This is a genomic window from Pseudomonas fluorescens, from assembly GCF_002837185.1.
GTDB classification, from domain to species: domain Bacteria; phylum Pseudomonadota; class Gammaproteobacteria; order Pseudomonadales; family Pseudomonadaceae; genus Aquipseudomonas; species Aquipseudomonas fluorescens_AM.
The window spans coordinates 1-55664 of record NZ_KZ477987.1 but is presented as its reverse complement, the minus strand read 5'-3'; the positions used below and the strand labels follow the sequence as shown (position 1 = coordinate 55664).

Below are 55664 nucleotides of genomic sequence, written 5' to 3'. Positions count from 1 at the left end.
CGGTCATTGACGGCGTCGGTGCCAGGTAGTGCGGGTAGGCGATTTCCAGCAGGTTGTGGGTGAAGGTCGGGTACTCGGCGTCGAGCTTGAGCTGCACGCGGGCCGTCAGGTAGGCAAAGCCTTCGAGCAAGCGTTCGACGTACGGGTCGGCGCAGTCCATACCGGACAGGGTCAGCCGACTGGCGATCTTCGGGTATTCCTTGGCGAACTCGGCGGCGCTTTCGCGCACGTGGTGCAGTTCCTGGTTGTACAGCTCCAGCAGGCGCGGGTTCATGGGCGTCTCCGCTGGTCGGCATTGACCACGCGCACATGCCCGGATTCCAGGTCCAGATCGGTCTGCAGCAACAGGCGCAACGGCACCGGTTGCGCCCACAGGTCGCCTTCGATTTCGAAACTCAGGGCGTTGTGATTCATCTCGCCCTGGCCGACACGGGCTTTGACCCGCAGGGTGTGGCGCAGGATGCGCGGCTCGAAGGTGGCAATGGCCTGGTAGATCAGGGCTTCCAGGGCCTTGATATCCACGCTGGAAACACTGTTGCCCGCCAGCGCCGGCAGGCCGTAATTGACCACCGACGTACCGGCCGGGGTGTGCAGCGTGGCATCGGCATCGAGCAACGACGTGGTGTTGAGCAGCCACGCCAGGTCGCGCAGTACCGAGGCTTTCAATTGGGTCAGGGACAGCACGCGTTTGTCGGCGCTTTCCTTGGGATTGGTTGGGTCGTCGTCGGTCAACCGGTCCAGCAGGGACGGTTGCAGACGGTCGCGGGAAGCGATTTCAGTTACCACCAAAGCAGCTCCACGGACGGGTTGCGGGAGGGACAAAATGTCTGCAGCCGTGACGCAAGGCCACGGCTGCAGGGGCTATCAGCGCTTGGTGTTGGAACGGATGTTCCAGCCAAACTTGATCGCGCCGCCGTCTTTGGTGCCGTCGGCTTTCTGCGGCTGGTAGTCGACCATCACTTGGGCGAAGTTCAGGGTGACGTTTTCGGTCAGGCGGTCATCGGTGCCCGAACCGCCGGTGCTCAGCGAGGTGACCAGCACTTCTTCCAGGTTGATCACCATGTACTCGACCTGGCTTTCGCCACCGGCCTTGCGCACGGTCAGCTTGACCTTGTCGATGTGCTTGCCGCTGGCGCAGTGCATCATCAGGTTCGGCGACGCCTTGTCGACGTATTTGGTCAGCGACAGGTCCTGGATATTCACCTTGCCCGCGCCGCCGCCACCGCCCACATGCATGTTGCCGGACTGGGCCATGCCCCAGCTCCAGTTCAGCACGTCGATTTCGTCCTTGTGGGCCTTGTCCATGGACTCGCCCTTGATGTCGCCGATCTTGATGAAAATATCAACAGCCATGTTTTCTCCCTGTGTGGACTCAGCCACTGAATTTGGTTATGCCCCAAAAGGGCCATTGCTTTTGTGTGGGAGGGGGGCTTGCCCCCGATGCAGGCAACTCGGTTTGTGAGGCCGACCGAGGTGATGCTATCGGGGGCAAGCCCCCTCCCACAGAAGAGCGAATTACTTAAGCGCTCTTGGCCGAAGGCAGCTTCGATACCAGGCGCAACGACACCGTCAGCCCTTCAAGCTGGTAGTGCGGGCGCAGGTAGAACTTGGAGTTGTAATACCCCGGGTTGCCTTCGACTTCTTCCACGATCACTTCGGCAGCTGCCAACGGGTGCTGGGCCTTGGTGGTCTCGGTGGAGTGCGCAGGATCGCCATCGACGTAGTTGAGGATCCAGTCCTGCAACCAGCGCTGCATCTCGTCCTTCTCTTTGAAGGAGCCGACCTTGTCGCGCACGATGCACTTCAAGTAGTGGGCGAAACGGCAGGTGGCGAACAGGTACGGCAGGCGCGCGGCCAGGTTGGCGTTGGCGGTGGCGTCCGGGTCGTCGTATTCGGCCGGTTTCTGCAGCGACTGGGCGCCGATGAACGCGGCGAAGTCAGTGTTTTTCTTGTGCAGCAGCGGCATGAAACCGTTCTTCGCCAGCTCCGCTTCACGGCGGTCGCTGATGGCGATTTCGGTCGGGCACTTCATGTCCACGCCACCGTCATCGGTCGGGAACGTGTGGGCCGGCAAATTTTCCACTTCGCCGCCGGACTCGATGCCACGGATGCGCGAGCACCAGCCGTAGTGCTTGAACGAACGGTTGATGTTCACCGCCATCGCGTATGCGGCGTTGGCCCAGGTGTACTTGGAGCTGTCGGCGCCGTCGGTGTTTTCTTCGAAGGCGAAGGCTTCCACCGGGTCGGTCTTGGCGCCATACGGCAGGCGCGCGAGGAAGCGCGGCATGGTCAGGCCGATGTAGCGCGAATCTTCCGATTCACGCAGCGAGCGCCAGCCGGCGTATTCCGGGGTAGTGAAGATCTTGGTCAGGTCGCGCGGGTTCGACAGTTCCTGCCAGGAGCCCATGCCCATCACGGTCGGCGACGCGGCAGCGATGAACGGCGAGTGCATGGCGGCGCAGACTTTCGACAGCTCGCCCAGCAATTCCACATCGGGCGGCGACTGGTCGAAGTAATAGTCACCCACCAGGCAGCCATAAGGTTCACCGCCGAACTGGCCGTACTCTTCTTCGTACATTTTCTTGAAGATCGGGCTCTGGTCCCACGCCGTACCTTTGAATTTCTTCAGGGTCTTGTGCAGGTCCGGCTTGGAAATGTTGAGCACGCGAATCTTCAGCTGCTCATCGCTCTCGGTGTTGTTGACCAGGTAATGCAGGCCACGCCAGGCGCTTTCCAGCTGCTGGAAATCCTGATGGTGGATGATCTGGTTGACCTGGGCGGTGAGCTTGGCGTCGATCGCGGCGATGATCGACTCGATCGACTTGATCGCGTCGTTGGACACCAGGTCGGTTTGCGCCAGGGCCTGTTCGGCCAGGGTGCGTACGGCGGTCTCCACGGCTTCGCGAGCGCGCTCGGTCTTGGGCTTGAATTCCTGCATCAGCAGCGAGGCGAACTCGCTGGTTTCTTCGGTGGCGCCCAGGTTGGACGCGCCTTCGCGAACGGTATTGTCAGTCATGCTTACTGCTCCCCTGCAGGCTTGGGCGCACTGGCAAGTGCCTGGAGCAGTGCCGGGTCCTTGATCGCCTTCATGATGATTTCTTCAGCGCCGGTCTTGCCGTCCATGTAGGTCAGCAGGTTGGCCAACTGGGTGCGGGCTTCGAGCAGCTGGTTCAACGAGTCGACCTTGCGCGCCACGGCGGCCGGGCTGAAGTCGTCCATGCTTTCGAAGGTGATGTCCAGGCTCAGGTTGCCTTCGCCTGTCAGCTCATTGGGTACGTGGAACGCCACGCGTGGCTGCATGGCCTTGAGGCGCGAGTCGAAGTTGTCGACGTCCACTTCAAGGAACTTGCGGTCGGCCACGGGTGCCAGCGGCTCGGCTGGTTTGCCGGCGAGGTCGGCCATCACGCCCATGACGAAGGGCAGCTGGACCTTTTTCTCGGCGCCGTAAAGCTCGACGTCGTACTCGATCTGCACTCGAGGCGCGCGGTTGCGCGCGATGAATTTCTGAGAACTTTGCTTCGCCACGTTGCTGCTCCTGGTCGCTTGAGCGACGGTGTTGTTACTGCACGGTCCGGCGGCTTACTCGCTGTCCGGGCCGCGCAGGTTTTCAAATTGGGACATGCCGTCGGGAATCAGATTGCGCACGATCGCCGCGAAATCGGCATGCACCAGATTCTTCGCACGGTTCAACAGCACCGGCAGCGGGCTTGAAGGCTCGTGCCGGGTGTAATACGCAAGGATTTTGTCGAGGCTGCGCAGCACATCGTCGCGGCTGGCGATATCGCCGACCGGACGCGGGGCAGCGGGGGCAGCGGCGTAGTCCACCGAGGGGGCATGGTCTTCATTGACCGCCTCGGGTTCGCTGCTGCTGTCGGCGCCGGGCACCGCTTGATTGAGCAATTGCAGGGCTTGCTTGAGCGGCTGCTTCAAGGCGCTGAGGTCCACGCCCTGGGCGGAACCGACCTGTTCGTTGACCTGTTGTTCGATGGCTTCGCAGGCGGCGCGCGCGGCAACCAGCGCATCGCGGGTGGCCTGCAGGTGCTCCGGGTCGCTGTCGAGGAACGCGGCGTTGAGTTGCTGCGCGCCGAGTTGTTCATCGGGGAAGCTCAACAGGCCGCTGGCGTTGAGCGCCGCGCGCAGAGTCACAGGGCCGAAGGTACGTGAGCGCGTGAGGATGCTTTCGCGCAGCAGGCGAATATTGGTGTCGCAGGTCAGGCCGGTGAGGGCGTTGATGCGCACGGTGGGATCGTTATCGTCGTCGGCATCCAGGCGTGGGTGCAGGTCGGCCCAGTAATCGCGCAGCAACGCATCGATCAGCGTCAGCGCTTCGGCCAGTCCGGCCACGCCCTGGAGGGCGAGGGTGCTTTGCAGCAGAAAGTGGGTGATGCGCAGGTCTTTGCTGCGCTGCAACAGGTCGAGGCTCTGTTGCTGGATGCTGCGCCACTCCGGCGGCTCGGCGGGCAGGATCGAGTCGCCCATGCTGCGCTCGGGCTGGCCCTTGGCATCACGTTCCAATTGCAGAAATTGCGCGTCATATTCCATGTCTTCGCCACAGGGCGAAGTCGCGGAAACGGCGGTGAGCAGCAACGGCACATCCACAGAATTCGATCTCCCTATCAGCCCGTTAGATGCCGGGCAATGCATGCATTAGTTGCGCGGTGAACTTTGCATGTTTTCTTGGTCATAGCCTCAGAATGCCACTATCGTGCCATCACTGATGTTCAAGAAGTTGTGCATTTTTGGTGTAGTACTTATGCCTTGTCAAGGTAAGCTATTCGCCCTCTGTGACAGATGTGCGGTGTTTAACAACCTGCGCGACTGATGGGTCGAACGCTGCGCCCGCAGAGGATTTTTGTCATGCAAGCCGGATAAGATCAGCGATCATGCTGGCAAATGCGGTTTTGGAAGGTCGGTCCCATGACCTGGCGGCGATATTCAGGCAAGCGTAGGCCAGGTCTCGACTGCGCGCGATGTATCAGCAAGGAGGCAAGATGTCGCTGTGTTTGACTATCACTAGTTATCACAAGATTACCCCAGGGCAGTGCGCCGAAAAGTCCATGAACCAGGGCTCGATGGCGATCGGCCGCAGTTCGGAAAATGACTGGGTATTGCCCGACCCCGAACGCCTTGTCTCCTCGCAACATTGCGTTATTCAGTACAAAGATGGCCGTTATTATTTAACCGACAACAGTACCAACGGTGTGGAGTTGGTCAACGCCGGCATCCGGTTGCGCCGTGGTAACAGCGAGCCGCTGCAGGATGGGGAGTTGATTCGCATCGGCGATTACGAAATCCAGGCGCGCATCGACTTCAATGTGCAGGCCGTCGACAGCCAGCCGTTCGCCGGTGATTCGCCGAACAGCTTTGAGGCGTTGATGGGCGCGGTGGCGAGCCCGCCCGCGCCGACACCGATGATCGCGCCGCAGTTTCATGGCGCTTCGTCGATGGAGACCCTGCCGGACCTGTTCGATTTCCTCAGCCCCGCTGCCGTGCCACCGCCCACCGTGGCAGACCACGTGCCCTCCGAGCAACATGACTTCCGTGCGCCGACTCCGGTTGCCGTGCCGGTGGCCGAACCCCCGGCGGTGGCCGGTGCGGTCATTCCCGAAGACTGGGACCTGCTTGGCGACGCGCCCGCGCCGCTCGCCCCTGTTGCACCACCCCCCGCGCCGGTGATTGCGCCGCCGCCTGTGGTCGAGCCGGTTGCGCTCCCCGCTGACGACGCCCAGCCACAAGCCGACCTCTTGCAGGCTTTCCTGCGCGGTGCCGGCCTCGATCAGTTGCGTCTGGACCGGGCCGATGCCTGCGCCCAGATGGAAAGCATCGGCCGCAGTTACCGGCTGATGGTCGAAGGCCTGATCGACGTGTTGCGTGCCCGCGCCAGCCTCAAGGGCGAATTTCGCATGCAGCAGACCATGATCCGCCCCGCCGAAAACAATCCGTTGAAATTCGCTCCGAATGCCGACGAAGCGTTACTGCTGCTGCTTCGTCACGGCAACCCGGCCTTCATGGCGCCGGACGCTGCCGTGCGTGACAGTTTCGACGACCTGCGCGCGCACCAACTGGCCGTGATGGCAGGTGTGGAAGCAGCGCTCAAGCACTTGCTGCTGCGCTTTGAACCGGCGCAGCTGGAGGAACGCATGGGCAGGCCCGGCGGCCTCTCGAGTATTTTCAACGGCTCGCGCCAGGCCCAGTACTGGCAGCAATTCACCGAGCTCTACAACAATATTTCCCGCGAGGCCCAGGAAGATTTCCAGGACCTGTTCGGCCGCGAATTCAGCCGGGCCTACGAAGCGCACAGTGCACGACAGCGACGCTGAGCCGCGTCGCAGTGATGGATAAAACGGATAGCTAAACACGTCATTGAGGACGCAGGATGATTCCCAGGTTTTTACTTGCAGCCGCCACCGCGCTGCTGTTGACGGCGTGTGCCAAGGACGCGGCCAAGCCCGAAGCCGCCGCCGACGCTGAAGCGAACACTGCCGCCGTCGAGCTGCATTTTCATGCGATCGCCGGGCTCAACCCCGGCGCCAACGGCCAGGCCGCCCCGGTGCGGGTGCGTATTTTCGAGCTGAAAAACGCCGCGACGTTCGCGCGCTCCGATTACTTCGCCCTGGCTGACCGTGCGCAATCCACGCTTGGCCTGGACCTGCTGGACCAGGACGAAGTGGTGATCCAGCCCGGCCAACAGCTGAGCGTTCAGCGCGATCTCGACCCGGCCACCCGGCAGATCGGCCTGCTGGTGGGCTATCGCGAGCTGGACCGGGCGCAATGGCGCGCCGTTATCAACGTGCCGCCGCGCCAATACAGCGAATATCAGATCAGCCTCGATGTGCGCGCCGTGCGCGCCGACGTCGTGGCTACCCCCTCCAGCCCAGCCCAATAACAAGCAATCGGAGCCCCCATGTCCTGGAACAATCGCGTGGTCTGGTCGGAAGGCATGTTCATCGGAACGCAGCACTTCCAGCAGCATGACCGTTACCTGGAAAACCTGATCGACGCCCGCAGCCGCCCGTTGTCTGCAGGTGCCTGGGGCTTTTCCGAGTTGCTGATCGACCAGGGCCTGCTCGCCCAGGGCAAGCTGGCAATCGTGTCGGCCCGTGGCCTGCTGCCTGACGGTACGCCGTTCAATATCCCCCAGGACGACCTGGCGCCGAGTCCGCTGAATATCGACGACAACCTGCGCGACGGTCTGGTTTATCTAGCCCTGCCGCTCAAGCGTGCCGGTGCGCGTGACACGGTGGACGAGGGCGAGGCGTTGGAAGCCGCGCGTTATGTGAGCCAGGTGCGTGAAGTGCGCGACGACAACGCGCCCTTCGAAAACCGCGCGCCGGTGGCTGTGGGCTCCAGGGCATTGCGTTTGCTGACCGCCCAGGACGGCATCAGCGACTACGCCGCCATCGGGCTGGTGCGCATCAAGGAAAAGCGCGCCGACCGCGCACTGGTGCTCGACGACACGTACATCCCGCCGGTATTGGACGTGGTCGCGAGCAAGCCGCTGACGGCCTTTCGCAGCGAGCTGCTCGGCCTGCTGCACCAGCGTGGCGAAGCCCTGGCTGGCCGTGTGGTGGCGTCGGGCGCGGGCGGCGCTTCGGAGATTGCCGACTTCATGCTGCTGCAACTGGTCAACCGCGCCCAGCCGTTGATTCAGCATTTGAGCCAGTTGAGCCCGCTGCACCCGGAGCGTTTCTTCAGTGAGCTGGTGAGCCTGGCCGGTGAGTTTTCGACATTCTCGACCTCTGGCCGCCGCCCCCAGGAATACCCGCAGTACCAGCACGACGACCTGGCCCTGAGCTTCGCCCCGGTGATGGCGGCCCTGCGTGAGGCGCTGTCGATGCTGATCGACAGCAAGGCCACGCCGATCCCGATTGTGGAGAAGGCCTACGGTATCCACGTGGCGATGCTGGCCGACAAGACCCTGCTCGACAATGCCAGTTTCATCCTCGTGGTACGTGCCGACGTGCCCGGCGAAACCCTGCGCGCGCGCTTCGGCCAGCAGAGCAAAGTCGGCTCGGTGGAGCACATCCGCGACATGGTCAACCTGCAATTGCCGGGCATCGGCCTGCTGCCATTGCCGGTGGCGCCACGCCAATTGCCCTACCACGCAGGCAGTACCTATTACGAGCTGGACCGGGGCAGCGAACACTGGCAGCAGTTGAGCAATTCCGGCGGTTTCGCCTTCCACATCGCCGGGCAGTTCCCGGGCTTGAACCTGGCCTTCTGGGCGATCCGAGGATAATCCGCGATGCATCCCAATGATGATGACCGCACACAGTTCATGCCGCGCCCGGGCGGCCGAGCACCCGAACCTGCGCGCGCGGAACCTGCACCTTTGTCGATGCCGGCCGCGCCGATGCTCACCGGCAAAAGCCAGGGCCTCAACCCGCTGGAAAGCGCCGCCGGCCCGTTGCTGGCCTTGCTGACGCGGTTGCGTAACACCCTTGCACACCCGGCGCCGGCCAGCCTGCGCGCGCAGTTATTGGCCTATCTGCGCCAGTTTGAAGAGCGCGCCGAAGCCGCCGGTGTGGCGCGCAACGAAGTGCTGCTGGCCCGTTACGCGCTGTGCACCGCCCTGGACGAAGCCGTGCTGAGTACGCCCTGGGGCAGCACCAGCGATTGGGGCAAACAGAGCTTGCTGATCACCGTGCACAACGAAGCCTGGGGCGGTGAAAAGGTCTTTCAGTTGCTCGACCACTGCCTGCAAAGCCCACGGGAGCGCCTGTACCTGCTGGAGCTGCTGTACCTGTGCATGTGCCTGGGTTTTGAGGGCCGCTACCGCGTGATGACCGACGGGCGCAGTCAATTGGAAGCCTTGCGCGAGCGCACTGCCGCGGCAATTCGCAATGCCCGTGGCGAACACGAGCGTGAGCTGTCGCCGCACTGGCGCGGCGTGACCGTGGCGCGCGATCGCCTGGCGCAATTCATGCCGCCGTGGATTGCGCTGGCGATCGGCCTGGCGCTGCTGCTGGCGTTGCTGTTTGGCCTGCGCATGAAGCTGACCTCGGATGCCGAGCCGGTGTTCAAGAATATCCATGCCCTGGGCGAGATTCCGGTGCAGGCCATCGACCGTCCGGTGGCGCAACCGAAAGTGATCGAGCGGCCACGCCTGGCCGGCTTCCTGGCCGAAGACATCAAGGCCGGCCGCGTAGCCGTGGAAGACAAGGTGGACCGCTCTGTGGTGACGATTCGTGGCGATGAACTGTTTGCGTCCGCCAGTTCCAGCATCGTCGACGACTATCAGCCGCTGATGCTGCGCATCGCTGACGCCATCCGCAAGGTCAAGGGCCAGGTGCGGGTCACCGGCCACAGCGACAACCGCCCGATTGCCACCCTGCGCTTTCCGTCGAACTGGGCGCTGTCCGAAGCGCGGGCCAAGTCGGTGCTGGAGATCCTCGCGGCCAAGACCGGCCAGGCCGAGCGCTTCAGCGCCGAAGGCCGCAGCGACACCGAGCCGTTGGCCACCAACAGTACTGCCGAAGGCCGTGCCCGCAATCGTCGGGTTGAAATCACCGTATTGGCGGAGGGCGTCGAGTGAAGGCGTTTTTCAGTTTCATGATTCGCTGGGTGATCCCCGTGCTGGGGTTGATCGCCCTGAGCCTGATCATCTGGTTTGTCGGGCCGTTGCTCGACGTGCTGGTGCCCGAGGGACGCCGCTGGGCGCTGATCATCCTGGTGTTTGCACTGTGGATGGCCTACCGCGTGTTGCGCATCATCCAGGCGCGCCGACAGGCCGCCGAAGTGATGCGCAGCCTGGCCGCCGAAACCCCGGCCGACCCCGATAGCGTCGCGACCGCCGAAGAGCTGTCGACCCTGCGCCAGCGCATGGACGAAGCCCTCACGCTGCTCAAGAAAGCCAAGCTCGGTGGCGACGAACGCCGCAATCTGTATGAGCTGCCGTGGTACGTGATCATCGGCCCGCCGGGTTCGGGCAAGACCACCGCACTGGTCAATTCCGGGCTGCACTTCCCCCTGGCTGCGCAATTGGGCGCGGGGGCGGTGCGCGGCGTCGGCGGCACGCGCAACTGCGACTGGTGGTTTACCGACCAGGCCGTACTGCTCGACACCGCCGGTCGCTACACCACCCAGGACAGCAACTCGACGGTGGATAAAGCCGCGTGGCTGGGCTTTCTCGACCTGCTGAAAAAGCAGCGCTCACGTCGGCCCATCGACGGTGCCTTCATTGCCATCAGCCTGTCGGACCTGCTGCTGGGCACCGACGCCGAGCGCGCCGCCCATGCCGCCGCGATTCGCCTGCGCATCCAGGAGCTGTACACCCAATTGGGCGTGCGTTTCCCGATCTACCTGATGCTGACCAAGCTCGACCTGGTGCCGGGCTTCATGGAGTTCTTCGACAACCTGAGCAAGGAAGAGCGCGCCCAGGTGTGGGGCATGACCTTTGCCCTGGACGACGGCAAGCATAGCGACAGCCCGTTGGCGCATCTGCAAAGCGAATTCGCCGGTCTGGAACAGCGTCTTAACGAACGCCTGGTGGAACGCCTGCAACAGGAACGCGACCCGGCGCGGCGCGACCTGATCTACGGTTTCCCGCAGCAGTTCGGCGCATTGAAGGACTGCCTGCAGAGCTTCCTCGAGGGCGTGTTCAAACCCAATGCCTTTGAAGAGCGTGCGCTGCTGCGCGGCGTGTACTTCACCAGCGGCACCCAGGAAGGCAGCCCGATTGACCGTCTGATCGGCGCCATGGCCCAGAGCATGAACCTGGACCGCCAACACTTGGCGCGCCAGAGCGGCACCGGGCGCAGTTACTTCATCGAAAAACTCTTTACCGCCGTAGCCTTTGCCGAACGTGGCCTGGTCGGGGTGAACCCGAAAGTCGAGCGCCGTCGCAAGTGGCTCGCCCGGGGTGTCCTCGCGGCCACGGTGGCCTTGGTGGTGGTGGTCAGCAGCCTGTGGTGGGTGAGTTATCGCGCCAACCAGGCGTATATCGCCCAGGTCGATCAGAAAGTCGCTCCCCTGGGCCAGACCGTGCAGAACCTGAGCCCGGCGCAGCGTGACGTATTGGCCGTGCTGCCTTTGCTCAACGCGGTGAAGCACCTGGCCGGCGATTCGCCAAGCTGGTCCGAAGGGCTGGGGCTGTACCAGGGCGACATGCTCGAAGCCGAATCCGCAAGCGTCTATCGCAAGTTGCTGATCGCGGTCTTCGCCCCGCGCCTGGTCACGCGCATCGAAGAACAACTGCACGGCGGCGGCAACTCGGACTTCCTCTACGAAGGCCTCAAGGCCTATCTGATGCTGGCCGACAACGAGCATTACGACCCGGACTTCATCAAGGCCTGGATCGCCCTCGACTGGGACCGCAACCTGCCACGCGACCTGCCGGCCGATCAGCGCCAGGCCTTGACCGGGCACTTGCAGGCACTGTTTGACCGTCACCCACCGACTGCGCGTCTTGACCCACGCCTGATCGACGACCTGCGCCGCCAACTGCAACAACTGCCGGTGGCCCAGCGTGTCTACGACCGGGTCAAACGCCAGAAACTGCCTGAAGGTATTGCGGACTTTCGCCTCAACGAAGCGGCCGGCCGTGATGCCGCGCTGGTGTTCAGTCGCAAGAGCGGCAAGCCGTTGGGCGAGCCGTTGAGTGGTTTCTTCACCGCCAGGGGCTATCGCCAGGCGTTTTTGTTGAGCAGCCTGAACCAGACTGGCACCCTGGCTGAAGAGCAATGGGTACTGGGCCAGGAACAGGCCGACCAGCAGAACGTGGTGAGCCTGGCCGCCGATGTGCGCCGCCTGTATTTCCAGGACTATCAGCGCCAGTGGGACGCGTTGCTCGCCGACATCGACTTTGTGCCGATCACCAGCGTGGCCCAGGCCGCCGACGTGCTGCGGGTTATCTCGGGGCCGACCTCACCGCTGAAAAAGCTGCTGGTGGCGGTGGCCAGGGAAACCGACCTGCAGGCCGAAGAGCGTCAACTGGCCGCCAAGGGTGTGCCGGTGGAAGGCGGTGTCGACAAGCTCAAGGAGCGCTTGGGCAGCTTGCTCGGCCAGGAACAACCCACGGCGAATGCGCCGGTGGCTGCGGATGATCCAGTCACCGCGCACTTTGCCGAACTCAACAGCATCGTCAGTAAAAACGAAGGCGAGCCGGCGGCCATCGACAGCCTGCTCTCGGACATGAATGCGCTGTATGTGCAGGTCAGCGCCATGGTCGGTGCCAGCGGCGATGCGCTGCTCGGCGAAGCCAAGAACCAGGCGGCGGCTGCGGCCACGCGGGTCAGCCTGAATGCCGAGCGCCAACCGCCGCTGGTGCAGGGCATGGTCAAGTCGGTGGTCAATTCCACCACCAACAGCATGATGGGCGGGGTGCGTAACCAGTTGAACGCGGCCTGGGTCAGCGAAGTGGTCAACGTGTATCGCCAGTCCCTGGCCGGACGCTATCCGATGTCGCCCGGCAGTGCGCGGGACGCGACCCTGGATGACTTCGGCCAGTTCTTCGGCGTCGGCGGGGTGATGGATAACTACTTCCGTAAGTACCTGCAGCCCTATGTGGATACCTCGGCGCAGACCTGGCGCTGGCAGCCGGGCGCGGCGCAGAAGCTCGGTATCGCGCCGGGCGTGCTGCAGACCTTCCAGCGCGCGGCGGCTATTCGCGATGCGTTCTTCAGGTCCGGGGGCACGCAACCTATCGTGCGCTTCGAACTCAAGCCGGTGTCGATGGACCCGACCATCACCCAGTTCCTGCTGGACCTCGACGGCCAGCAACTGAGCTATGACCACGGCCCGAGCCGCCCGGTGGCGATGCAATGGCCGAACCCCGGCAGCATTGGCGTGGTGCGTATTTCCATCATGCCGCCCTCGGCAAGCGGGCGTTCCGGTGTGACGCTGGACGGCCCGTGGGCCTGGTTCCGCCTGCTGGAGCAATCGGACCTGACCGCCGGCAACTCGCCGGACCGCTTCAACCTGCGCCTGCGGGTCGACGGCGCGAGCATCGCTTACGAATTGCGCGCCAACAGCGCCTTCAACCCGTTCAAGAGCCGCGTGCTCAGCGGCTTCAGCTTGCCGGAGCGGCTATGACGACGCTGGGTTTCTACGGCAAGTTGGCCAGTCGTGGTGATTTTGTCAGCCGCGCCTTGCCCCAGAGCTTTATCGGCCCCTGGGACAGCTGGCTGGCGGCGGGGCTGCTCGCCAGCCAGAACAGCCTGGGCGGCGACTGGCTCAACGCTTACCTGGTCAGCCCGCTGTGGCGCTTTGTCTTGGCGCCCGGGGTGTGCGGACCGGATGCGGCGGCGGGTGTGGTGATGCCGAGTATCGATCGGGTCGGGCGGTATTTTCCGCTGGCCGTGGTGGTGTTGCTCGATCACGACACCAACCCCGCCTCCCTGGTGGGCGGGCCGGATGGGTGGTTCGAGCAGGCCGAGGAGCTGCTGCTCGGCACCCTGGACAGCGGCGCAACGTTTGAAGGTTTCAGCGCTGGCCTCGACCGCCTTGGCGTGCCGACGACTGAGCCGCGTGCGCTCGACAGCCGTTTCGCCGGCCTGCAACGCGTGGCCGCCACCGTGCCCCACGGGCGCATGACGGCGCTGGCCGAACAAGCCTGCGAAGGTGCCAGCCTGTGGTGGGGACGCGGTTCGCAGCGTATTTCTCCCGGTTTATTACGGTGTCAGGGCTTGCCTGCCGCCAGCGATTTTGCGCAGTTTCTGCTCGGACAAGAAGGTGTGGTGTAGATGGGGGCGACTTACAAATCCGCGAGCAAAAGCCATGTGGGCATGGTCCGCCAGGTCAACGAAGATGCTTGCCTGGAGCTGCCGGAGAACCGCCTGTGGGTGGTGGCCGATGGCATGGGCGGGCACGCGGCGGGGGATTACGTCAGCAGCCTGATCGTCGACAGCTTGCGCGCTGTACCGGTGGGGCGCTCCCTCGACGAATACGCTGCCGCCTTGCGCAACGACCTGATTCGCATCAACGCGGCGGTACGCGAAGAAACCGCCAACCGTGGCGTGACCATGATGGGCAGCACCGTGGTGGTGCTGGCCGCACGCGGCTTGCGTGGGGTGTGCCTGTGGGCCGGCGACAGTCGCCTGTACCGCCTGCGCGACGGTGAGCTGGAAAGCCTCTCCCGCGATCACAGCTATGTGCAGGACCTGCAAGACAGCGGCCTGCTCAGCGAAGCCGATGCCCGCGTGCACCCACGCGCCAATATCGTCACCCGCGCGGTGGGCGTGGAAGCGCAACTGAACGTGGCCTCGGTGGAGCTGTTGATCGCCCCCGGCGACAGCTACCTGCTGTGCAGCGACGGCCTGACCAAGACCGTCGAGGATCATGAGATTGGCGAAGTGCTCGGCCATGACGCGCCGGATGAAATCGTGCGCAGCCTGGTCCACCTGGGGCTCAATCGCGGCGCGCCGGACAACATCACCACGATCGTCGTGAAGGTCTCGTCATGATCATCGAGATCCCGGGCTATGCCATCGAAGGCGAGATCGGCGAAGGCGCCATGGCCAACGTCTACCTGGCGACCCAGCGCTCGCTGGAACGCAAGGTGGCGTTGAAGGTGATGGCGGCGGCCCTGGCGGCCGACCCGACGTTCTGCGAACGCTTCCTGCGCGAGGGCAAGACCCTGGCGCGCCTGTCGCACCCGCACACGGTGACCATTCATGACATCGGCAATGTCGGTGAAATGTATTACATGGCCATGGAGTACCTGCCCAACGGTACGCTCAAAGAGCGCATTGCCGCCGGGCTGACCCCGGAGCAGGGCGTGACGCTGATCCGCCAGATTGCCTCGGCGCTCGGTTATGCCCATGCACAGGGGCTGGTACACCGCGATGTGAAACCGGCAAACATCCTGTTCCGCGCCGATGGCACGGCGGTGTTGTCGGACTTCGGTATCGCCAAGTCCCTGGACGACCGCACCCAGTTCACCCAGGCCGGCTTCGCCGTGGGCACGCCGAGCTACATGAGCCCGGAACAGGCACGCGGCCAGGAGATCGACGGTCGCGCCGACCTGTATGCGCTGGGCGTGGTGCTGTACGAAATCCTGGTCGGCGAGCTGCCGTACCGCGGAACCGATGCGCTTTCGACGGCGCTCGCGCACCTGACTGAGCCGTTGCCGGAATTGCCGGTGCACCACGGCCGTTACCAGGAGGTGCTGCGCAAGTTGTTGGCCAAGGATCCGGCGGAGCGTTTCGCGGATGCCGACGCATTACTGCTGGCCCTGGACAACCTGCCGGCGGAGTCGCCGGAGGCTACCCTGGTGCGGCCGCTGCCGATTCCACTGAGTTTTGACCTGGCGGGCATGACCCCTGTCACCGTCGACATACCCACCGACAAACCGCAGCCGCAGCCGATAGTGCGCCAACCGGTCGTGACGCCAACGCAGCACAACGCCCCGTCCGAACAGCGCCGTGGGCCGGTGCTGGCATTGGCCGCCGTGGCGGTTGCGGTGGCACTGGCCATCGGTGGTGCCAGCTATTGGTGGCTGAGCGGTAGCGATGAGCCTGCCCAACCGCCGGCTGCCGTGGTTCCCAAGGTGACGCCGCCCGTAGCCGTCGCTGAAGTGGACGGTGGTCAACGACCGTTGCTGATGGCGGGCAAGAAAACGCTGTTCCAGCGCGTGCTCAGCAAGCCCGGCGCCAAGCTTTCCAACGAGGCGGGCAGCGCGCCGGGCAAGGCGCTACCCGCGTTTTCCGTGCTCTACGTGTACCAGCGCAAAGATATCGACGGCAGCCCTTGGGTGCGTGTCGGCGCCGCTACCGACGGACGCAGCGACGGTTGGCTGCCCGCCTCCCAAGTCAGTGACTGGAAACAAAGCCTGGTGCTCAAGTTCACCGAACGCTCGGGGCGTGCGCCAGTGATGTTTCTGCGTCAGTCCGGCGAGGTGGAAAAACTGTTGGGCGATCCGGCTGCGGCGAAGAGTGCGTTGGCCAAGGCGCAAAGTAACCGTGAGGACAACCAGCAAGTCCTGGCCCTGGAACCCACCGCCAGCGCGGTGCCGCAAGACCAGTTCTACCTGTTGCCGATTTTTGATTCCAAAGAGAGCTTCGACGAAAACGGCCAGCCGGTGCAGTTGCTCAACGTGGCGTCCATCGACCCTGGCAGCAGCGCGGTCGCCAAGCCTTCGGCGCCCGCGCTCAGTGCCCATGCCGACGCCTTCCGTACCGCTGTGGTGCTGGTGGTCGACACCACTGTGTCGATGCAGCCCTATATCGATCAAGTGCGCGACGTGGTGCACGAGTTGCAAACCCGCATCGCCGAGCGCGGCGAGCTGGACAGCGTCAGCTTCGGCCTGGTGGGCTTTCGCAACAGCATCAAGAAAACCCCCGGCCTGGAATACGTGGCCAAAACCCTGATCACCCTTGATCAGGGCCGCGATCCGCAGCGTTTCCTCGACATGGCGCGGCAGGTCAAGGCCTCGACGGTGTCCAGCCACTCGTTCAACGAAGACGCGTTTGCCGGCGTGATGCAGGCGGTGGACGGCATGGACTGGTCCGGCTACGGCGGGCGCATCATCCTGCTGGTCTCCGATGCCGGTGCGCTGCGCAAGAACGACCCGTTCGCCTCCACCCAGATGAACGAAGCCGAAGTGCGCCAGGCGGCGCTGGGCAAGCAGATCAAGATCTACGCGTTGCATCTGCGCACCGATGCCGGCAAGAAAACCCATGCCGGCGCCGAGAGTCAGTATCGCGTCCTGACCGCCGACGCCAACCCGCAGATCGGCGACCTGTACACGCCGGTGCCGGGCGGCGATGTACGCAAGCTGGGTGAGCGTGTCGATGAGATCGGCACGGTGTTCGCCAACCTCGTGCATCAGGTGCGCAGCAACACGCCGCAGCCAGTGCCTTTGCTCAGTGCCGCGCCGAGCCTGGCGGACAAATCCGCAGCCGTCGGCTATGCCATGCACATGGACTTCCTCGGCCGTAAAACCGCAAGCCAGGCACCGCAACTGGTCAGCGCCTGGACCGCCGACCGCGACCTGACCAACCCGGCGCTGCCGGCGTTCCAGGTGTGCGTGATGCTGACCAAATTGCAGCTGAACGACTTGCAGCAGTCGCTGAAATTAATCGTCGATGCGGCGCGCAAGACCCAAAGCTCGCCCAAGGACTTCTTCCAGGAAATTGCCAGCGCGTCGGCCTACATGAGCCGTGACCCGCAAGCCCTGCGCAAGGGCGGCAACCTGGCCGACGGCGGCCTGTTGGGCGAGTACCTGGAGGGGCTGCCGTATCGCAGCAAATCGCTGAACATGACCCAGGACCTGTGGTTGTCGTTGAGCGTGGCCGAGCAGGCAGATTTTATCGACGAGCTGGATTCGAAAATCCGTCTCTACGAGACCTTCCACAATGACCTGGCCAACTGGGTGCGGTTCGGCGATGCCGAGCCGGGCGATGCGTTGTACCGCGTGCCGTTGTCGACGTTGCCGTGATGCTGAGCCTGAACGCGGTGCACAAAAGCCGGGGCGTCGGCAGCCAGCGCTACAGCCTGGTGATTCCGGCGCTGCACGTGCGTGCGGGTGAGCAGTTGGCGATTGTCGGGCCCAGCGGCTGCGGCAAAAGCACCTTGCTGGATATGCTCGCACTGGTGCTGGCGCCGGACCGGATCGGGCAGTTCGAACTCAACGAGGTCGACATCGATGGGCTGTGGCGCGCGGACCGGCAGACCGACCTGGCCCGATTGCGCAGCCGGCATCTGGGCTATGTGCTGCAAACCGGCGGGCTGCTCGAATTTCTCGATGTGCGCGGCAATATTGCCTTGTCCCGGCAGTTGCTGGGTTTGAAGGACGACGGCAGCGTGGCGCGCCTGGCCGAGCAGCTGCAAATCAGCGATCAACTGGACAAGCGTCCGGCGGCGCTGTCGGTGGGCCAGCGCCAACGCGTGAGCTGCGCCCGCGCCCTGGCCCATGCACCGCAACTGGTGTTGGCCGATGAGCCGACGGCGTCCCTCGACCCGCTCAATGCCGAGCGCGTGATGCAGGCACTGCTGGCCCAGGCCCGTGAACACCGCGCCGCCTGTGTGATCGCCACGCATGATGAACCCTTGGCCCGCGCCAGCGGCTTGCAGGTGCGCCGCATCGGTTGCCGACGCGATGCCGACGGCGGTGTCACGGCCACGCTCGGGGAGGCCTGCTGATGCGCATCGGCCTGGTTGCGTCGCTTGCCTGGCAGGACTACCGCAACGATGCGTGGCTGTCAGCCTGCTCGGTGCTGGCACTGGTGGCGGTCATCGCGCCGTTGCTGGTGTTATTTGGCCTGAAATTTGGACTGGTTGGCAGTTTGACCCAACGCCTGGAGACCGACCCCGCTACCCGTGAAATTATTCCGTTGGGCGGCGGTCGATTCAGCAGCGCTTTCGTCGAGCAGCTTGGCCGGCGCAGCGATGTGGCGTTTGCCATACCGCGTACGCGGCAGATTGCGGCGACCGCGCAGGTGGGCGCCTTGGTCCTGGAAATGCTGCCGACCGCGCCGGGCGACCCGCTGCTGGTCGGCTTGCCGATACCTGAGGGTCTGGACCAGATCGTGCTCAGCCATACCGCCGCCGAGAAGCTCGCGGCGCGGCCCGGCGACTGGCTGGAGACGCGCTTTGCGCGGCAACTGGCCGGGCGCGTCGAGGCCCAGCGAGCGCGGTTGCAGGTGCGGGCGGTATTGCCGTTGGAGGCTTTCGCGCGTGACGGGCTGTTTGCGGATCTGGCGTTGCTGGAGGCGGTGGAAGATTATCGCGATGGCCGCGCAGTGCCGGCGTTGGGATGGGAGGGTGACGCCGTGGCGGTGGGCGAGCAGCGGGTGTACCCGGCGTTTCGCTTGTATGCGCGCGGACTCACCGACGTGGAACCGCTGCGCCTCTATTTCGCCGGGCAGAATCTGCCGGTGTCGACCCAGGCACCGACCATCGCCCAGGTGCAGTCGTTGAGTCGCAACCTGTCGATCGTATTCTGGATCATCTGCGGGTTGGCCCTGGCCGGTGCATTTGCCGCGACCTTCGCCGGCGCGTTGGCTGCGGTGGCGCGTAAGCGACGGGAGTTGTCAGTGTTGCGCCTGCTGGGATTTTCCACCGCGGCGCTGTTGCTGTTCGTGGTGCTGCAGGCGCTGTACAGCGCGAGTATTGCCGCGGTGCTCAGTGCCGGGCTGTATGGGCTGGCCGAAGCGGGTTTGAACCGATTATTCGTGCAGGTGCCGGGCGAATACGCCAGCCATCTGTTGGCGCGTCACTACGGCCTGGCCCTGGCTGCCGTGCTCGGCGTCAGCGCCGTGGCGGCGGCGTGTGGGGGTTGGCGAGTGGCGCGTATCCAGTCTTGCGAAGGAATCAGAGATGTTTAAGTTACTGGGCGCCTGTGTGGCGCTGAGCCTGGCCTCACTGGCCTGGGCCGATGAAGCAAGCGACAAGCTCGACAACCCCAAGCCGTTGCCGGACGACGTGAGCCTGCCGCTGCCGTGCGAAGGCCAGATGGTGTTTCGCTACGCCTACGTGTTGGCCCAGGGCACCCTGGACGACCGCGAGGTCAGCCTCGGCTATCCCTTTGCCGAAGGCGAGGCGGGCTACCAGCAGTCGTTTATTTCCGGCTATCGCCGCGACTTCATCAATGGCCAGTTCACCCTCAAGGATCTGCCGAAAGACTGGAACAAGATCATCGCGCCGCTGATGCCGAAAACCGACGCCAAAACCCCGCTCAAGCCGATGCTGTACTTCATCGGCAAGTACGAAGTGACGGCCCGCCAGTACGCCCAAGTGATGTCCCAGGCGCAGTCCCTGGCCAGCGGCGAACCGGCTCCGGCCTGCGATGCGCCTGAGGGTATGGCCGGGCGTTTGCCTAAAGTGAAATTGTCGCGTTTCGAGGCCGAGCGCTTCTCGGCGGTGTACAGCGCCTGGCTGATGAAATACCACCGCGAGTTGCTGCCGGTGAGCGGCCGCGGTGCCTCGGCCGAAGACGGCGGCCTGGGCTTTGTGCGCCTGCCCACCGAAGTCGAATGGGAGTACGCCGCGCGCGGTGGCCAGGCGGTGAGTCGTCAGGATTTGGAAGGGCGTCTGTTTCCACGCCGCATCGAGGGCAGTGAAAACGACGGACCCCTGGGCGATTACGCGGTGTTCAATCAAGTTGCGGGTGGCACCGGACAGGCGGCGCGGTTGATGCCCATCGGCACCAAATTGCCCAACCCGATCGGTATGTTCGATGTAATCGGCAACGCTGCGGAAATGGTTCAGGAATCCTTCCAGCTGGTGCACGCAGGGCGCCGCCAGGGCACTTATGGCGGCTTCGTGGTCAAGGGCGGCAATTACCTGGAGGGCGAAGGCACATTGTTTACCGGCATGCGCCGCGAGTACCCGCTGTTTGGCGCCGATGGCACCGAGCAAAGCAACGAGACCACCGGCTTTCGCGTGGCGATTGGCGCGCTGTCGGCGCCGCGCTCGCGCTACAAGGAACTGTTCGCCCAGTGGCAGAAAGAAGGACGCCTCGCCTCGCTGACCGACGCCATCGACGACGCTCAGGACCCGACCAAGCGCCTGGACAGCATCATCGCCGCCAGCGTCGATCCCAAGCTGCAAGCCGAACTGGGGCTGGTCAACGAAGAACTCAAGCGCAACGTTTCGCTGATCGCCCAGCAACGCGAAGAAGCGGCGGGCAACCTGATCCAGTCTGCCGCGTTGGTGGCCGAGACCATCAGCAACTACAACATCCGCCTGGCCAACCTGCAGAAGAGCCGCCAGCAGGCTGTGGATAACAAGGACACGGCCAGCGCGCAGTTATTCGACATGGCCATTGCCAACGGGCGCAGCGCGCTGGATGGCGCGGTGGCGATTTATATCGATAACCTGGCCACCGGTACGCGCTATACCGATGCGGTGATCCAGGCCCAGTTTCAACGGATCAAGGAAGAGTTGGATCGCAAGCCGGTGCTCGGCAAGAGCCTGGTGACGCGCGCAACACTGTTCGTTCGCCATGTCGGCAACTACCGCAAGCAACAGCGGGCCGACCCGGCAACGATCTTGAAGGAATTGCTCGCAGCGAGCGGTCAGCGGTCTTGATCGTTGGCTGTCCAGCGAGCTTGGAAGGGACTCAGACGGCGGTGGGCCGTGCTGGGCAAGTCAAACTTAATAGAGATCACACCTATGCTTTTTTCCCGTAAGTCGGTTTCCAAGCGTCACCTGCTGCTGATCGCGGCTGGTTTCAGCACCGTGTTGACCGGTTGCGCTACGTCGCCTGCGTCCAAGGTCGCGTCGAGCACCAAAGTCGAGTACTACCCGAACTGCTACGAGCCGGTGCAGCACCTGCGCGCTACCGATTCGAACATGACCAAGTCAGTCGTGAGCGGCGCCGCTATTGGCGCGGCCGGCGGTGCATTGCTCGGCGCCCTGACCGGCGACAAGGAAAAGCGCGGCCGTAACGCGGCTATCGGCGCAGCCGGCGGTGCCCTGGCGGGCGGCGCGGCGGGCTACTACACCGAGCGTCAGAAGCAGATCGCCGATGACAACCAGCGCATTGCTTCCTACTCCACCGACTTCAACAAAAGCGCCTCTGACATCGACCGCAGCACCGCCTATGCCAAGGCTTCGCAGCAGTGCTATCAGAGCGCGTTCACCAAGCTGGTGGCAGACCGCAAGGCCAAGACCGTCAACGATACCGAAGGCCGCAAGCGCCTGGCGGAAATCGTGGCAGGCCTGAAGGAATCCAACGACCTGATCGTTGCGGTCAACGGCAAAGCCAGCGAAGACCTGAACAACTACACCCAGGCCTACGAGAAAGACCTGCAGCAAGTGGGGGTGCAGCGTAATGATGTGGTCACCGTCGCCACTGCCGACACCACACAGGTCGCGCCGCCAGCCAAAGGCAAGAAAGTCGTCAAGCCGCCGAAAAAGAAAGTGCTGCCAGTGGTGCCACAAGAAGCGGTGACCACCGAGAAGAGCATCCAGACCGTGCAGGCCAAGCAGGCTGAAAGCAAGCAGGTCGCCAGCGCCGGCAAGGCTCAGCTTGAGGGCAGCTGCCGTGATCCGAACCTGGCCGACTGGGCGCCGGTGCCTTGCCCTAACGTTTAAGTAACATGTTGCTATAAGCGTTAAACGCCAGCCGATCTCCTGCTAAAGCGCGAGATCGGTGGCGTTCTGCCTGCAAATCGTTACACTGCTGCGGCCACTCAATAATTACACCGAGGCCGTGTGCATGAAATTTCGTCTTCTCCTGTGGGTGCTGGGCCTGATGATGGGCAAAGCCAGCCGCACCAATCCCGCCTTCCAGCAGCAGCTGGGTGACAAAGACCTGGCCTTCCAGTTGCAGACCCTCGACGGCAAGGTTGCCCGTCACTTCATCGTCAAAGACCAGCGCATCACCAGCCGCTCGGGCGTACACCCGGCGCCGGCGTTTGCGATCGCCTTCAAGGATGCCGCCTACGGCTTCGCCACGATGCAGGCGAAGAACAAGCAACTGGCGTTCATGACGGGGATTCAGGACAAGTCGATCCAGATCAAGGGCAACCCGGCGCTGGTGATCTGGTTCCAGGGGTTGACCAAGTATTTGAAGCCGAAGAAAAAGAAGTAGGCTTTCAGGGAGACCGAGCTGGATTCAGCGGGAGCAAGCTCCCTCCCACAGTCGGCCACATTCCAACGCTGGAACTCGATCAAATGTGGGAGGGGGCTTGCCCCCGATAGCGGCCTGACAGGCTACACATTCATCCCTGGCTGAACTGTGAAGCCAGCTCCCGCAACAGCACCTCGGCATCCAGCACTTTACCGACCACTTCCTCAGCCTTCTCACGGCTCAAGCCCAGACGCTCAAGCAGCGCATCCGGAATCGCCTCATCCGGTCCGGAACCAATGCCTCGGCTGCGCAACAGGCGCACGGCCAGGCACACCAGATTCGGGTATTCAGCGTACTGCCCGTCATAGGTGGGGTCGTGTTGGAAGCGCAGAGCGGTGGACAGCTCGTCCGGCATGTCCCAGTAGCGCATCAGCCAGGCACCGATCTGCTCGCGGCTGATACCGAGCAGGTGTTGCTCGACATAGCTGTGGCACACATGCGGGTTGACCTCCAGGTGGCGGCAGATCAGCGAGAAGTGCGGCGGGAAAACGTGGGCCAGCAGCAGGTAGCCGAAGTTATGCAGCAGGCCGGCGAGGTAGGTCAAGCCGGCTTCGGGGCGCTGGGCGCGGGGCATGGCGCGGGTCAGGCCTTCAATCACGGCGGCGGTGTAGATCGATTGGTGCCAGTACGGCGTGGACGGGTGCGGACGGTCCTTGGGCAGGCTCAGGGTTTTACCCAGGGCCAGGCCCAGCGCCAGGTTGATCACCAGATCGAAGCCCAGTACGCGCACGATGGCGTCTTCCACCGAGCGGATCTTGCCCGGCGAAGCGTAGTAGGGTGACGCCGCCCAGCTCACCACCTGGGCGGCCAGTGCCGGGTCGGTTTCCACCACGCCGGTGATGTCATCGATGGTGGCGTTGGGGTCGACGCGCAGTTTGATGATCTTCTGCGCGGTATCGGCCAGCGGCGGGATCTCGATGGTCGCTTCCAGGCGTTGCTGAATACGGCGGGCGGTGAAGGCCTGCATCGCCTGGGTGATTTCCTCACGGTCATCATTGGGGCGGTCGAGGTTGGGGCGAATCTTGCTCAGCGGCTCGCCAAACTGCGCGGCGCTGGCTTTGGTCAGCATGGTCTTGAAGTGCTCGCTGGCGATTTGCAGCAGCAACCCGGCTTCGCCCGAATGCACCAACAGGCTCGGCTCGTTGAGCAGGCAGCCTTCATACAGGCAAGGCGAACTGGTGAGTGGCGGCAGGCCCGGCAGCAGGTTCAGTTCATGTGTGCCCAATAGTCGCTCAACGCGCTCCGGCGCCACAGCGGTGAGCCGACGCCCGGTGAGTTCGGTAAGGCGGTTGAGGTCGAGCAACTGGCTCTGGGGGAACAGCACCATGAGCGCGCCGACGGCGTCTTCGAGCAGTACCGCCTGGACCTTTCGCGCAGGGTTCAGGCCAGGCTGTTCGATGACTTCCGTGTAGGGAATGGCGAGCTTTGCGAGCAGCGCCCGAATGACCGGCGGGGCGGTCAGTGGGGCTGTAGCGAGGGCAACTTCTGACATGGCCTGATCCAATTTCTTACAGTCACCGAAGTATAACCAGCTTGTTACACCTGTTGGTTGACTAACTTTGGTTTGTGATCGGGTGCGCGGCCCCTGTAGGAGCGAGCTTGCTCGCGAAAATCGTTAACGATAACGCTGGCATTCTGGATGACCGCGTCGTCAGGGCGGTTTTCGCGAGCAAGCTCGCTCCTACAGGGGGGAGGGGCGTCAGACCTGGCCGTATTGCTGCCCGTGCCGCAGCCAGCGGTTGAGCAACGGGCTGACATGTTCCGGCCAGCGCTCCAGCAGCGCTTGCGCCGCATCGCGCACGGCGGGCAGCAGGTCGGCATCGCGCATCAGGTCGGCGACCTTGAATTGCAGCAGGCCGGTCTGGCGGGTGCCGAGCATTTCGCCAGGACCGCGCAATTCGAGGTCTTTTTCGGCAATGACAAAACCGTCGTTGGTTTCGCGCATGATGCCCAGCCGTTGGCGGCCGATCTGCGACAGCGGCGGGTGATACAGCAGCACGCAATGGCTGGCGGCGCTGCCCCGACCGACGCGGCCGCGCAATTGGTGCAGTTGAGCCAGGCCCAGGCGCTCGGGGTTTTCAATGATCATCAGGCTGGCGTTGGGCACGTCCACACCGACTTCGATCACGGTGGTGGCCACCAGCAATTGCAGGTTGCCGGCCTTGAACTCGGCCATCACCGCGGCTTTTTCGGCCGGTTTCATACGGCCATGGATCAGCCCGACCTTGAGTTCGCCCAGGGCGCTGGTGAGGTCTTCATAGGTGGTTTCGGCGGCCTGGCAGGTCAGCTCTTCGGACTCTTCGATCAGCGTACACACCCAGTACGCCTGGCGGCCTTCGGCGCAGGCGCCGCGCACCCGCTCGATCACTTCGACGCGCCGCGTGTCGGTGACCAGCACGGTGTTGACCGGCGTGCGGCCGGGTGGCAGTTCGTCGAGGATCGAGGTGTCGAGGTCGGCGTAGGCACTCATGGCCAGGGTGCGTGGGATCGGCGTGGCGGTCATGATCAACTGGTGCGGGTTCATGCGCCCGCCCACGCCTTTCTGGCGCAGAGCCAGGCGCTGTTGCACGCCGAAGCGGTGCTGTTCGTCGATGATCACCAGCGCCAGGTTCTTGAACTGCACTTCGTCCTGGAACAATGCATGGGTACCCACCACCATGGGCGCGCCAGCGGCGATTTGCTCGAGGGCGGCTGCACGGTTCTTGCCCTTGAGCTTGCCGGCCAGCCACGCGACTTCCAACCCCAGCGGCTCGAGCCAGCGTTTGAAGGTGATGAAGTGCTGTTCAGCGAGGATTTCCGTCGGTGCCATCAGCGCGACCTGGTACCCGGCTTCCAGGGCCTGCAAGGCGGCGAGGGCAGCGACCACGGTCTTGCCTGCGCCCACATCGCCCTGGATCAGGCGCAGCATCGGTTCCTGCTGGCTGAGGTCGTAGGCAATTTCGTTGCCGACGCGTTGCTGGGCGCCGGTCGGTGCAAAGCCCAGGTTGGCCAGATATTGCGCGGGCAGGCGCGTGGCCTTGGGCATCGCCGGAGCGCGCAGCGAGCGCATGCTTTCGCGCAAGCGCTGCTGGGACAGTTGATGGGTCAGCAGTTCTTCGAAGGCCAGGCGGTGCTGCGCCCAGTGATGGCCGAGGGCGAGCTCGTCGACATCGGCGTCGGCCGGCGGGTGGTGCAGGTAGCGAATCGCATCGGCCAGCGGTGCCAGTTGATAGTCGCGCGCCAGCTCCAGCGGCAACCAGTCGGGCAGGCTTTGCGGGCCGAGCATCGTCAGGGTCTGCATGCACAACTGGCGCAGGCGCTGCTGGGTGAGGCCTTCGGTCAGCGGGTAGATAGGCGTGAGAGTGGTGTCCACCGGCGGCGGTTCGTCGCCGGTAATGGCGCGGTACTCCGGGTGATAGATCTCCAGGCCCGACGCACCTGGACGCGCTTCGCCGTAGCAGCGCACGCGGGTGCCGCGCTTGAGGCCGTCTTTCTGCGCATTGCTGAAGTGATAGAAGCGCAGGCTCAGGCCACCGGTACCGTCCTGCAGGCGCACCACCAGGCTGCGGCGCTTGCCCATCACCACGTCGGCGCCACTGACAGTGCCTTCGATCACCGCGTCCTGGCCGGGACGCAAATGGCCAATGGGCACGACCCGGGTGCGATCCTGGTAGCGCAGCGGCAGGTGGAACAGCACGTCCTGAAGATTTTCCAGGCCGACCTTGGCCAGTTTCTCGGCCATGGCTTCACCGACACCCTTGAGTGCCGTCACCGGCACCTGCGACAGCTCTGTCATACCGTTACTTAGCTCGCAGCAGGCGGTTTGGCCACCGAGCACAGGCGGATCGAGTCGGCGAGGATCTCAATCGCTTTGGGGCGCGGGAAGCTGGCGCGCCAGGCGATGGCCACGGTGCGGAAGGGCACCGGTGGCGTGAGTGGGCGCACTTCGATCACGCCGGGGGCGTAGTGATGGCTGTCTACCGCCGACAACGGCAGAATCGAAATACCCAGGCCGGAAGCGACCATGTGGCGAATGGTCTCCAGGGAGCTGGATTCCACCGTGGTGTGCTTGGCGCCGTCGTTGCCCTTGGTCAGGGTGGGGCAGGCTTCCAGGACCTGGTCGCGGAAGCAGTGGCCTTCACCGAGCAGCAGCAGGCTCTTGTCGTTGAGCAGGCCGGCGTCGATGCTGTCCTTTTTGGTCCACGGGTGGGAGGCCGGCATCAGCACATAGAACGGCTCATCGTAGAGCGGCAGCGTCAGCACATCCGCCTCATTGAACGGCAGGGCGATGATGATCGCGTCCAGCTCGCCGTTGCGCAGTTTGTCGCGCAGTACGTGGGTGAAGTTTTCTTCGATATACAGCGGCATCTGCGGCGCGACGCGGTGCAGTTGCGGGATCAGGTGCGGGAACAGGTAGGGGCCGACGGTGTAGATGGCGCCGACCTTGAGCGGTGCGGTCAGCTGGTTCTTGCCGGCCTGGGCCAGTTCGCGAATGCTTTGCGCCTGTTCCAGCACCTTCTGGGCCTGGGCAACGATGCCTTCGCCCACGGGGGTGAGGCGCACGGCGCTCTTGCTGCGCTCGAAAATCAGTACACCGAGTTCGTCTTCAAGCTTCTTCACGCCCACCGACAGCGTCGGCTGGCTGACGTGGCAGCGCTCGGCCGCGTGGCCGAAATGCTGTTCCTGGGCGAGGGTCACGATGTAGCGTAATTCTGTAAGAGTCATAGCGGGCGTCCATGAAGTTGCGGGCCAAGCATACCGGCTGCAATCGATAGGCGCACGTTATCAGAACTTTGCTGGGGATTGAGCGGGGGCTGTCGGTAATTTTGCTGATTCGCTGAAGCCGACTGTGGGAGGGAGCACGCCCCCTCCCACAGTGCCCGGCTAGCGGCGGCGCTTGTCGATGTTGTAAACGAACGGTGCGACGAGTTCCACACTGCCGTTTTTCAGCAGGTCGGCTGGCGGCTTGGGCAAGGGTTGAGCCTTGCGGATCATGTCCAGCGTCGCGCGGTCCAGGTCGGCGTTGCCGGAGCGGCCCTCCAACTCATAGGACAGCACATTGCCTTCGCCATCCACCACGAAGCGCAGGCGGTTCATGCCTTCCTTGCCACGCTGCTGCGCGCCTGGCGGGTACTTCTTGTACTTCTGCAGGTGTGCCAGCAGGGTACTTTGCCAGGATGCCTGGGCGGCAAGCTGCTGTGCCGATGGGCCGGGGGCGGGCTGCGCGGATTTTTGCGCAGGCGCGTTGCTCGGCGGCGTGTCGCTCGGTGGCTCTTCGGAAGGTTTTTCCTTGGGCGGCTCGGGCTTCTTCTCCACCGGCTTGGGCGGCTGGGGCTTGGGCTTGGGTTTGACCGGCTTGGGCACCTGGATCGTTGGCTTGGGCGCTTCGGCCAACTTCGGCAGAGGCAGCTCTTCGACCGGTGGTGGCGGTGGCGCAACGACCTTGGGCGGTGCCGGAGGCGGCGGTGGCGCCGGCAGGGGCGCGAGGTCGATGACCATCGCGGCCGGCGGCAGCTGAATCGCCTGCGGCGCGGACCATTGGAGCGCGATGATGATCGCAACGGCATGCACGCCCAGCACGACTGCGAGGCTGGTGCCATAACGCGTCAGTTTGTGGCGCGTCGTGATCATTTCTTGGCTGCCGTCTCAAGTCCGACCAGGCCTACCTTGAGGTAGCCGGCTGCCCGCAGGGCATCCATCACGCTCATCAGGTCGCCGTAGTCCACGCCCTTGTCGGCCTGGAAGAAGATCGTCGTGTCTTTCTTGCCCTGGGTCTTGGCGTCGAGCACCGGCCCCAGGGTTTCGGCCTTGACTTCTTCTTCACCCAGGAACAGGCGTTGATCCGCCTTCACGCTGAGGAAAATCGGCTTCTCCGGCCGCGGCGCCGGCTTGGCGCTGGAGGCGGGAAGGTCGACCTTGATATCCACGGTGGCCAACGGTGCGGCCACCATGAAGATGATCAGCAGCACCAGCATCACGTCGATAAACGGCGTGACGTTGATTTCGTGGTTCTCGACGAGTTCGTCGTCGCCTTGATTCAAATGCAGGCCCATGGCCGATTACCCCACTTTCACCATGTGCGGTTGCGAGCTGCGCTCGGGAGGCAGGTGATCGAGGTCGCGGCTGACCAGCAGCAGGACTTCTGCCGACGCATCCGACACCTGGGCCTTGTAGCCGGCAATCGAACGGGCGAAGACGTTGTAGATCACCACCGCAGGAATCGCGGCAACCAGGCCCAGGGCGGTAGCCAGCAGGGCTTCGGCGATGCCGGGGGCGACCACGGCGAGGTTGGTGGTCTGGGTTTTGGCGATGCCGATAAAGCTGTTCATGATGCCCCACACGGTACCGAACAGGCCGACGAAGGGCGCAGTGGAACCGATGGTGGCCAGCACGCCGGTGCCGCTGCTCATGTTACGGCCGCAGGCCGCCACCAGACGCTCCAGGCGGAAGCTGACACGCTCCTTGATGCCTTCTTTTTCGCGGGTGTTGGCCGACAGGCGCATTTCTTCCAGCGCGTCGTGCACCAGGGTATTGGCCAGGGTGCCCTTCTTGGTCGCGGTTTCACTCGCTTCCTTGAGGGTGGTGGCTTTTTTCAGGTGGACGATTTCAGTACGCAGGCGACGCTTGGCGCCCAGCAGCTCGAAGCCTTTGGCGATCCAGATGGTCCAGGTAATGATGGAGGCGATGGCCAGGCCGATCATCACGGCTTTTACCACCACGTCGGCGTTCTGGTACATGCCCCACGGAGACAGGTCGTGTGCCATGCCCAGTGTGTTGTCTTCTTCCAGCACAACGCCGGTTTCGTCGGCAGGCGCTGCAGCCGGGGCCGGGTCGGTGGCGGTTGGCGCGGCGGCTGGGGCAGCCGGGGTGGCGGCATTCTGCTCGGCAGCGGCTGGAGCGGCAGGTGCGGTGGCATCAGCGAAAGCGGCGGTCGGCGCCAGCAGTACGCTGAACAGCATCGCAGCAATCGCACGCCAGGCGCGGGATGGGCTGTGAGGCTTGGTTGGCGAAGCGGGGTTTGTATTACGTGTCATGCTGGCCGGACCTGAGAGAAAATAATGGGTGATCGTCCTGCCAGACCCCTGCGGGTCGAGGACAAATGGGTGGTTATTATTGCAAGTAATTCTTGTTAACTAAAGTGGCACTGTTACTTTATTTCGCTTTTTACTGGCCGTTGATCCTCTCGCGCGGCTAATCTGCGCCTTTGAGAATGGAGTTTTATGATGTCTGCGCCTTCTGTTGTGATTGCCGGTTGCGGCGATGTGGGTAGTCGGCTGGCTAGCCAATTGCTGGCCGGAGGATGGGAGGTGCATGGCCTGCGCCGCGATATTTCACGTCTTCCCGAGGGCGTGATCGGCATCGCCGGCGACCTGTTCATTAAAGACTGCCCTGAGACCTGGCCGATCGGCGGGGTGGATTACCTGGTGTACTGCGCCGCAGCCACCGACCACGACGAGGCCGGCTATCGCGCGGCGTATGTGCAGGGTTTGAAGCATGTGCTGGAGTGGCTGCAGGATTACGGTCAGGCGCCCAGGCACCTGCTGTTCGTGTCCAGCAGCAGTGTGTATGGACAGCAGAATGGCGAGTGGGTCGACGAAACCTCTGAAACCCAGGCCAAAGGTTATTCCGGCCAGGTCATGCTCGAGGCCGAGCAGGTTGCGCTCAACAGCGGCATCCCGGCGAGCGTGGTGCGATTGACCGGCATTTACGGCCCGGGCCGTGAGTGGCTGTTGACCCAGGTTCGCCAGGGCTACCGCGTGGCGATTGACCCGCCTTTATATGGCAACCGGATTCACGCGGATGACGCGGCGGGCTTGCTGGCGTTTTTGCTGCGTCATGTGGAGCAGGGCGGTTCGCTGGACAAGGTCTATATCGGTGTCGACGACGCGCCCGCACCATTGGCCGAAGTGGTGGGTTGGTTGCGTGAGTATCTGGGGGTGACAGAGTGGTCCGAGGACGCCAGTGTGCGGCGTGCCGGCAGCAAGCAATGCAGTAATGCGCGGGCCAAGGCGCTGGGGTGGGCACCGACCTATCCGACTTACCGGGAAGGCTATGCAGCCATCCTCAAGGGTTGAAACACCGTCTGGAATGTGGGAGGGGGCAAGCCCCCTCCCACATTTAGCTGCTTGCCCGGTCGGTTATTGCTTTTCAAGCAGCCATTGGCGAGGGCCTTGGGTGAACTGAGGCACTTCATCCGCTTGCGCCGTGTTGATCGCCTGGAAAATCTCCAGTTGCTTGCCCTTGCGCGCAAAGATCCACGGATTGCCCACGCCATTCAATTGCAGCCAGATGCTGTCATAACCGCCGCTCATCGAGGCGCAATCGCCCGCTAGGCACAGGGAGTAGCGGTCCACCCCAGGCAGGCCGACAATCTTGCCGTCAGCCTGGAACTGTACGGTGGCGCCATTGCCGACCCCGTCGGTGATCTTCCAGTCCCCGCCCATGTACGCCGCATAGAGCGCCCGCTCGAAGTTGGCGCCCAGTGGCGCGCCCTCCGGAGCCGGATCCTTGGGGCGCATGAACAGTTGCTCAGGCTCATTGTCGTTGGCCACTTGCAGCAGCTTTTTGCCCCTGCGCTTGAGCTCGGTGGCAGCGCTGCCGTAGAAGTCCACGCTCCAGGCGCCTGGCTTGTCCGTCTGCAACTTGCCTTCCGCTACTTCAAAACCGTTGTAGTAGCGTGCCTGCAAGGCCTTGGTGTTGACCTCCCATTCCAGGTTCGGGCCAAAGGTCTGCAAGGCTTCGCGCAAAGGGCCGCCCTTGGCTGCCGCATCGATGGCGGCCTGGTTGATCCAGGTCCCGCTGACATCCAGATTGGCAGGGTTGCTGGCACAGCCGCCGAGCAGCAGGGCGAGCAACGACGAGGCTACAAGCGCTTTGCGCATGACTAAATCCTTCTGAAACGAAGTCGGCGCAGCGATTGAAGCTGCGCCGGGTGTTTTTACTCGATGACCAGAATCGCGTCCATTTCAACCTGCGCGCCCTTCGGCAGGGCAGCAACGCCGATGGCGGCGCGGGCTGGGTACGGCTGTTCGAAGTACTTGCCCATGATCTCGTTGACCTTGGCGAAGTGGCTCAGGTCGGTCAGGAAGATGTTCAGCTTGACGATGTCCTTGAAGGAGCCGCCAGCCGCTTCAGCCACGGACTTGAGGTTTTCGAAGACCTGTACGGTCTGTGCTTCGAAGCCTTCCACCAGTTCCATGGTCTTTGGGTCCAGCGGGATCTGGCCGGACATGTAGACGGTGTTGCCCGCCTTGATCGCCTGGGAATAAGTACCGATGGCGGCCGGGGCTTTGTCGCTGGTGATTACTGTCTTGGTCATGAGTGACTCCTTGTAATGGATCGGTTATGCACGCATGCGGGTGATGCGGATCACACCGGTCAAGGCGCGCAGCTTCTTGATCACGCGAGCCAGGTGCACGCGGTCGTGCACGCTGACCACCAGCTGGACCACGCTGATGCGCCCATCGCGTTCGTCCATGCTGATTTTCTCGATATTGCCGTCGGCCGCGTTGACGCTGCTGGCCAGCAGGGCGATCAAGCCACGCTGGTGCTCCAGCTCCACGCGCAGCTCGACATTGAATTCGCCGGTGACATCCTTGGCCCACGAAAGCTGGATGCATTTTTCCGGGTTGTGACGGATTTCGGTGATGTTGCGGCAGTTGTCCAGGTGCACCACCATGCCTTTGCCCGCCGACAGGTGGCCGACAATCGGGTCGCCCGGGATCGGCGTGCAGCATTTGGCATAGCTGAGCACCAGGCCCTCGGTGCCGCGAATCGCCAGTGGGCCTTCCGGGCTTGGCAACTGTTCGCCTTCGCCGAGCAGGCGGCGCGCGACCACGTAGGCCATGCGGTTGCCCAGGCCGATATCTTCGAGCAGGTCTTCGATGGTTTCCTGGCGGTACTCGTGGAGCATCGCTTGCACGCGCTCCTGCGGGATCTTGTCTAGGGCACTGTCAAAACCGTTGAGCACCTTGTTCAGCAGGCGTTCGCCCAGGCTGATGGACTCGGAACGGCGCTGCAGTTTCAAGGCGTGGCGGATATGCGTGCGCGCCTTGCCGGTAACCACGAAGTTGAGCCAGGCCGGATTCGGCCGCGCGCCCGGTGCACTGACGATCTCCACCGTGGAGCCGCTTTGCAGCGGTTCCGACAGCGGGGCCAGGCGCCGGTTGATGCGGCAGGCGATGCAGCTGTTACCCACGTCAGTGTGCACGGCGTAGGCGAAGTCGACTGCCGTGGAGCCCTTGGGCAGCTCCATGATCCGGCCCTTGGGCGTGAACACGTAGACCTCGTCCGGGAACAGGTCGATCTTCACGCTTTCGATGAACTCCAGGGAGTTGCCGGCGCGTTGCTGCATTTCCAGCACGCCCTTGACCCACTGACGGGCGCGGGCGTGGGTGCCCTTGGGCTGCTCATCGCCGCTGGACTTGTACAGCCAGTGGGCGGCGATGCCGTTGTTGGCCATCTCTTCCATTTCGCGGGTGCGGATCTGGATCTCGATCGGTACGCCGTGCATGCCGAACAGCGTGGTATGCAGCGACTGGTAGCCGTTGGCCTTGGGAATCGCGATGTAATCCTTGAAGCGGCCCGGCAGGGGTTTGTACAAATTATGTACAGCGCCCAGCACGCGGTAGCAGGTGTCGACCTTGTCGACGATGATCCGGAACGCATAGACGTCCATGATCTCGTTGAAGGCCCGGCGCTTGCCGCGCATCTTCTTGTAGATGCCGTAGATGTGTTTCTGCCGTCCGCTGACTTCGCCTTCGATCTCGTCGATCGCCAGGCAATGGCTCAGGGACTCTTCGATCTTGTTGACGATTTCCTTGCGGTTGCCCCGGGCGCGCTTGACCGCCTGGAAGATGCGCGCCGAGCGCATCGGGTGCATGGCCTTGAAGCCTAGGTCTTCGAACTCGATACGAATGGCATGCATGCCCAGGCGGTTGGCGATGGGCGCGTAGATTTCCAGGGTTTCCTTGGCGATGCGCCGGCGTTTTTCGCCGGAGAGCACTTCCAGCGTGCGCATGTTGTGCAGCCGGTCGGCCAGCTTGACCAGGATCACGCGGATATCGCGGGCCATGGCCATGGCCATCTTCTGGAAGTTTTCCGCCTGGGCTTCGGCCTTGGTCTCGAAGTTCATCTGGGTCAGTTTGCTGACCCCATCGACCAGTTCGGCCACGGTTTCGCCAAATTGCGCGCTGAGCGCTTCCTTGGCGATGCCGGTGTCTTCGATCACGTCATGCAGCATCGCGGCCATCAGGCTCTGATGGTCCATGTGCATGTCGGCAAGAATGTTTGCCACCGCAAGAGGATGGGTGACATACGCCTCGCCGCTACGACGGCGTTGGCCGTCGTGGGCTTGTTCGGCGTAGAAATACGCTCGGCGGACCAGGTTGACCTGGTCGGGACCGAGGTAGGCCGATAAGCGATCGGCGAGGGCGTCTATGCTCGGCAAAGTGTGAACTCCTGCCGAAGGCTGTGACCCCGCGCCGTGCTACGTCGACCAGGCATAGGCTTAGACGGCCTCGTTGGACTCGTCCTCGAACGCTGCAAACAGCGGTTCGTCTTCAACGATTTCAGCGTTGGCGATGAACTCGTAGCTCATCAGGCCTTCAGCGATTTCACGCAGGGCCACAACGGTAGGCTTGTCGTTTTCCCACTGGACCAGGGGCTCTTTGCCGCCAGTGGCCAGTTGACGGGCACGCTTGGTAGAGAGCATGACCAGCTCAAAGCGGTTATCCACGTGTTCTAGGCAGTCTTCAACGGTTACGCGGGCCATGGTATTCCTCGGAGCGAATGCAAGATGCGCGCTGCCCGGTTGGGCGAGCGGACTGAGCAGTTTAAAAAATCACCAGCGTTTAGGGAAGCGCTGATTTTTCTCAGGCCCTCGCAAAACCGCTACAAGTGCCAATGTAAAGCCCTTGCAGCCATTTTGGGAAGGGCCAATCAGCCGAGCAGTTCGGCGAGTAACTTGCCGAAACGCTGCTGTTGACGCTTTTGCTGCAGTTGATTGGCGCGGAAAATCGCCTTCAAATCGTCCAGCGCGTGGGCAAAATCGTCATTGATGATCAGGTAGTCGTAGTCGACGTAGTGGCTCATTTCGCTGACGGCTTCACGCATGCGACCTTCGATGATCTCGTCACTGTCCTGGCCGCGGTTGGTCAGGCGCTGGTGCAAGGCTTCAAGCGAGGGCGGCAGGATGAAGATCGAGCGCGCCTTGGGCATCAGCTGGCGTACCTGTTCGGCGCCCTGCCAGTCGATTTCCAGAATCAGGTCATGGCCTTCATCCAGCGTCTGTTGCAGGTGGCTTTGCGAGGTGCCGTAGAGGTTGCCGAACACTTCGGCGCGCTCCAGGAAGTCACCGTGTTCGATCATCCTGACGAACTCGGTACGCTCGACGAAGTGATAGTGCACGCCGTTCACCTCACCCGGGCGCATGGCGCGGGTGGTGTGGGAGACCGAGATGCGGATCTGCTCGTCAGCGTCGGTCAGGGCCTTGACCAGGCTGCTCTTGCCCGCGCCCGAGGGGGCGGAAATGATGTAAAGGGTGCCGGTGCTGTGGGTCATGGAGGTTGCCTTACTCAATATTCTGTACTTGTTCGCGCATCTGCTCGATCAACACCTTGAGGTTGACCGCCGCCGTGGTGCTGCGCGGGTCGAACGCCTTGGAGCCCAGTGTATTGGCTTCGCGGTTGAGTTCCTGCATCAGGAAGTCCAGGCGCCGACCGGCGGCGCCGCCGGACTTGAGCACGCGGCGCACTTCGAGGATGTGGGTGCTCAAGCGATCGAGCTCTTCGGCGACGTCGCTCTTCTGGGCCAGCAGCACCATCTCCTGCTCCAGGCGCACGGGGTCGAGGTCGGCCTTCATGTCGGCGAAGCGGTCCAGGACCTTCTGGCGCTGGGTGGCGAGCATCTGCGGTACGAGTTCGCGCAGGGTGACGACGTCTGCTTCGATCGACGTCAGGCGCTCGTTGATCAGGCGGGCCAGTTCGGCGCCTTCGCGTTCACGGCCGGCCTTGAGTTCGTCCAGGCCCTGGGTGAAGAGTGCCAGCGCTTGGGCGTTCAAGGCTTGCGGGTCGGCGGCATCGGCCACCAGCACGCCGGGCCAGGCCAGGACTTCCAGGGGGTTCAGTGCGGCGGGCTGCTTGATCAGGCCGGCAATGGTTTCGGCGGCGGCGACCAGTTGCGCGGCGCGGTCGCGGTCAACCTGCAGCGGTTTGCCGGTGGTTTCTTCAGTAAAGCGCAGGGTGCATTCGAGCTTGCCGCGGGAAATGCCCTGGCGCAGCGCTTCACGTACGGCGCCTTCGAGGTCGCGGAAAGACTCGGGCAGGCGTAGATGTGGCTCCAGGTAACGGCTGTTGACCGAGCGCAATTCCCAGCTGAGGGTGCCTTGGGCGCCGGCTTTTTCGACACGGGCGAAGGCGGTCATGCTGTGCACCATGGAGGTACCTCGCAATGCAGTCCCGCAGATACGGGCTGATGATGAAATGGGAGCCGACAGGCTGCAAAGGCGCAGGAGTGTAGCGCAGTGAGGCGGGTGCGCCCAGACAATGGGCGATGGACCGCGTATTCGTAACCGGATTTTTAGAAGTGCCCCGAATCCGCTGGCGGCTCTATAATGCTCGGCAGTTTTTCGTCCTCAGTACAGGAATTCCCTATGAAACGTCCAAGTGGTCGCGCTGCCGATCAGCTCCGCTCGATCCGCATCACCCGCAACTACACCAAACACGCCGAGGGGTCCGTACTGGTCGAGTTTGGTGATACCAAGGTGATCTGCACCGTCAGCGTCGAGAACGGCGTGCCGCGCTTCCTCAAGGGCCAGGGCCAGGGTTGGTTGACCGCCGAGTACGGCATGCTGCCGCGCGCCACCGGCGAGCGTAACCAGCGTGAAGCCAGTCGTGGCAAGCAAGGCGGGCGTACCCTGGAAATCCAGCGCCTGATCGGTCGTTCCCTGCGCGCTGCCCTGGACATGTCCAAGCTGGGCGACGTGACCCTGTACGTCGACTGTGATGTGATCCAGGCCGATGGCGGCACCCGTACCGCGTCGATCACCGGCGCCATGGTGGCTCTGGTCGACGCACTGAAAGTGATCAAGAAGCGCGGTGGCCTCAAAGGCGGTGACCCGCTCAAGCAAATGATCGCCGCCGTCTCGGTCGGCATGTACCAGGGCGAGCCTGTGCTGGACCTGGACTACCTGGAAGACTCGGCCGCCGAGACCGACCTGAACGTTGTCATGACCAGCACCGGTGGCTTCATCGAAGTGCAGGGCACCGCCGAAGGCGCGCCATTCCAGCCGGCCGAGCTGAACGCCATGCTGGCCCTGGCCCAGAAAGGCATGACCGAAATTTTCGAACTGCAAAACGCCGCACTGGCTGACTAAGCCGGTCCTCAGGAGAAGCGCCATGAATGACAGCCAGTTGCCGGTTCCGACACCGTCCGGGGAAGTACGCCAGTTGGCGATGTTGTGTCATTTCGCGGCGTTTGCAGGGTTGGTGTTCCCCTTCGGCAGTTTGTTGGGGCCGTTGATCCTGTGGCAGTTCAAGAAGGACGTGGACCCGTTCATCGATGATCAGGGCAAGGAAGCCCTGAACTTCCAGATCACGGTGGCGATCGCCTGGCTGGTGTGCCTGTTGCTGGGCTTCGTGGTCATCGGCTTTTTGTTGATGACCGTGCTGGTGATTGGAGCGCTGATACTGACGATCATTGCCGGTATCAAGGCGAATAAGGGCATTGCCTACCGTTATCCGTGGACCTGGCGCCTGGTCAAGTAAACAGTTGCCCACAAAAAAACCGACATCGCTGTCGGTTTTTTTGTGTCTGGAGAATGACCTCAGATGGTCAATGTCCAGTCGTAGTCCACGATCAGCGGCGCGTGCTGCGAGAAGCGCGGCTGGCGCGGCAGGCGTGCACTGCGTACGAACCGGCGCAGGCCCGGGGTCAGCAGCTGGTAGTCGAAACGCCAGCCCAGGTTGAGCATTTCGGCCTGTTCGTTATCCGGCCACCAGCTGTACTGGTCGCCTTCACGGCTGACTTCGCGCAGCGCGTCGACATAACCCATGTTGCCGACAATTTCGTCCATCCAGGCCCGTTCCGGCGCCAGGAAACCCGGGGATTGCTGGCTGTCGCGCCAGTTCTTGATATCCAGCTTCTGTTGCGCCACGTACAGCGAGCCACAATAAATGTACTCGCGACGTTTGCGTCGCTGTTTATCCAGATAACGGGCGAAATCGTCCATTAGCTTGAATTTCTGGTTCAAGTCTTCATCGCCGTTCTGCCCCGAAGGAAGCAGCAAGGTCGCGATGCTGACCTTGTCGAAATCGGCTTGCAGGTAACGCCCGTAGCGGTCGGCTGTCTCGAAGCCGAGGCCGCTGATGACCGCCTTGGGTTGCAACCGCGAGTACAAAGCCACACCACCTTGGGTGGGCACTTCGGCATCGCAGGCATAAAGGAAGTAGCCATCCAGTTGGAAGGCTGGGTCGTCCAGTTCAAAGGCGGAGGCACGGGTGTCCTGCAGGCAGATGACGTCGGCATTCTGTGCTTGCAGCCAACTGAGCAAACCACGCTCGACTGCAGCCTGAATACCATTAACGTTCACACTGATGATCCGCATAAATGGCCCCAAAAATCGCGTGCGTGTATGATACACGCCGTCCACCTAATTAGCTAAATCCGTGGTATCTGAGGCTTTTTTCATGCAGGCGTATCAACGCGATTTCATTCGTTTTGCCATCGATCGCGGGGTTTTGCGCTTCGGTGAGTTCACCCTCAAGTCCGGGCGCACCAGCCCGTATTTCTTCAATGCCGGCTTGTTCAACTCGGGCTCGGCCCTGGCTCAGTTGGGGCGTTTCTACGCGGCAGCCATTGTTGAAAGCGGTATTTCCTTCGACGTGCTCTTTGGTCCGGCCTACAAGGGCATTCCCCTGGCCGCTGCGACGGCGGTGGCCCTGGCGGAACATCATGGGCAGGACTTGCCGTGGTGCTTCAACCGCAAGGAAGCCAAGGCTCATGGTGAAGGTGGCAGCCTGGTCGGAGCCCCGTTGACCGGCGATGTGCTGATCATCGACGACGTCATCACCGCAGGCACCGCGATCCGCGAAGTGATGCAGATCATCGCCTCCCAGGACGGCGCCAAGGCCGCCGGTGTGCTGATCGCGCTGAACCGCCAGGAGCGTGGCAACGGTGAGTTGTCGGCGATCCAGGAAGTGGAGCGTGATTTCGGCATTCCGGTGGTGAGCATTGTGTCGTTGAACCAGGTGTTGCAGTTCCTGGAAGATGATCCGCAGCTTAAACAGCATCTACCGGCAGTGCGGGCGTACCGCGAGCAGTTCGGCGTCTGATACAGCAAGTAATGTGGGAGGGGGCAAGCCCCCTCCCACATTTGTTTTCAGCGTTTTTAAGGACGCTTGCGATTGCTGATCAGCGTACCCACACCCGTATCGATGAAGATTTCCAGCAGGATCGCGTTCGGAATCCGGCCATCGGCGCTCAGTTCGTCGACTTGTTGCTAACCCAATTTCCGCCATTTATCGATCAATCGCACGACAAGCCAGGCGTTGAACAGCGCAAACACCAGCAATGCCAGGACCACCAGCACGTACAACGTGCGATCCACGTCGAAGTTCCACAGGTCCAGTCTGCTGCTGTTCATAACGCGGACGGCGGTGGGCAGGTTTACGTAAAACAACGCCATGAAAGTACTGGTCATGGGTAGGGCGCAGGCGAGCAAAATATTGAGGACTTTAGTCCTGCTACGTTTCCTGGCCTGCGCGCCTGATTGGCTCTCATCCAGCGCTAACACGTCATGAACTTTGGGCCACGCCAAGTTGAACATGAAGGTGGCCAGGGTCAGCAGCAGGCCGCTGACCGCGACGATGTCACCCAACGGCATTCAGGCCCAGCGTTTGGCACAACAGCGCATGTGAGTCTTCGCTGATCTCGAATTGCCCGGCACTGCCCTTGCGTTTAGTGATGGGTTTGAAGGTGGGCTCATTTTGCGTAATGAGCATGTTCAGCTCATCGCGGATGACGTCCGAGCTGATGACCACCAGATACACCGCCTGTGCATGCTCTGCAGACTCGATCACAGTTTGCATACTGTGCTGCAGGATCTCGTCCAATTGATTACGAAAGCGTGAAACCGTGTTTTTCAGCAACGTTTTGCTTTGGCTTTGGGTCAGCTGAAAGATCGTCGAAATCTGCGATTCAGTGGGCAGAGTCTGCCCGAAATAGCTTTGAATCAGATACAGCAAGCGATCCTGTTTCGCCTCATCTGCCCTACTTGGCATGCCACCCTCTACCAGCATTTTCAAATACTCGGTCAGGCTTGCTTTGGCGATGCGTTGTAAGGCACTTGCAATTTCGCTATCGGAAATTTTCAGGGTTTTCTTGACCGGCTCCCTCTGTTCCCGCTGGAAAGTATCGGTATCGATGGTGAACGAGATCTCCATAGTCCAGTCTCCGCCGTTATTGGGAAGGCTGGTTCGGATACGGATCTTCGACGGCGTCACCTTGGCCGGTGAGGATATTCCAGCCTTTCAGCAGGTGCGTGCCTGGTTTGAAGTCAGGACAAGGTGGGAGTGAAGTCTTCGACTGATTGCTGTAGTGGCGTCCGCAGTCGGCGCACTCATAAGTGCCTGCCGAGACGTCGCTGCCGTAGGGGGTGTGGACTTTTTGCATGGGGAAGATCTCCTGTGGAATTAAGGAAGATCCTAAGCAGATGCATGCCGGCACGATGTCGGATGATTCGATCATTGCGGTAGGGCATTTCCCTCTCGCATTGAAAAGACCGCAGATCTCGTCGATTCCTTCGGAAGTTTCGTACGCAGGTGCGCGTTGCCGAAGGAATCGACGAAAAACTACGGTCTAGGTAAGATTTTCACGTCATTGACGCTTGCGGTTGCTGATCAGCGTACCCACACCCGTGTCGGTGAAGATTTCCAGCAGGATCGCGTTCGGAACCCGGCCATCGAGGATCAGCGAGCTGCCGACGCCGCCTTGCACCGCTTCCAGCGCGCAGCGGATCTTCGGCAGCATGCCGCCATAGATGGTGCCATCGGCGATCAGCTCGTCGACTTGTTGCGTAGTCAGGCCGGTGAGTACTTTGCCTTCCTTGTCCATCAGGCCGGCGATGTTGGTCAGCAGCATCAGCTTTTCAGCTTTCAGCGCTTCTGCCACTTTACCGGCCACCAGGTCGGCGTTGATGTTGTAGGACTCACCGTTGGCGCCCACGCCGATCGGCGCGATCACCGGGATGAAGTCACCCTTGACCAGCAGGTTGAGCAAATCGGTGTTGATGCCGATCACTTCACCTACCTGGCCGATGTCGATGATTTCCGGCTGGGTCATTTCCGGTGTCTGGCGCGTCACGGTCAGTTTTTTCGCGCGGATCAGTTCCGCGTCCTTGCCGGTCAGGCCAATGGCGCTGCCGCCGTGGCGGTTGATCAGGTTGACGATGTCCTTGTTGACCTGGCCACCGAGCACCATTTCCACCACGTCCATGGTCTGCGCGTCAGTGACACGCATGCCATCGATGAAGTGACTCTCGATCGACAAACGCTTGAGCAGGTCACCGATTTGCGGCCCACCGCCGTGGACGACAACCGGGTTGATCCCCACGGCTTTCATCAGCACGATGTCGCGGGCAAAGCCGGTTTTCAGCTCGTCGCTTTCCATGGCATTGCCGCCGTACTTGATCACCAGCGTCTTGCCGACGTAGCGTCGAATATAGGGCAACGCTTCGGACAGGACCTTGGCGGTGTTGGCAGCGGCTTCGCGTTCGAGGGTCATTCAGGGCTCCGGTAAAAAATCAGAACGGTAATTGGAGATCAGGGGCAACACGTTTCAACTGGACGTGGAACACGTCCTTGATGCGCTGCAACTCAGCCTCGGTATCCGCCTCGAAGCGCAGCACCAGCACCGGCGTGGTGTTGGACGCGCGAACCAGGCCCCAGCCTTTGGCGTAATCGACTCGCACACCATCAATGGTGGTCAGGTTGGCGCCTTCACCCCATTGCGCGTCGTGCAGTGCGTCAATGATGCTGAATTTGCTCTCCTCGGTCACATGGATATTGATCTCTGGCGTAGAAATATCGTTCGGGAAGGTCTGAAACAGCGCTTGCGCGGTGGATTTTTCCTTGCTGAGGATCTCCAGCAGGCGCGCAGCGCTGTAAATGCCATCGTCAAAACCGAACCAGCGTTCCTTGAAGAACACGTGACCGCTCATTTCGCCGGCCAGCAAGGCGCCGGTTTCCTTCATTTTCTTTTTGATCAACGAGTGACCGGTCTTCCACATTAACGGGCGACCGCCGTATTCCTTGATCAGGGGCGTGAGACGACGGGTGCATTTCACGTCGAAGATGATTTCGGCGTTGGCATTGCGCGCCACCACGTCACGGGCGAACAGCATCAGCAGGCGGTCCGGGAACACGATCTCGCCGGTTTCGGTCACTACGCCTACGCGGTCGCCGTCGCCGTCGAAGGCCAGGCCCAGGTCGGCGCCCACTTCCTTGACCTTGGCGATCAGGTCCACCAGGTTTTCAGGCTTGCCGGGGTCCGGGTGATGGTTGGGGAAGTTGCCGTCAACATCGCAGAACAGGGGAATCACTTCACAATTGAGGGCTTCGAGCAATTGCGGAGCGATCACGCCAGCCGCCCCGTTGCCGCAATCCACCACCACTTTGAGGCGGCGGGCGAGCTTGACGTCGCGGGTGATTTCGTCGGAGTAGCGCTGCAGGATGTCGACCTTGGTGACACTGCCAGTGCCGCTGCTCAGGTCGTTGGTTTTCAGGCGAGTGTGCAGGGCCTGGATCTGTTCGTTGGCAAGGGTGTCGCCGGCGATAACAATTTTGAAGCCGTTGTAGTCCGACGGGTTGTGGCTACCGGTCAGCATGACGCCGGACTTGCCGGCCAGGACGTTGGCGGCGTAATACAGCGCAGGCGTGGGCACCAGGCCGACGTCGCTGACATGGCAACCGCTGTCGGCCAGGCCCTGGATCAATTGCTCCACAAGCTGCGGGCCGGACAGGCGGCCGTCACGACCTACCGAAATATTCGGCTCGCCCTGGGCCAGGCTCTGTGAACCGATGGCGCGGCCGATCCAGTAGGCGGTTTCGGCGGTCAGGGTCTTGGGCACCACGCCACGAATGTCATAGGCTCGGAAGATGCTGTCGGGAAAACTCGGGGCTACGCGGGCTGCGGTACTCATCGCGGGGGGAACTCCATCTGAAAGGGGGCAAGGCTGGCCTGATGTGGCTGGCCGGCAGGCTCAAACTGAAGGGTATGACGACGTTTTCGGCAGAGAGTTCGTGGTGTAAAAGTGCCATCGGCGCTTCGGCCTTGCGCTCATATTTGCGTAACTTGTTGATTTTATTTGATAAAATCTGCTGATAATTTACGCGCATTCTTCATCCTGAAAAACCGGGCGGTGGCGTCTGGCCGGGCAATTGCGCCCGGCCCTGTTCAGCTTAGTCAGTGACTGCCGGAATGCCCAAAACCACCTGCGCCGCGCTGGGATTCGTCGAATTCCTGCACCAGTTCGAACTGCGCCTGGACCACCGGCACCAGCACCAGTTGGGCGATGCGCTCGCCGACCGCGATATTGAATGCGGTCTGGCCGCGGTTCCAGCACGACACCATCAATTCGCCCTGGTAGTCGGAGTCGATCAGGCCCACCAGATTGCCTAGCACGATGCCGTGTTTGTGGCCCAGGCCGGAGCGCGGCAGGATCAGGGCCGCCAGGCCCGGGTCGCCGACGTAGATCGACAGGCCGGTGGGGATCAGGATCGTCTGGCCCGGCTCGAGGACCGTGTCCTGCTTGAGCATGGCGCGCAGGTCCAGGCCGGCGGAACCTGGGGTGGCGTAGGCCGGAAGTGGGAATTCGTTTCCGATGCGTGGGTCGAGGATCTTGGCTTGCAAAGCGTGCATGGACATTAAACCTGGTTCAGCCGTTGGGCGATAAAAGAGATCAGTTGACGGGCAATCTTGCCCTTGCTGGTCTGGGCGAAAACGGTGGCGTGCAACTCGCGGTCGATCACGCTGATGGCATTTTCCTCACTGTTGAAGCCGATGCTCGGGTTGGCGACATCATTGGCAACGATCAGGTCGAGGTTTTTGTCTTTCAATTTGCGCGCGGCGTAGTCCAGCAAATGTTCGGTCTCGGCGGCGAAGCCGACGCTGAACGGACGGTCCGCACGTGTGGCGATGGTGGCCAGAATGTCAGGGTTGCGCACCATTTGCAGGAGCAGGCCATCGCCGCTTGTAGGGTCTTTCTTGAGCTTTTGCGGTGCAACGACTTCCGGCCGGTAGTCCGCAACCGCTGCCGAGGCGATGAACAGGTCGCACGGAATGGCCGCTTCACAGGCCGCCAACATGTCCCGGGCGCTGACTACGTCGATTCGGGTGACACGATCGGGCGTCGGTAAATGCACCGGGCCGGTGATCAGGGTGACACGTGCGCCTGCCTCAACCGCTGCTTCAGCCAGGGCAAAGCCCATTTTTCCTGAGCTATGGTTGGTGATGTAGCGCACCGGGTCGATGTTTTCCTGGGTTGGGCCCGCGGTGATCAACACGTGTTTACCGGTGAGAGCCAGGTGCTGGAAGCACTCGGCGGCACACAGCGCCAGGTCGGTGGCTTCGAGCATGCGGCCCATGCCGACGTCGCCACAGGCCTGGCTGCCGGACGCCGGGCCGAAGACCTTGAGGCCACGGCTTTGCAGGAGTTGGGTGTTGGCCTGGGTGGCCGGGTCGCGCCACATGGCCTGGTTCATCGCCGGGGCAATGGCGACGGTGGCGTCGGTGGCCAGTACCAGGGTGGTCAGCAGGTCATCGGCAATGCCCTGGGCCAGGCGCGCGATCAGGTCGGCGGTGGCCGGTGCGATGAGCACCAGGTCGGCCCATTTGGCCAGTTCGATATGGCCCATGGCGGCTTCGGCCGCCGGGTCCAGCAGGTCCAGGTGAACCGGGTGGCCGGACAAGGCCTGCATGGTCAGCGGGGTGATGAACTCACTGCCACCACGGGTCATGACCACGCGCACTTCGGCGCCTTGGTCCAGGAGCCTGCGAACCAGTTCCGCGCTCTTGTAGGCGGCAATGCCGCCGCCGACGCCGAGAACGATGCGTTTCCGATACAGACGCTGCATTGGTTTGCCTTTCCAGTTCAGTGAAGCCAGTTCAGTGACGCCTGCGATGACCCCTCCCCAGGTGAAATCGCATGCAAAAAAGAGGGCCTACGATAACACAGCGTCCGTCCGGCAACAGCGGCGCATACGGCGTACATCATGGAAAGGAGATGGGATGAGTATTCGCAATTGGCCTGCTGCCGAGCGGCCGCGGGAGAAGCTGTTGGAGTGGGGCGCGGCCAGTCTGTCCGATGCCGAGTTGCTGGCGATTTTCCTGCGCACCGGCGTATCCGGCAGGAGCGCCGTGGACCTGGCGCGCCACCTGTTGGCGCAATTCGGTGGGTTGCGCCCGCTGCTGGAAGCCAGCCAGGCGCTGTTCAATCAGCAGTTGGGCCTGGGGCCGGCGAAGTTTGCCCAATTGCAGGCGGTGCTGGAAATGTCCCGGCGCCACATGGCCGAGCGCCTGCGCAACGATTCGGTTCTGGAAAGCCCGCTGGCCGTGCGCGAATACCTCAAGGCGCTGCTGCGTCATGAGTCTCACGAAGTGTTTGGCTGCCTGTTTCTCGACTCCAAGCATCGGGTGCTGGGTTTCGAGGCGCTCTGCGAAGGCACCATCGATACCGCTCTGGTCTATCCCCGGCAAGTGGTCAAGCGTGCGCTGGCGTACAACGCGGCAGCGTTGATCCTGTGCCACAACCATCCTTCGGGAAGCGTGGACCCCAGCCCGGCTGATCGAAAATTGACCAAGGTTCTACAAAAAGCCCTGGAAATGGTGGACGTGCGGGTGCTGGACCACATCATCGTGGGCGATGGTGATCCGTTGTCGATGGCGGAATACGGATGGATGTAGAAGGCAGCTGCAAGGTCAGAGCTGCAAGCCACAAGTCGGCTTGCAGCTTGCAGCTTAAGGCTTGACGCTGACTTTGGAATAATCCTGGCGACCAAACGGGCTCACCTGGTAGCCACCGATATTCTTGCGCGTCAGGGCAAATGCTGTGGGGTGTGCCAGGGGCAGCCACAAGGCCTGCTGCTGGATCTGCGCCTGGGCCTGCTGGTAGAGCTTGGTGCGCACGCCTTGTTCGCTGGTGGTCTTGCCGGCGCTGATCAGCTTGTCCAGCGCAGGGTCGCAGTAGCGGGCGAAGTTGGTACCGGATTTGACGGCTGCGCAGGAAAATTGCGGGGTCAGGAAGTTATCCGGGTCGCCATTGTCGCCGGCCCAGCCCATGAAGAGCAGGTCGTGTTCGCCGGCTTTGGCGCGGCGAATCAACTCGCCCCACTCGATCACGCGGATGTCGGCCTGGATGCCGACCTTGGCCAGATCGGCCTGCAGCAGTTGAGCGCCAAGATTCGGGTTGGGGTTCAGCAAGCTGCCGGTAGGGCGGGTCCAGAGCGTGGTTTTGAAGCCGTCCTTGAGGCCGGCGCGGTTGAGCAGCGCCTTGGCTTTGGCGAGGTCTTCTGGATAACCCGGCAAGTCCTTGGCATAGCTCCAGGTATTGGGTGGATAAACACCATTGGCCGCTTCGGCGGTGCCTTCGAATACAGCCTTCAGGTAGCTGCCTTTGTCAAAGGCCAGGTTGATCGCCTGGCGTACCTCGGGCTTGTCCAGTGGCGGGTGCTGGCTGTTGATGGCGACGAAGGCAGTCATGAACGCGGCAGTTTTTTCCACCTTCAGGGCCGGGTCTTTTTCAGCTTCGCCCACATCCAGGGGCTTGGGCGACAGGGCGATCTGGCACTCGTCGCGATGCAGTTTCTGCAAGCGCACATTGGCATCCGGCGTGATGGCGAAGATCAGGTTATCCACCGTCGGTTTGCCGGCGAAGTAGTCCGGGTTGGCCTTGTAGCGCACCACCGCATCCTTCTGGAAACGCACGAAAACAAACGGGCCGGTGCCAATGGGCTGGCTGTTGAGCTTCTCGGGGGCGCCGGCCTTGAGCAATTTGTCGGCATATTCGGCCGGATAGATCGAAGCAAAACCCATGCTCAATGCTGCGAGAAATGTGGAGTCGGCGTGATCAAGGGTGAAGCGCACGGTCAGCGGGTCAAGAGCATCGATCTTCTTGATCAGCGCCGGCAATTGCAGGGATTGCGCGTGGGGAAAGCCGCTTTGGGCGATCTTGTGCCACGGGTTGGCCGGGTCGAGCATGCGTTCGAAGCTGAAGCGCACGTCTTCGGCCGTCAGGGTGCGGCTCGGGGTGAAATACTCGGTGCGATGGAATTTTACGTTCGGGTGCAGTTTGAAGGTGTAGGTCAGGCCGTCCGGGGAGACATCCCAGCTGTCTGCCAGGCTCGGCACCAGCTTGCCGGCGGTTGCGTCGTAGTCCACCAGGCGGTTCATCAGCACGTCCGCCGAAGCGTTGGTGGTGGTCAGCGAGTTGTACTGCACCACGTCGAACCCTTCGGGGCTGGCCTCGGTGCAAACGCTCAAATTGGTGGCGGCAGCGGCCGTCGGCGCGATAAAGAGGGGCGCTAGCAACAGCGGTAGGGCAGCGAGGCGCATATTCGGTTTCCTGTGCAGATCGAAGGCCCATCTGCGAGTGCAGTCTGGAAAAGTCCTACCGTAGTGGCCTGTTGATTAAATGACTAGCCTATTTTTGCCTGTGCTTTTGGCCAAAATGCTGTTTTGATGGCGCCTCAGCGCGTTTCAACGTGCAGGTCAGAGTGCTTGCAGGCGCTGAAAATCATTCTGTGCGACGAGCGGTCGGCTGTTACAGCGGCCCCTCCTGGCAACGGTTCAGGCGCCAATAGGCGAGATTTGCTCAGGTAAAAACACACTCGCTGTTGTTGCACCTGGGTCTTTCTGGTATAAAGCAGCGCTCTTTTCTAGGGGCCCGGTTCCTTCGCTTGTAGGTGTAGCCGGTAAGACCCTAAAGAAACGCGGCGCCTGGCGCCAAATGACTGAGAGATTAAGCGGCCAACCCATGCCGGGTTGGGCATGTGGTTTTAGAGGGCTGAGGCATGTCGAGAGTCTGTCAAGTTACCGGTAAGGGTCCGGTGACTGGGAATAACATTTCCCACGCAAATAACAAAACCCGTCGTCGTTTCCTGCCGAACCTGCAGCATCACCGCTTCTGGGTTGAAGAAGAGAAACGTTTTGTTCGCCTGCGTGTATCTGCCAAAGGCATGCGTATCATCGACAAGCGTGGCATCACTGTCGTGCTGGCCGAAATCCGCGCCGCCGGCAAGATCTAAGGAGCTCTATCATGCGTGAATTGATTCGAATGATCTCTAGCGCCGGTACTGGTCACTTCTACACTACCGACAAGAACAAGCGTACTACCCCGGACAAGCTCGAAAAGAAAATGTTCGACCCGCGCGTTCGCAAGCACGTGATCTACAAAGAAGGCAAAATCAAGTAATTGATTTCCTTCCTTGTGAAAAAAAGCCCGTATCTCACGATACGGGCTTTTTTTTGCCTGTGATTCGCTGATCAGGCCTTCTGTTCGAACACCACGTAGATCTTGCGGCACGCTTGCAGCACTTCCCAGGTGCCGCTGAAGCCGGCCGGGATCACAAAGCGGTCGCCGGCGCGCAGGGTTTTGGCATTCCCTTGGGCATCGCGCAGTACGGAAACTCCCTGCACGATCTCGCAGTATTCATGCTCGGTGTAATTGACTGTCCACTGCCCGATTTCGCCTTCCCAGACGCCCGCGTTCATTTGCCCGCATGGGCTGTTGTAGTGGTTGTAGATCGTCTGTTCGGGGTCGCCCTTGAGGATTTTCTCGGCGGCAGGGCGATAGCGGTCGGGGGCGGTATTGGCTTGGCTGAAATCGACGATGTCCTGGATGCTCATGTGCTTATCCCGTCTGGCCTGCAGTTGGAGAGCCCAAAGTCTATGTTTATTAAAATGAACATCGCAAGGGCGTTTGCCGCCGTTATGTCAAATATATTGAAACATCCCCAGCCGCTGGTTTAGGGTGGCAAGTGCCTTGAGCCGAACAGCAGGCTGGCCAGGCAAGCATTCGTGGAGGCGCCGGGATCACTTTTCCAGGCCCTTGTATCCAATAAGAGGAGGAGACTTGCATGACCACCCTGACCCGTGCCGACTGGGAACAACGCGCCAAGGACCTGAAAATCGAAGGCCGCGCTTACATCAATGGCGAATACACCACCGCCGCTTCCGGTGAGACCTTCGAATGCATCAGTCCGGTCGATGGCCGTCTGCTCGCCACTGTGGCCAGCTGTGACGCCGCCGACGCCCAGCGTGCCGTGGAAAACGCCCGTGCCACATTCAATTCCGGGGTCTGGTCACGCCTGGCACCGGCCAAGCGCAAGTCCGTCATGATCCGTTTCGCCGCGCTGCTCAAGGCCAATGCCGAAGAGCTGGCGCTGCTGGAAACCCTGGACATGGGCAAGCCGATCAGCGACGCCCTGAACATTGACGTCCCCGGCGCGGCCAATGCCTTGAGCTGGAGCGGCGAGGCAATCGACAAGATCTACGATGAAGTGGCGGCCACGCCCCATGATCAACTGGGTCTGGTGACCCGTGAGCCCGTCGGCGTAGTCGGTGCGATCGTACCGTGGAACTTCCCGCTGATGATGGCGTGCTGGAAACTCGGCCCGGCGCTGTCGACCGGTAACTCGGTGATTCTCAAACCGTCGGAAAAGTCCCCGTTGACCGCCATCCGCATCGCCGCTCTGGCCGTTGAGGCCGGCATTCCAAAAGGCGTGTTTAACGTGCTGCCGGGCTACGGCCACACCGTGGGTAACGCGCTGGCAGTGCATATGGACGTGGATACCCTGGTGTTTACCGGTTCCACCAAAATTGCCAAGCAACTGTTGATCCGCTCCGGCGAATCGAACATGAAGCGCGTATGGCTGGAAGCTGGCGGCAAGAGTCCGAACATCGTGTTTGCCGATGCACCGAACCTGCAAACCGCCGCCGCGTCCGCAGCCAGTGCCATCGCTTTCAACCAGGGCGAAGTCTGCACCGCCGGTTCGCGCCTGTTGGTGGAGCGTTCGATCAAGGACACCTTCCTGCCGCTGGTGATCGAGGCCCTCAAGGGTTGGAAACCCGGTAACCCGCTGGACCCTGCCACGAACGTGGGTGCGCTGGTGGACACCCAGCAGATGAACAATGTGCTCTCGTACATCGAAGCGGGGCATGCCGACGGCGCCAAACTGGTCGCCGGTGGCAAGCGCACCCTGGAAGAAACCGGTGGCACGTACGTCGAACCGACCATTTTCGACGGTGTGACCAACGCCATGAAAATTGCCCAGGAAGAAATCTTCGGTCCGGTACTGTCGGTGATCACGTTCGACAGCGCCGAAGAAGCTGTCGCCATCGCCAATGACACCCAATATGGCCTGGCTGCGGCGGTGTGGACGGCGGACATTTCCAAGGCTCACCTGACTGCCAAGGCCCTGCGTGCCGGTAGCGTGTGGGTCAACCAGTACGACGGCGGCGACATGACCGCTCCGTTCGGTGGCTTCAAGCAGTCGGGTAACGGTCGCGATAAATCGCTGCACGCGTTCGACAAATACACTGAGCTGAAGGCGACCTGGATCAAGCTGTAACCCTGCTGGAAACAGCACAGGGCAACTGTGGGAGGGGGCTTGCCCCCTCCCACATGGGGTATGCCTGATTTCTAGAGCATGCGCTCCAGGCCGACACTGGTGGCGAACCAGGCATTGAACCGGCGCCACCAACTGCCGGGCTCCCGGGTCAGGGTGTGCAACTGGCCGTTATCTTCCGTTACCCACACGATGTGCCCATCCTGCAGTTTCGCCTCGTATCTCAGTGCTGGCGCCATCCCTTGCAGCGCCAGGTTGCGTACGTGTTCCGCCAGTTCCGGGCTGTCCACCAGTACGCCGACCTCGGTGTTCCACAGCACCGAGCGCGGATCGAAATTGAAGGAGCCGATAAACGATTTTTCCCGATCGAAAATCATCGCCTTGCTGTGCAGGCTGGAGTCGGAGCCGCGAAAGCTGCCGCGACGAAACAGGTGCGGCCCGCTGCTTGCGCTGGGGTCGCCAGGTTGTCGACGCAGCTCATAGAGTTTCACGCCATGCTCCAGCAGCGCCTTGCGATAGGGCGCGTAGCCGCCGTGCACGGCGGGTACATCAGTGGCTTCGAGGGAATTGGTCAGCAGGTTCACTGACACGCCCGCATCGGCGCGGCCCGTCAGGTACACCAGCCCGGGAGGCCCGGGAACGAAGTACGCCGAAATCATGATCAGCTCACGGCTGACGCCCTCCAGCTCCGGCGCCAGTTGCGTGGTGAGGAGCAATTGCGGGTCCGGGTCGGCCTTGGCCAGCACCTTGCTCGGGGCATCCCACAGGGCCTGGTTCCAGGCCCAGATCAACTCGCGACGCCAGATATCCATGCGCGGCTGGGTCTGGTAGGTGCGCAGGCGGTTATACAAGGCGTGGTTCTGCTGACGCGATTGGGTCAGCGAGGACTCCAGGCGCCCACGCGCAACAGCGAGGTCGACCTTGGAGGGCATGTCCGCGACAAACTCATCGATAGGCTTGCTCAGCGCGCTGTTCCAGTACTGATCGAAACTGTGACCCAGTTGCTCGGCCACCGGCCCGACACTGAGCATGTCGATATCGGTGAAATTCAGGTTGGGTTCGGCATCGAAATACTCATCCCCCAGGTTGCGCCCGCCCACGATCGCCACGCTGTTGTCTGCCAGCCACAGTTTGTTGTGCATGCGCCGATGTTGCAGCGACAGGTTGAACAGGCGCCCCATGGCACGTGTCACCCCGGTGCTACGCCCCAGGTGCAGCGGGTTGAACAGGCGAATGTCGATGTTGGGGTGGGCGGCAAGCGTCGCGATGATCTGGTCGAGCCCGTCGCTGGTGGTGTCGTCCAGCAGGATGCGCACGCGCACGCCGCGGTCGGCGGCCTTGAGCAGTTCATCCACCAGCATGCGCGTGCTGATACCGTCATGCACAATGTAGTACTGCAGGTCGAGGCTGGTCTGGGCGTTGCGGATCAGTTCGGCGCGGGCCATGAAGGCTTCGCTGCTGTTGGGCAGCAGACGAAAGCCGGAGCGGCCCTGATACGGTGCCGCCTGGGCCTGGATCGAACGGCCGAAGGAGGAGTCTGCCGCCGGTAGCGCATCACTGGGCACGCGCGGTGTGTAGGCTGTCGCGCAGCCACCCAGTGCCAGTGCTCCCAACAGGGCAAGCGGTAAAAGCCGTTTAATCATCAAGGAAGCGGCATCCAGGTCAGGCGTTTGTCGGCATATGACGGCAATGGCTCGAAAAAGGTCAGTCTGCCGCTTCGGCTAGCAGGGTGTGCGCAGCGGTACCGACTTTGCGTACCGCTTCTTCAATCTGCGGCGTCGGTTTGGCAGCGTAGTTCATACGCAGGCAATTACGGTATTTGCCGGATGCAGAAAAGATGCTGCCTACCGCCACCTGGACGCCCTGGTCCATCAGCGCACGGTTGAGCTTGAGGGTATCGAAGCCCTCCGGCAATTCTATCCACAGCATAAAACTGCCCTGCGGCCGGCTGGCGCGGGTACCGGCGGGGAAGTAGCGGCTGACCCAGTCGAGCATCAGGTCGCGATTACGCTGGTATTGCGTGCGCATCCGGCGCAAATGCGGTTCGAAATAGCCGCCTTTGAGAAATTCCGCAATCGCGATCTGCGGCTGGGTAGCGGTCGAGCCTGTGCTGATGTATTTCATGTGCAGCACCCGGTCCAGGTAGCGCCCCGGCGCGACCCAGCCAATGCGCAGGCCAGGCGCCAGGGTCTTGGAGAACGAACTGCACAGCAGCACACGGCCGTCTTCGTCAAAGGATTTGATCGTGCGCGGGCGCGGGTAGCTGTAGGCCAGTTCGCCATACACATCGTCTTCGATGATCGCCACGTCAAAACGCTGGGCCAGGGTCAGCAGTGCGCGTTTGCGCGCCTCCGGCATGATGTAGCCCAAGGGGTTGTTGCAGTTGGGAGTGAGCTGGATGACTTTGATCGGCCACTGTTCCAGCGCCAATTCCAGAGCTTCAAGGCTGATACCGGTGATCGGGTCGGTGGGGATCTCGAGGGCTTTCATGCCCAGGCCCTTGAGGGTCTGCATGGCGCCGTGGAAACTTGGCGAATCCACCGCAACGATATCGCCGGGCTCGCAAATCGCGTGGATGCTGGCGGAAAGCGCCTCGTGGCAGCCGGTGGTGATGACGATATCCTCGGCCGTCAATTGGCAGCCGGAATCCAATGACAGTCGCGCAATTTGCTCGCGCAACTCCATACAGCCAAGAATGTTGTCGTAATACAGCCCGGGCAGATCCTGCCGGCGACTGACACGGGCCAGGCTGCGAAGCAACGGTTTGAGAGTGGGCGACAACACATCTGGCATGCCCCGGCCCAACTGTATGGTGTCTTTGCGCGGCACGGCACGAATCAATTCCAGCACCTGGTCCCACTGGGAAATCTCGACCGGTCGCTGGGCCGGGCGTCCCACCTCGGGCAGCGCCGGCAGTTCACGGCCCGCCGGCACAAAATAGCCGGACTTGGGCTTGGGCATCGCCAGGCCATTGTCTTCCAGCAATCGATAGGCTTGCTGCACGGTGCTCAGGCTGACCCCGTGCTCCACACTCAATGCGCGTACGGAAGGCAGACGGTCGCCGGGGCGATAGAAGCCTTGTTCGATGCGGGTGCCCAGCAATTCGGCGAGGTTGACGTAGAGGGTCACGGCGGTCACTCCCAACAGACCAGTACAGATAGGCGCAAAATACAGGATTCAGCCGTGTATAGGCAGTGTCTGTATGGATTTAATAAAGGGACGTTGAATCTGTATTGGTTTTGCGCGCGCGCTCATTCTAGTCACTCAAGGCAGCACGCTAACGAGGGACGGCAAAATGAATGGCATGAGCGATGTGCGGCTGGCGTTACACAGCCAGGAACTGGAAGCAGAGCAGGAGCGGGCGCCTTCTGTGCCCGGCGAAAACCGCTGGAGCCTGTTCTGGCGCCGCCGTCATACACGCAAGGTCTTGCTCACGCTGACGCGAGAGCAATTGCGCGACGTGGGGCTGACGGCAGAGCAGGCGCGCCATGAAGGCCTGAAGCCTTTCTGGCGCGATTGATCAGACCAGTTCCTTGAGGCGATGCCAGAGCATCCCCAGGGCCAGCAGCGGCGAGCGCAGGTGTTTACCACCAGGGAAGGTCATGTGCGGCACCTGGGCGAACAGATCGAAGCGCCCTTGTTGCTGGCCGCTGATGGCTTCGGCCAGCAATCTGCCCGCCAGGTGTGTGGCGTTGAGGCCGTGGCCTGCATAGGCCTGGGCGTAATACACATTGGGTTGATCCGCCAGGCGCCCGATCTGCGGCAACCGATTGGCGCCGATGCCGATCATGCCGCCCCACTGGAAGTCGATCTTCACATTGGCCAATTGCGGGAACACGTGCAGCATCTTTGGCCGCATATACGCGCCAATGTCTTGCGGGTCGCGCCCGGAATAGTGGCAGGCGCCACCGAACAACAGGCGGCGATCGGCGGACAGGCGGAAATAGTCCACCGTTACGCGCTGATCACATACCGCCATGTTCTGCGGCAACAGGCTGGCGGCTTGCGCTTCGCTCAAGGGTTCGGTAGCAATGATGTAGCTGCCGGCGGGCAATATCTTGCCGCTCAAGTGCGGGTTGAGGTCGTTGAGGTAGGCGTTGCAGGCCAGCACCAGCGTCGTGGCATGTACCTGGCCCAGGGCGGTGTGCACCTTGACCTGTGCGCCGTAGTCGATGCGCGTCACCTCGGACTGCTCGAATAATTGCACGCCCAACTGCCGGGCAACGGCGGCTTCGCCCAGGGCCAGGTTCAGCGGGTGCAGGTGCCCGGAGCCCATGTCGATCATCCCGCCCACATAGCGGTCGGAGCCGATCACGCTGGCCATCTCGCCGGCTTGCAGCAGGCGTACTGGATGGCGATAACCCAGGCTGCGCAGCTCTTCGGCGTCTTCGGCGAGACCCTGCAGGTCGCGGGGCTTGTTGGCGAGGTCGCAGTAGCCCCAGGTCAGGTCGCAGGGGATCTGGAAGCGCTCGACGCGCTCGCGTACGATCTCCACCGCTTCCAGGCCCATCAGTTTCATCTGGCGCACGCCGTCGGTGCCGATCACCTTGGTGAACTGGTCAAGGCCATGGCCGACGCCGCGAATCAGCTGCCCGCCGTTACGCCCACTGGCGCCCCAACCGATCTTGCGCGCCTCCAGCAGCACGACGCTGAAGCCGCGCTCGGCCAGCTCCAGCGCGGTGTTGAGCCCGGAATATCCCCCGCCAATCACGCAGACATCGGCACGCACCTCACCCGTCAACGCCGGGTAATCGGGGTGCGGCACGCTGCTGGCGGCGTAGTAGGACGCGGTGTGCCGGGCGCTGGCGATCATGGGGGCCTCCCTGTTTGAAAAATTTGACGCAGGATACAACGGTCGGGCGAAGCTGTCTGCGCGGTGCGTTTTGAGTCAGAATCCACACCTATTCGCCGTTCGGTATGTGTTTCGATGAGTTGCAACAGTCAGAAAATCAGCGCGCTGCGTCGACAGATACCTTCGTTCGAGTGTGTCCCCGGGTGCCACGACTGCTGTGGGCCGGTCACCACGTCGCCCGAAGAAATGTCGCGCCTGCCGCGCAAGACGGCTGCCGAGCAGGAGGCGGCCATGGATGAGCTCAACTGCGTGCACCTGGGGCCTGACGGCTGCACCGTGTATGACGAGCGCCCGCTGATCTGTCGCCTGTTCGGCACTACCAAGACGTTGCCGTGCCCCAATGGCCGGCGGCCGGTGGAATTGATTCATCCACGGGTTGAAAAGCAGATTCACGCGTACATGGCGAGTACCCGGCAGGTACTGGTGTAGCGGATGTACTCGGTCAATGTGGGAGGGGGGCTCCCGTGGTGGCCTGTCAACCGACGGTTACCCACCTGATACACCTCGGTCCAAGTGTGGGAGGGGGCTTGCCCCCGATGGCGGCCTCTGGGCCGACCAGGATGTTGGATTGGACCGGGTACATATCCGTTTCTGCGGTAACGGCTGCTATGGGTTCCGCTTTTACAGCGGGTCACTTTTGGAAAAGAGCCCCAAAAGTAACCAAAAAGGCTCTTGCCCCACCACTCGGCACCTCGCT

At 62.3% G+C, this 55664-nt stretch carries 53 protein-coding genes and 2 pseudogenes (1 of these 55 running past the window's edge); 23 read left to right on the top strand and 32 right to left on the bottom strand.

Annotated elements, in window-relative coordinates; genetic code table 11:
- From tssF to tssA, 6 genes are all read right to left on the bottom strand, one after another.
- Positions 1-274, bottom strand: the 5' end (the start) of a protein-coding gene (gene tssF / locus CIB54_RS03950) for a type VI secretion system baseplate subunit TssF (RefSeq protein WP_101218693.1). Its footprint begins 1586 nt before the window's first position; the window shows 274 of its 1860 coding nt (coding positions 1-274); its start codon is at positions 272-274; its stop codon lies beyond the left edge, outside the window.
- Complete coding sequence (gene tssE / locus CIB54_RS03945) at positions 271-786, bottom strand: type VI secretion system baseplate subunit TssE (RefSeq protein WP_042945974.1); 516 nt, start codon at positions 784-786, stop codon at positions 271-273. The genes tssF and tssE overlap by 4 nt, the downstream gene beginning before the upstream one ends.
- Before the next feature lie 78 nt (positions 787-864).
- Positions 865-1353 (bottom strand): Hcp family type VI secretion system effector, encoded by a 489-nt coding sequence (locus tag CIB54_RS03940; RefSeq protein WP_005792512.1) that lies wholly within the window; start codon positions 1351-1353, stop codon positions 865-867.
- Positions 1354-1519: 166 nt separating this feature from the next.
- Positions 1520-3016, bottom strand: coding sequence for a type VI secretion system contractile sheath large subunit (gene tssC / locus CIB54_RS03935; RefSeq protein WP_065953261.1), 1497 nt, complete (start codon positions 3014-3016; stop codon positions 1520-1522).
- Positions 3017-3018: 2 nt separating this feature from the next.
- Positions 3019-3525, bottom strand: a complete 507-nt coding sequence (gene tssB, locus CIB54_RS03930) for a type VI secretion system contractile sheath small subunit (protein ID WP_003195557.1) — start codon at positions 3523-3525, stop codon at positions 3019-3021.
- Between the two features lie 54 nt (positions 3526-3579).
- Positions 3580-4599, bottom strand: coding sequence for a type VI secretion system protein TssA (gene tssA / locus CIB54_RS03925; RefSeq protein WP_065953260.1), 1020 nt, complete (start codon positions 4597-4599; stop codon positions 3580-3582).
- Positions 4600-4991: 392 nt separating this feature from the next.
- Between tssA and tagH the strand changes: the two genes are divergently transcribed.
- The 13 genes from tagH to CIB54_RS03860 all read left to right on the top strand — a co-directional run bounded on the left by tagH (position 4992) and on the right by CIB54_RS03860 (position 22477).
- Positions 4992-6320, top strand: coding sequence for a type VI secretion system-associated FHA domain protein TagH (gene tagH / locus CIB54_RS03920; RefSeq protein ID WP_101218692.1), 1329 nt, complete (start codon positions 4992-4994; stop codon positions 6318-6320).
- A gap of 56 nt (positions 6321-6376) precedes the next feature.
- Complete coding sequence (tssJ, locus tag CIB54_RS03915; RefSeq protein WP_101218691.1) at positions 6377-6886, top strand: type VI secretion system lipoprotein TssJ; 510 nt, start codon at positions 6377-6379, stop codon at positions 6884-6886.
- A gap of 18 nt (positions 6887-6904) precedes the next feature.
- Positions 6905-8239, top strand: coding sequence for a type VI secretion system baseplate subunit TssK (gene tssK, locus CIB54_RS03910; RefSeq protein WP_065953257.1), 1335 nt, complete (start codon positions 6905-6907; stop codon positions 8237-8239).
- Between the two features lie 6 nt (positions 8240-8245).
- Positions 8246-9535, top strand: a complete 1290-nt coding sequence (locus tag CIB54_RS03905; RefSeq protein ID WP_101218689.1) for a DotU family type VI secretion system protein — start codon at positions 8246-8248, stop codon at positions 9533-9535.
- Positions 9532-13032 (top strand): type VI secretion system membrane subunit TssM, encoded by a 3501-nt coding sequence (gene tssM / locus CIB54_RS03900; RefSeq protein ID WP_101218687.1) that lies wholly within the window; start codon positions 9532-9534, stop codon positions 13030-13032. The genes CIB54_RS03905 and tssM overlap by 4 nt, the downstream gene beginning before the upstream one ends.
- A complete protein-coding gene (gene tagF / locus CIB54_RS03895; protein ID WP_101218685.1) occupies positions 13029-13682 on the top strand; it encodes a type VI secretion system-associated protein TagF in 654 nt (217 codons plus the stop codon). The genes tssM and tagF overlap by 4 nt, the downstream gene beginning before the upstream one ends.
- Positions 13683-14402 carry a PP2C family protein-serine/threonine phosphatase gene (locus CIB54_RS03890; protein ID WP_065886928.1) on the top strand — a complete coding sequence of 240 codons (720 nt, stop codon included), beginning with the start codon at positions 13683-13685 and terminating at the stop codon, positions 14400-14402. It abuts the gene before it with no gap.
- Positions 14399-17377 (top strand): serine/threonine-protein kinase, encoded by a 2979-nt coding sequence (locus CIB54_RS03885; protein ID WP_101218683.1) that lies wholly within the window; start codon positions 14399-14401, stop codon positions 17375-17377. Before CIB54_RS03890 ends, CIB54_RS03885 begins: the two co-directional genes overlap by 4 nt.
- The gene (locus CIB54_RS03880) at positions 17377-18081 is read left to right on the top strand and encodes an ABC transporter ATP-binding protein (RefSeq protein WP_101218681.1); all 705 of its coding nucleotides are present in this window, start codon (positions 17377-17379) and stop codon (positions 18079-18081) included. Before CIB54_RS03885 ends, CIB54_RS03880 begins: the two co-directional genes overlap by 1 nt.
- Entirely contained in the window at positions 18081-19265 is a 1185-nt protein-coding gene (locus CIB54_RS03875) for an ABC transporter permease family protein (RefSeq protein ID WP_101218679.1), read from the top strand. Before CIB54_RS03880 ends, CIB54_RS03875 begins: the two co-directional genes overlap by 1 nt.
- Positions 19258-20970 carry a formylglycine-generating enzyme family protein gene (locus CIB54_RS03870; protein WP_065953250.1) on the top strand — a complete coding sequence of 571 codons (1713 nt, stop codon included), beginning with the start codon at positions 19258-19260 and terminating at the stop codon, positions 20968-20970. The genes CIB54_RS03875 and CIB54_RS03870 overlap by 8 nt, the downstream gene beginning before the upstream one ends.
- Positions 20971-21054: 84 nt before the next feature.
- Positions 21055-21978: a type VI secretion system-associated lipoprotein TagQ gene (gene tagQ, locus CIB54_RS03865; RefSeq protein ID WP_065953249.1), complete on the top strand. Its 924-nt coding sequence runs from the start codon at positions 21055-21057 to the stop codon at positions 21976-21978.
- A gap of 124 nt (positions 21979-22102) precedes the next feature.
- On the top strand, positions 22103-22477 hold the full coding sequence (locus CIB54_RS03860; protein ID WP_003195530.1) for a hypothetical protein: 375 nt from the start codon (positions 22103-22105) through the stop codon (positions 22475-22477).
- 130 nt (positions 22478-22607) lie between these two features.
- Here CIB54_RS03860 and CIB54_RS03855 read toward each other — a convergent pair whose 3' ends face one another.
- The 6 genes from CIB54_RS03855 to exbB form a co-directional block, all read right to left on the bottom strand.
- Positions 22608-24008 carry an aminoacyl-tRNA deacylase and HDOD domain-containing protein gene (locus CIB54_RS03855; RefSeq protein ID WP_101218677.1) on the bottom strand — a complete coding sequence of 467 codons (1401 nt, stop codon included), beginning with the start codon at positions 24006-24008 and terminating at the stop codon, positions 22608-22610.
- Between the two features lie 207 nt (positions 24009-24215).
- Positions 24216-26291 carry an ATP-dependent DNA helicase RecG gene (gene recG, locus CIB54_RS03850; RefSeq protein ID WP_065953247.1) on the bottom strand — a complete coding sequence of 692 codons (2076 nt, stop codon included), beginning with the start codon at positions 26289-26291 and terminating at the stop codon, positions 24216-24218.
- A gap of 8 nt (positions 26292-26299) precedes the next feature.
- On the bottom strand, positions 26300-27220 hold the full coding sequence (locus tag CIB54_RS03845) for a hydrogen peroxide-inducible genes activator (RefSeq protein WP_057723306.1): 921 nt from the start codon (positions 27218-27220) through the stop codon (positions 26300-26302).
- Between the two features lie 159 nt (positions 27221-27379).
- Positions 27380-28126, bottom strand: coding sequence for an energy transducer TonB family protein (locus CIB54_RS03840; protein WP_057723307.1), 747 nt, complete (start codon positions 28124-28126; stop codon positions 27380-27382).
- A complete protein-coding gene (exbD, locus tag CIB54_RS03835) occupies positions 28123-28548 on the bottom strand; it encodes a TonB system transport protein ExbD (protein ID WP_003195519.1) in 426 nt (141 codons plus the stop codon). The genes CIB54_RS03840 and exbD overlap by 4 nt, the downstream gene beginning before the upstream one ends.
- A 6-nt stretch (positions 28549-28554) precedes the next feature.
- The gene (gene exbB, locus CIB54_RS03830; protein WP_101218674.1) at positions 28555-29529 is read right to left on the bottom strand and encodes a tonB-system energizer ExbB; all 975 of its coding nucleotides are present in this window, start codon (positions 29527-29529) and stop codon (positions 28555-28557) included.
- A gap of 189 nt (positions 29530-29718) precedes the next feature.
- On the opposite strand from exbB, the gene CIB54_RS03825 reads away from it, so the two are divergent.
- A complete protein-coding gene (locus CIB54_RS03825) occupies positions 29719-30570 on the top strand; it encodes an SDR family oxidoreductase (protein ID WP_101218672.1) in 852 nt (283 codons plus the stop codon).
- Between the two features lie 63 nt (positions 30571-30633).
- Here the strand turns inward: CIB54_RS03825 and CIB54_RS03820 are convergent, their stop codons facing one another.
- The 6 genes from CIB54_RS03820 to CIB54_RS03795 form a co-directional block, all read right to left on the bottom strand.
- Complete coding sequence (locus CIB54_RS03820) at positions 30634-31377, bottom strand: hypothetical protein (RefSeq protein ID WP_065953244.1); 744 nt, start codon at positions 31375-31377, stop codon at positions 30634-30636.
- 56 nt (positions 31378-31433) lie between these two features.
- Positions 31434-31814: a RidA family protein gene (locus tag CIB54_RS03815; RefSeq protein WP_003176922.1), complete on the bottom strand. Its 381-nt coding sequence runs from the start codon at positions 31812-31814 to the stop codon at positions 31434-31436.
- A gap of 24 nt (positions 31815-31838) precedes the next feature.
- Positions 31839-33944 (bottom strand): bifunctional GTP diphosphokinase/guanosine-3',5'-bis pyrophosphate 3'-pyrophosphohydrolase, encoded by a 2106-nt coding sequence (spoT, locus tag CIB54_RS03810; RefSeq protein WP_065953243.1) that lies wholly within the window; start codon positions 33942-33944, stop codon positions 31839-31841.
- A gap of 60 nt (positions 33945-34004) precedes the next feature.
- Entirely contained in the window at positions 34005-34268 is a 264-nt protein-coding gene (rpoZ, locus tag CIB54_RS03805) for a DNA-directed RNA polymerase subunit omega (RefSeq protein ID WP_003176920.1), read from the bottom strand.
- A gap of 167 nt (positions 34269-34435) precedes the next feature.
- Entirely contained in the window at positions 34436-35056 is a 621-nt protein-coding gene (gmk, locus tag CIB54_RS03800) for a guanylate kinase (RefSeq protein WP_057006353.1), read from the bottom strand.
- Positions 35057-35066: 10 nt separating this feature from the next.
- On the bottom strand, positions 35067-35930 hold the full coding sequence (locus tag CIB54_RS03795; protein WP_065953242.1) for a YicC/YloC family endoribonuclease: 864 nt from the start codon (positions 35928-35930) through the stop codon (positions 35067-35069).
- 216 nt (positions 35931-36146) lie between these two features.
- Between CIB54_RS03795 and rph the strand changes: the two genes are divergently transcribed.
- Positions 36147-36869: a ribonuclease PH gene (gene rph, locus CIB54_RS03790; protein WP_016975928.1), complete on the top strand. Its 723-nt coding sequence runs from the start codon at positions 36147-36149 to the stop codon at positions 36867-36869.
- A 22-nt stretch (positions 36870-36891) separates the two neighbouring features.
- Positions 36892-37260 (top strand): DUF4870 domain-containing protein, encoded by a 369-nt coding sequence (locus CIB54_RS03785; RefSeq protein WP_065953240.1) that lies wholly within the window; start codon positions 36892-36894, stop codon positions 37258-37260.
- Between the two features lie 59 nt (positions 37261-37319).
- Here CIB54_RS03785 and CIB54_RS03780 read toward each other — a convergent pair whose 3' ends face one another.
- Positions 37320-38099 carry an exodeoxyribonuclease III gene (locus tag CIB54_RS03780; protein ID WP_003195493.1) on the bottom strand — a complete coding sequence of 260 codons (780 nt, stop codon included), beginning with the start codon at positions 38097-38099 and terminating at the stop codon, positions 37320-37322.
- Between the two features lie 82 nt (positions 38100-38181).
- Here CIB54_RS03780 and pyrE point away from each other — a divergent pair, with 82 nt between their 5' ends.
- The gene (pyrE, locus tag CIB54_RS03775) at positions 38182-38826 is read left to right on the top strand and encodes an orotate phosphoribosyltransferase (RefSeq protein WP_003195489.1); all 645 of its coding nucleotides are present in this window, start codon (positions 38182-38184) and stop codon (positions 38824-38826) included.
- Positions 38827-38882: 56 nt separating this feature from the next.
- On the opposite strand, the pseudogene CIB54_RS27920 reads toward pyrE, so the two are convergent.
- The 8 genes and pseudogenes from CIB54_RS27920 to coaBC all read right to left on the bottom strand — a co-directional run.
- Positions 38883-38969, bottom strand: a pseudogene (locus tag CIB54_RS27920) (hypothetical protein); the annotation flags it as partial.
- Positions 38970-38993: 24 nt separating this feature from the next.
- Positions 38994-39377, bottom strand: coding sequence for a hypothetical protein (locus CIB54_RS03770; protein ID WP_101218670.1), 384 nt, complete (start codon positions 39375-39377; stop codon positions 38994-38996).
- Positions 39364-39936, bottom strand: a complete 573-nt coding sequence (locus CIB54_RS03765; protein ID WP_065953238.1) for a hypothetical protein — start codon at positions 39934-39936, stop codon at positions 39364-39366. Before CIB54_RS03765 ends, CIB54_RS03770 begins: the two co-directional genes overlap by 14 nt.
- A gap of 16 nt (positions 39937-39952) precedes the next feature.
- A complete protein-coding gene (locus tag CIB54_RS03760; RefSeq protein WP_101218668.1) occupies positions 39953-40165 on the bottom strand; it encodes a hypothetical protein in 213 nt (70 codons plus the stop codon).
- A gap of 204 nt (positions 40166-40369) precedes the next feature.
- Positions 40370-41275, bottom strand: a complete 906-nt coding sequence (gene argB, locus CIB54_RS03755) for an acetylglutamate kinase (RefSeq protein WP_065953236.1) — start codon at positions 41273-41275, stop codon at positions 40370-40372.
- A 19-nt stretch (positions 41276-41294) separates the two neighbouring features.
- Positions 41295-42698 (bottom strand): annotated as a pseudogene (locus CIB54_RS03750) (phosphomannomutase/phosphoglucomutase); the annotation flags it as partial.
- Positions 42699-42955: 257 nt separating this feature from the next.
- Complete coding sequence (dut, locus tag CIB54_RS03740) at positions 42956-43411, bottom strand: dUTP diphosphatase (RefSeq protein ID WP_101218841.1); 456 nt, start codon at positions 43409-43411, stop codon at positions 42956-42958.
- A gap of 5 nt (positions 43412-43416) precedes the next feature.
- The gene (gene coaBC / locus CIB54_RS03735; RefSeq protein WP_010207499.1) at positions 43417-44625 is read right to left on the bottom strand and encodes a bifunctional phosphopantothenoylcysteine decarboxylase/phosphopantothenate--cysteine ligase CoaBC; all 1209 of its coding nucleotides are present in this window, start codon (positions 44623-44625) and stop codon (positions 43417-43419) included.
- 154 nt (positions 44626-44779) lie between these two features.
- Here coaBC and radC point away from each other — a divergent pair, with 154 nt between their 5' ends.
- Positions 44780-45454, top strand: a complete 675-nt coding sequence (gene radC, locus CIB54_RS03730) for a RadC family protein (RefSeq protein ID WP_065886945.1) — start codon at positions 44780-44782, stop codon at positions 45452-45454.
- Between the two features lie 54 nt (positions 45455-45508).
- On the opposite strand, the gene CIB54_RS03725 is transcribed toward radC, so the two are convergent.
- Entirely contained in the window at positions 45509-47101 is a 1593-nt protein-coding gene (locus tag CIB54_RS03725) for an ABC transporter substrate-binding protein (RefSeq protein WP_101218666.1), read from the bottom strand.
- Between the two features lie 458 nt (positions 47102-47559).
- On the opposite strand from CIB54_RS03725, the gene rpmB reads away from it, so the two are divergent.
- Complete coding sequence (gene rpmB, locus CIB54_RS03720) at positions 47560-47793, top strand: 50S ribosomal protein L28 (protein WP_003176907.1); 234 nt, start codon at positions 47560-47562, stop codon at positions 47791-47793.
- Positions 47794-47804: 11 nt separating this feature from the next.
- Positions 47805-47960 (top strand): 50S ribosomal protein L33, encoded by a 156-nt coding sequence (gene rpmG, locus CIB54_RS03715; protein WP_003176906.1) that lies wholly within the window; start codon positions 47805-47807, stop codon positions 47958-47960.
- 71 nt (positions 47961-48031) lie between these two features.
- On the opposite strand, the gene CIB54_RS03710 is transcribed toward rpmG, so the two are convergent.
- A complete protein-coding gene (locus CIB54_RS03710) occupies positions 48032-48394 on the bottom strand; it encodes a cupin domain-containing protein (RefSeq protein WP_065953233.1) in 363 nt (120 codons plus the stop codon).
- A 230-nt stretch (positions 48395-48624) separates the two neighbouring features.
- On the opposite strand from CIB54_RS03710, the gene CIB54_RS03705 reads away from it, so the two are divergent.
- Entirely contained in the window at positions 48625-50118 is a 1494-nt protein-coding gene (locus CIB54_RS03705; protein WP_065953232.1) for an aldehyde dehydrogenase, read from the top strand.
- A gap of 71 nt (positions 50119-50189) precedes the next feature.
- Here the strand turns inward: CIB54_RS03705 and CIB54_RS03700 are convergent, their stop codons facing one another.
- Positions 50190-51758 carry a phospholipase D family protein gene (locus CIB54_RS03700; protein WP_101218664.1) on the bottom strand — a complete coding sequence of 523 codons (1569 nt, stop codon included), beginning with the start codon at positions 51756-51758 and terminating at the stop codon, positions 50190-50192.
- A gap of 61 nt (positions 51759-51819) precedes the next feature.
- Complete coding sequence (locus CIB54_RS03695; protein ID WP_065953230.1) at positions 51820-53244, bottom strand: aminotransferase-like domain-containing protein; 1425 nt, start codon at positions 53242-53244, stop codon at positions 51820-51822.
- A 166-nt stretch (positions 53245-53410) separates the two neighbouring features.
- On the opposite strand from CIB54_RS03695, the gene CIB54_RS03690 reads away from it, so the two are divergent.
- Positions 53411-53635 (top strand): DUF1127 domain-containing protein, encoded by a 225-nt coding sequence (locus CIB54_RS03690; RefSeq protein WP_065953229.1) that lies wholly within the window; start codon positions 53411-53413, stop codon positions 53633-53635.
- On the opposite strand, the gene CIB54_RS03685 is transcribed toward CIB54_RS03690, so the two are convergent.
- A complete protein-coding gene (locus tag CIB54_RS03685) occupies positions 53636-54928 on the bottom strand; it encodes an NAD(P)/FAD-dependent oxidoreductase (protein WP_101218662.1) in 1293 nt (430 codons plus the stop codon).
- Between the two features lie 114 nt (positions 54929-55042).
- On the opposite strand from CIB54_RS03685, the gene CIB54_RS03680 reads away from it, so the two are divergent.
- Positions 55043-55396 carry a YkgJ family cysteine cluster protein gene (locus CIB54_RS03680; protein ID WP_065953227.1) on the top strand — a complete coding sequence of 118 codons (354 nt, stop codon included), beginning with the start codon at positions 55043-55045 and terminating at the stop codon, positions 55394-55396.
- Positions 55397-55664 lie beyond the last annotated feature (268 nt).

What these genes read in the sequence shown, in the direction of transcription:
- CIB54_RS03770 (WP_101218670.1), bottom strand. Translation starts at nt 39,377, where the DNA reads ATGCCGTTGGGTGACATCGTCGCGGTCAGCGGCCTGCTGCTGACCCTG.
- CIB54_RS03860 (WP_003195530.1), top strand. Translation starts at nt 22,103, where the DNA reads ATGAAATTTCGTCTTCTCCTGTGGGTGCTGGGCCTGATGATGGGCAAA.
- CIB54_RS03875 (WP_101218679.1), top strand. Translation starts at nt 18,081, where the DNA reads ATGCGCATCGGCCTGGTTGCGTCGCTTGCCTGGCAGGACTACCGCAAC.
- CIB54_RS03700 (WP_101218664.1), bottom strand. Translation starts at nt 51,758, where the DNA reads ATGATTAAACGGCTTTTACCGCTTGCCCTGTTGGGAGCACTGGCACTG.
- CIB54_RS03785 (WP_065953240.1), top strand. Translation starts at nt 36,892, where the DNA reads ATGAATGACAGCCAGTTGCCGGTTCCGACACCGTCCGGGGAAGTACGC.
- CIB54_RS03840 (WP_057723307.1), bottom strand. Translation starts at nt 28,126, where the DNA reads ATGATCACGACGCGCCACAAACTGACGCGTTATGGCACCAGCCTCGCA.
- CIB54_RS03905 (WP_101218689.1), top strand. Translation starts at nt 8,246, where the DNA reads ATGCATCCCAATGATGATGACCGCACACAGTTCATGCCGCGCCCGGGC.
- rpmB (WP_003176907.1), top strand. Translation starts at nt 47,560, where the DNA reads ATGTCGAGAGTCTGTCAAGTTACCGGTAAGGGTCCGGTGACTGGGAAT.
- tagQ (WP_065953249.1), top strand. Translation starts at nt 21,055, where the DNA reads ATGCTTTTTTCCCGTAAGTCGGTTTCCAAGCGTCACCTGCTGCTGATC.
- CIB54_RS03765 (WP_065953238.1), bottom strand. Translation starts at nt 39,936, where the DNA reads ATGGAGATCTCGTTCACCATCGATACCGATACTTTCCAGCGGGAACAG.
- rpmG (WP_003176906.1), top strand. Translation starts at nt 47,805, where the DNA reads ATGCGTGAATTGATTCGAATGATCTCTAGCGCCGGTACTGGTCACTTC.
- tagH (WP_101218692.1), top strand. Translation starts at nt 4,992, where the DNA reads ATGTCGCTGTGTTTGACTATCACTAGTTATCACAAGATTACCCCAGGG.
- CIB54_RS03690 (WP_065953229.1), top strand. Translation starts at nt 53,411, where the DNA reads ATGAATGGCATGAGCGATGTGCGGCTGGCGTTACACAGCCAGGAACTG.
- CIB54_RS03870 (WP_065953250.1), top strand. Translation starts at nt 19,258, where the DNA reads ATGTTTAAGTTACTGGGCGCCTGTGTGGCGCTGAGCCTGGCCTCACTG.
- CIB54_RS03680 (WP_065953227.1), top strand. Translation starts at nt 55,043, where the DNA reads ATGAGTTGCAACAGTCAGAAAATCAGCGCGCTGCGTCGACAGATACCT.
- CIB54_RS03940 (WP_005792512.1), bottom strand. Translation starts at nt 1,353, where the DNA reads ATGGCTGTTGATATTTTCATCAAGATCGGCGACATCAAGGGCGAGTCC.
- coaBC (WP_010207499.1), bottom strand. Translation starts at nt 44,625, where the DNA reads ATGCAGCGTCTGTATCGGAAACGCATCGTTCTCGGCGTCGGCGGCGGC.
- CIB54_RS03760 (WP_101218668.1), bottom strand. Translation starts at nt 40,165, where the DNA reads ATGCAAAAAGTCCACACCCCCTACGGCAGCGACGTCTCGGCAGGCACT.
- CIB54_RS03825 (WP_101218672.1), top strand. Translation starts at nt 29,719, where the DNA reads ATGTCTGCGCCTTCTGTTGTGATTGCCGGTTGCGGCGATGTGGGTAGT.
- pyrE (WP_003195489.1), top strand. Translation starts at nt 38,182, where the DNA reads ATGCAGGCGTATCAACGCGATTTCATTCGTTTTGCCATCGATCGCGGG.
- CIB54_RS03815 (WP_003176922.1), bottom strand. Translation starts at nt 31,814, where the DNA reads ATGACCAAGACAGTAATCACCAGCGACAAAGCCCCGGCCGCCATCGGT.
- CIB54_RS03725 (WP_101218666.1), bottom strand. Translation starts at nt 47,101, where the DNA reads ATGCGCCTCGCTGCCCTACCGCTGTTGCTAGCGCCCCTCTTTATCGCG.
- CIB54_RS03890 (WP_065886928.1), top strand. Translation starts at nt 13,683, where the DNA reads ATGGGGGCGACTTACAAATCCGCGAGCAAAAGCCATGTGGGCATGGTC.
- CIB54_RS03685 (WP_101218662.1), bottom strand. Translation starts at nt 54,928, where the DNA reads ATGATCGCCAGCGCCCGGCACACCGCGTCCTACTACGCCGCCAGCAGC.
- recG (WP_065953247.1), bottom strand. Translation starts at nt 26,291, where the DNA reads ATGACAGAGCTGTCGCAGGTGCCGGTGACGGCACTCAAGGGTGTCGGT.
- CIB54_RS03845 (WP_057723306.1), bottom strand. Translation starts at nt 27,220, where the DNA reads ATGACTCTTACAGAATTACGCTACATCGTGACCCTCGCCCAGGAACAG.
- rpoZ (WP_003176920.1), bottom strand. Translation starts at nt 34,268, where the DNA reads ATGGCCCGCGTAACCGTTGAAGACTGCCTAGAACACGTGGATAACCGC.
- CIB54_RS03705 (WP_065953232.1), top strand. Translation starts at nt 48,625, where the DNA reads ATGACCACCCTGACCCGTGCCGACTGGGAACAACGCGCCAAGGACCTG.
- rph (WP_016975928.1), top strand. Translation starts at nt 36,147, where the DNA reads ATGAAACGTCCAAGTGGTCGCGCTGCCGATCAGCTCCGCTCGATCCGC.
- radC (WP_065886945.1), top strand. Translation starts at nt 44,780, where the DNA reads ATGAGTATTCGCAATTGGCCTGCTGCCGAGCGGCCGCGGGAGAAGCTG.
- gmk (WP_057006353.1), bottom strand. Translation starts at nt 35,056, where the DNA reads ATGACCCACAGCACCGGCACCCTTTACATCATTTCCGCCCCCTCGGGC.
- CIB54_RS03880 (WP_101218681.1), top strand. Translation starts at nt 17,377, where the DNA reads ATGCTGAGCCTGAACGCGGTGCACAAAAGCCGGGGCGTCGGCAGCCAG.
- CIB54_RS03795 (WP_065953242.1), bottom strand. Translation starts at nt 35,930, where the DNA reads ATGGTGCACAGCATGACCGCCTTCGCCCGTGTCGAAAAAGCCGGCGCC.
- dut (WP_101218841.1), bottom strand. Translation starts at nt 43,411, where the DNA reads ATGCACGCTTTGCAAGCCAAGATCCTCGACCCACGCATCGGAAACGAA.
- tssC (WP_065953261.1), bottom strand. Translation starts at nt 3,016, where the DNA reads ATGACTGACAATACCGTTCGCGAAGGCGCGTCCAACCTGGGCGCCACC.
- CIB54_RS03885 (WP_101218683.1), top strand. Translation starts at nt 14,399, where the DNA reads ATGATCATCGAGATCCCGGGCTATGCCATCGAAGGCGAGATCGGCGAA.
- exbD (WP_003195519.1), bottom strand. Translation starts at nt 28,548, where the DNA reads ATGGGCCTGCATTTGAATCAAGGCGACGACGAACTCGTCGAGAACCAC.
- CIB54_RS03820 (WP_065953244.1), bottom strand. Translation starts at nt 31,377, where the DNA reads ATGCGCAAAGCGCTTGTAGCCTCGTCGTTGCTCGCCCTGCTGCTCGGC.
- tssJ (WP_101218691.1), top strand. Translation starts at nt 6,377, where the DNA reads ATGATTCCCAGGTTTTTACTTGCAGCCGCCACCGCGCTGCTGTTGACG.
- CIB54_RS03855 (WP_101218677.1), bottom strand. Translation starts at nt 24,008, where the DNA reads ATGTCAGAAGTTGCCCTCGCTACAGCCCCACTGACCGCCCCGCCGGTC.
- tagF (WP_101218685.1), top strand. Translation starts at nt 13,029, where the DNA reads ATGACGACGCTGGGTTTCTACGGCAAGTTGGCCAGTCGTGGTGATTTT.
- CIB54_RS03710 (WP_065953233.1), bottom strand. Translation starts at nt 48,394, where the DNA reads ATGAGCATCCAGGACATCGTCGATTTCAGCCAAGCCAATACCGCCCCC.
- tssK (WP_065953257.1), top strand. Translation starts at nt 6,905, where the DNA reads ATGTCCTGGAACAATCGCGTGGTCTGGTCGGAAGGCATGTTCATCGGA.
- exbB (WP_101218674.1), bottom strand. Translation starts at nt 29,529, where the DNA reads ATGACACGTAATACAAACCCCGCTTCGCCAACCAAGCCTCACAGCCCA.
- argB (WP_065953236.1), bottom strand. Translation starts at nt 41,275, where the DNA reads ATGACCCTCGAACGCGAAGCCGCTGCCAACACCGCCAAGGTCCTGTCC.
- CIB54_RS03780 (WP_003195493.1), bottom strand. Translation starts at nt 38,099, where the DNA reads ATGCGGATCATCAGTGTGAACGTTAATGGTATTCAGGCTGCAGTCGAG.